The sequence below is a fragment of the Calothrix sp. CCY 0018 genome (assembly GCF_963920925.1).
GTDB lineage: Bacteria > Cyanobacteriota > Cyanobacteriia > Cyanobacteriales > Nostocaceae > Rivularia.
This window is the reverse complement of sequence record NZ_CAWUDI010000042.1, coordinates 1-57,671: the sequence shown is the minus strand read 5'-3', so window position 1 is coordinate 57,671 and position 57,671 is coordinate 1. Positions and strand designations below refer to the sequence as shown.

Genomic DNA, 57,671 nt, shown 5'->3' with positions numbered 1-57,671 from the left:
TTCTGGGAGTCTGTTACGGTATGCAGCTAATGGTGCAGCAACTCGGCGGAGAAGTAACAAAGTCCGAACGAGGCGAGTATGGTAAGGCAGCTTTACAGATAGATGACTTTACTGACTTACTTTGCAATGTCGAGAATGGTACCACCATGTGGATGAGTCATGGTGATTCGGTACTGAAAATGCCTTCTGGGTTTGAATTACTAGCTCACACGGCTAATACCCCTTGCGCGGCGATCGCCGATCATGAGAAAAAACTCTACGGCGTGCAGTTTCATCCAGAGGTAGTACATTCTATCGGTGGATTATCTTTAATTCGCAATTTTGTTTATCAAATCTGTAAAAGCGAACCGACTTGGACAACCGATGCTTTTGTAGAAGAAGCGATTCGGGAAATTCGCGCAAAAGTTGGCAGCAAGAAAGTCTTGTTAGCGCTTAGTGGTGGAGTTGATTCTTCGACGCTGGCATTTTTGCTACATAAAGCAATCGGAGATCAGCTAACTTGTGTTTTTATTGACCAAGGCTTCATGCGGAAGCTAGAGCCAGAACGTTTAGTAAAACTATTCTCAGAACAGTTTCACATTCCTGTCGAGTATGTAAACGCTCGCGATCGCTTTATCGGAGCCTTAAGTGGAGTCACTGACCCCGAAGAAAAGCGGCGTATTATCGGACACGAGTTTATCAAAGCATTTGAAGAGACTTCAAAGCAACTTGGCCCCTTTGATTATCTAGCCCAAGGAACTTTATATCCCGATGTAATTGAATCAGCAGATACTAACGTCGATCCGCAAACTGGGGAACGAGTAGCTGTAAAAATCAAAAGTCATCACAACGTTGGTGGTTTACCCAAAGATTTACGTTTCAAATTGGTAGAACCTTTGCGGAAGCTTTTTAAAGACGAAGTTCGCAAAGTCGGACGTTGCGTTGGTTTACCCCAAGAAATTGTCCAGCGTCAACCTTTCCCAGGCCCAGGCTTAGCAATTCGCATTATTGGAGAAGTTACAGCCGAACGGTTAAATATTTTACGAGATGCAGACTTAATTGTCCGTCAAGAAATCAACCGTAATAATCTGTACAGCGAATACTGGCAGGCTTTTGCCGTATTGCTACCAGTTCGCAGTGTAGGTGTAATGGGCGACCAGAGAACTTATGCTTATCCCGTAGTTTTGCGTATAGTTACCAGCGAAGACGGCATGACAGCAGACTGGGCGCGGGTACCATACGACATACTCGAAGTCATTTCAAATCGGATTGTAAATGAAGTCAAAGGCGTAAACAGAGTAGTCTTTGATATTACATCCAAGCCACCTGGAACTATTGAATGGGAATAATGGGATTTTAGATTGGGAAGGGTTAGGAGTTAGGATTTAGGAGTGTAGAGACGTAGCAGTGCTACGTCTCCAAAGGAGTAGCAAGTAACAAGTGAATTACCAACAACATTTTCTTTTTATCTTTGCTGCTCAATCTTCCATTCCGAACCAACTACCAACTACCATCTCCCCATCCCCCTCACATTGGCAATTTAATCGTAAAAACACTCCCCTTTCCTTCCCCACCACTAAAAACTTCAATACTTCCCTCGTGGAGTTCAACGATATGACGGCTAATTGCCAAACCCAATCCTAAGCCACCTTTTTTTCTAATTCCTTCTGCTTGACGATACCGTTCAAAAACATACGGTAAAAAATCTGGACTAATACCGATTCCCGTATCGCTAATCGTAATCCGAGCATATCTAGAAGAATTAAAAACAGCAGAAGTAGAAAAAATTAATCTTTCTTCTTCCCCTTGTCTCCCCATCTCCCCCTCTCCCCCTCTCCCCATATTCCCCACAGACAACTCCACCCGAACCCGCCCTTCTTTTGGTGTAAATTTAATGGCGTTGGATAGTAAATTTCCTAAAACCTGCTGCAAGCGGTTGCTGTCACCTTGTATTAATGGAAGCGAATCATCAATAATGGACTCTATGTAAATTGATTTGACATCTGCTACAGGATGTGCTGTTTCAATAGCCGCTTCAACTGCTTTAACGATATTAATTCGAGCTATATCAAGCTGAATAGTTCCTTGAAGGATTCGAGACGTATCTAATAAGTCTTCAAGGAGTTTTGCTTGGGATTTGGCGTTACGTTCGATAGTTTCCAAAGCGCGAGTGGTAGCGCTTTCATCAAAGTTACGAGTTCGTAGCAATTTTGCCCAACCAAGAATCGAATTTAAGGGCGATCGCAAATCGTGGGATACCATTGCGACAAATTCGTCTTTAGCTTTATTGGCTGTTTCTGCTTCTGTACGGGCAGTTTGTTCGCGCATTAAAAGCTCGTTAGTTATGGCTTCTAACTGTTTGCGCTCGTGAATATCGGTACTGGTGCCAAACCATTTTATAATTTCTCCTTGCTCGTTTTTGATCGGCAATGCTCGTACTAGAAACCAGCGATATATCCCGTCGCTGCGACGATAGCGCATTTCTGAAGAGTAAAGTTCCCCCCTTCTTAGCGATCGCTGCCATATATGTGTGACAGATTCAGCATCTTCTGGATGCAAAACAGTTAACCAGCCAAAATTTATTGCTTCCTCGATTGCTTTCCCGGTATATTCAACCCAGCGCTGACTTATATATTCGCATTCTCCTTGCGGGTTGCAACTCCAAACTATTTGCGGTATTGATTCGGATAAAAGCCGATAGCGTTGTTCGCTTTCACGTAATTCTAATTGAGCTTGTTTGCGCTGGCTGATATCTAAAACTAAGCAAACGCTGTAGCCTTCAGATCCTTTAGCTTCTACAGTGGCAATTGCTAATAAAATCGGAATGCGAGTTCCGTCTTTGTGGAAATATTCTTTTTCAAAGGGTTTACAAGCTCCACCAGCCTGTAATTCTCGCATTTTTTGTTCGTCTAGTTGGGAATATTCTGCTGGTGTCATCCGATTCCAATACAAACAACCATTTTCTAACTCCTCGCGAGAATAGCCAAAGGTTTGCAGAAAAGAATCGTTGGCTTCATGAATTCTGCCGGTAAAGTCACCAAAATAAATACCAACAATATTAGATTCTATAATCCGCTTATACTTCGCTTCACTTTCACCTAATGCGATTTCCGCTTGTTTGCGTTTACTAATATCCGTTATCGAGCCAACAACCCGCACCGCAAGAGATTCAGGATTACGCACAACCGAACCTCGATCGAGTACGTAGCGATATTCACCGTTTTTATGACGCACGCGATACTCAAAAGTATAGTATTCTCCATTGGCAAGAATAGCTTGTAAAGGTTGGAATAAATTATTTTTATCTTCAGGATGTACCAACCGCATCCACCATTCAATAGTTGGTTCTATCTCCTCTAAAGAGTAGCCCAAAATATAAGTTATACCTTCAGTTCTAATAATGCTATTAACGGTAATATCCCAATCGTAAATTACAGAGTCAACGGCACGAGATGCTAGTTGAAATCGCTCGTTGCTCAAGCGTAATTCTTCTTGAGTTTGTTTGAAATTTGTAATGTCAACTACCGTACCTATAATTTCACGCACGGAACCATCTGGAAACCGGTCTTCTACGGAAGTGCGGAAACTTTCGTCGCCACAACTCCAATGTTTTTTTACTTCCTCAGAATCTAATATAGCTGAATTTACACTCGAATTTAAAAGTTCTGATGTTAAGTGTTGCTTAACTAAATAATCTTGACAGCCGCTTTTTATTGCTCGTACAGCGATGTTTTCATTACCATACCCAGTTATTATAATTACGGGTGGTGTTTCTTGATGCTGTTTTTGTTTTTGTTTTAGCTTTGCCAAAAATTCTAATCCATCCATATCTGGCAAAACATACTCTAATAAAATTATGTCCGGTTGCAACGTTTGGTATAAATCTAATCCAGCATTCCCAGTTGATTCTGATAAAATTCTGTAGCGACACTCCGAGTTTTGCCGCAGGTAGCTTTCGTACCTCTGACAATCTTCAGAATGATTATCAACAATCAAAACAGTTAGTTGTTGCATCATTGCGAGCAAAGTATATTAAAAAAATTTACAGAATTGAGCAATTGTTAATTAGCTTGAAATCAACAGCACTACACTTCTACTAATAAAGCAATAAATGTAATAATAAACACCTTGATTTCATCTAATCTAATTATTCTTACAGCTAATAGGATACGAATAAAAGTATCAGCAAACCTTAAATTTTCCTTAAAATATTGATTTATTTTTTAATCAGCTTTGATCTAAATCTAGCAGCTTTTTACAGCTAAGTTTTAATAAATGTAAAGATATTTTATTGTTAACAGATTACTACAACTGGAATATTTTGTAAAATATGATTAGTTGAATTTGATAGATATCTAGAAGCTAATCTGATTCGATTTATAAGCTGAGCGGTTTCTAAATATGAAGGCATCAATAATTAAATGCATTTCGATAAAAACTTGACGACCAATAACACCACGAGAAGCGATATCATGGCAGTTGATTACACCGGGGACTTGTAACGCTATATCATAAATGGTTTCCGCTGCAACTGCCATTTCATCTACCAGCCAAGGCAAATTTTAGGAGTGCGTTTTATCCCATCATGAATAAATTAAGCAGTAGAGTAACGATTAAAACCTTTCTTGCTTCTGCGCGATTATCTGTAGCGATCGAGTTCTTTTTATATCTAGTACCGCTTCGCGGAAGTAAGAAGTAAGAAGTAAGAAGTAAGAAGTTTGATTTTCTAGGCTTTTCAGCTATTTTTAATGGTTGCCTTATTTACGCCGACTTGTACTAGTATCTTCTCTTATACAGTAAACTATTAGACAGCCATGAATTCTATCAAAGTACTACACATTAAAGAATAAATACCTCTCAACTCGCAGATTTTAACTAGCTTCAACACTTCGTATTTTTAAATAAAACAGCTACTGAAGAATTGATAAAGAAAATATTCCTGCACTACGATGACCCATATAGAGGGAAAATAATAGAGCAATATGTTTTGATAAATAACTAATGTCTGCAAACCATTTGACACTTAATTTAGTTGAAGGCTCCGTATCTTTTGGCTTTTCACCCGAATCAGCAAGGGAATTAAAAGCAGCTATAGATGAATTGATGCAGAAACTCAAAGCGGTTGCGGCTAAAACTGCTAGTGGTGGAGGAAAACCCAATCCTCAACCCCCGATGGAATATCGTTATACGGGAGAAGTATTTCTGGAATTTTTTTGCAACCCGAATATCTGGCCTAGCCCTTTCGCTGCAAAGGTTTTACTTACCGTGCGTGATGCTAGTATCCGCTTGACAACGGAAGCCGAATTGACTCGTGTTGTAGAAGATATTAACCAGTATTTAGAACAAGCAGGTTAATTGCCTTGCAAAAATTATTCATGGCTAATTACAGTATACGATTAGCCATGAACCGTCTGGTGGGATAATAATTAAATAGTAAAATTAAAATTGTATAACTATATCAATAGATATGTATCAAATCAAAGGAAAAATTAACAAAATATTTAAAATTGGACTAAAAGTTACAGTATAAGTATCTAAACTTATTATTTCAACTTTTATGTCGTAATTTTGATAATTGTTAGAATTAGTTACTCTATTCTAGTAATATTTTAATTACACATAATTTAATGCGGCTATATCTCTATAATTTTGACCCGATAATAGATTTTTGATTAACCTACTTAATATTTATGATTACCACCTTTTTTCTGTACTCAACAATTATGCATGGAGGTAACAATTATGGACAAATACGATAAACTATTTAATTCGCAAGAAATACTAAAACAGTCGCTTAGTTCCCAAGAAGCAGTGGCAGCAACCGCAATTATAACTGAATCTGCCGATTCTTCCTTGGAAGATGTAGATATTGAATTTTTAGTCGATATACTTTGGGGATTCGAGATTTTTGAAGAATATTCAGATGAAGATTTATTAGAAATGCTTGAGAAACTTCTAAATCTAGCCGAAAAAAATGGACGAGGGGCGCTGTTTAATGCTGCCAAAGAAGAACTTGGGGGTGATTTTTTAGAAGATGCTTTTGCCGCTGGGGTAAGTGTAATCATAGATGAAGAGGAAATGCAAATTCCGCGAACAAAAATGCCTTTGATTAAAAGTTTACAGCAAGCTTTAGGAATTGATAACGAAGATGCCGAAGAAATTATCGAAGACGTAATTTCCGCTTTCGAGGAAGCAGAATTAGAAGAATTACTTGAAGAGGAAGATGAAACTATAGTTAATATAGCCTTTAATATCGAGGAATATGATTCACCGTTAGGTAATTTTACCGTTCCGGTTCCGGTAGATCCCCATCAAGGTGGTAAAGTTCAAAGTCAAGAAGGTACAGTTAGCTTTTCTGATGATCAAGGCACTTTTTTAAGAATAGATTATTATTCTTTGCCTGCGAAACAAATGGAAGAAATGGAAGTTATTGGACAAGAGGAATATTTGAAATCGACTCTTGTAAATAAGTATGTTCCTGAAGAAATAGTCGCAAACTTACCGGAAGCGCAAGTTGAATACAGCGAATATATGGCAAAAATCTTTGAAGGTTCTTATTTTGTATTGCTGTATATGCCTGGAGGTTCAAGAATTTACAAAACCGGAAATAACGGTACTGCAAAAAAATTAGATGCCTATCGGGGATTAATCGCTTTTATTAATGGTGATTTTCTTTATATAGTTAGCAGTCAACGTACATTTATGGATGGAAAGACTACTAGTTTCATGAAGCAAGAAGCTGTTGCACTCAAGCAGATGATTTTGGATTTTGTTGAGACTATGGAGTTTAGTTGAATTTTAGTAAAAATAATTTTGTGTAGGGGGTGGTTTTGGAAATAAATCGCCTTCTTGTTCAATTGTTTTTTGTACGTAATTCTTACAATATTCCTCTTCCTAATATTTTACGCTTCAAAGCTAACACGCGAGGACGCGCTCCTTTTGCTGAAAAGTCTAAACCTTCGCGAAATATTTCTGGCATATAAAAACGTGCCGAATCTTCTTTTTCTTTATCTTCGTAAATCACTCCCATTTCTTCTAAAGTTCTTACAGTTTGTGGCTCCATATTAAATTGTTGTACGTCAAAAGGAATTCGCCGCTGAGCGGGAGGATGTAATTGTAATGTTTCTTCAACCCATCTTTTAAACAAAACATATTCTTCTTTAGCTTCATCCACTTTTGCTTTACTACATGGTTGAAGAGCGCGGCGGATAGCTTGAGGAGGTAAAAGGCGACTTGTAGACCATTTTGCAAATTGTACTTCTTGGAATCTATCTACAGTAATATTAGCTGCGTGATATAACAATCTCACAATATCTCTAGCCTGAAGTCTACCATTAAAATCTGTCAAAGCTGCATATACCCAAGAAGCAGTATAAGCTTCCTTGGATTTATCAGAACCAAGTCTTTTTCCCCATAATTTCTCTAACTTCTCTTTAATTTCTTCTCTACCCAAAGTTTGAATATTTTCTTCATTTGCATTAATAACTTCTGCTTGTGAGCAAATCCAAAATACTAATCTGAGAAAAGAATCTTGATCCCATGATAAATCGTAAGCACGGTAAAGGCTTTCAAACTGTTTCAGGTTTTGAGTGATAGTATAACGAAGAAAATCACGCCGTAAAAAAATTATTACCCCAATATTAGATTCTCTAATTTCTGAAAGTCTTGATGGTAAATCATCAATTAAAGATTTTAAAGCAATCTTCTCTTTATCATTAGATGCAATGTTAGGAAAAATATCTTCTAAACCATCGAAAATAAATATAATACGTAATTTCAATGATTTCAACCAAGTATTTATGTTGCTGATACTAGGATAAATCTTTTTTGGAGTATCGATTGATGCAGCTATTTGACTAACCCAAAATTCAGTCCATTGTGGTTCGCTCCAATTTTCTTCTGAAATGGCTCTTTTGATTCTATCAACATACTCAGAAGGTTTAAAATCCGGTATATATAAATCCTTTTTAAGATTATCTCTAGCTTGATTGATAATATTTCTAGCACTATCTTGAAGTTTACCGGACTGAAGTAGGGGAAATATATATGTTTCCTGATGTGATTCAGCTTTTGTATTGTTAATACGTGCTAAAAAATTCTCCCAATATTTAAAGCGCGATAGTTGAATATAATTAAAAGTTTTGCCCGCTCCTTTGGCTCCAATTGATACTACATGAGGCAATTGATCTTTAAAATTAGTTGCTAAATTTTGCAAAGGTTCCGTAACTAATAAATCTTCTCCTTGCCCTCCTTCAGCGTATTCGTAACGCTGACACACATCTTTAAGTTTGCGAACTTCCTCAAGTATAGTATCTGTTTCTTTCTCCTGTTTTGGTATTTTTTCCTCATTTGTATTCGTGAATAATTCCCTTTCTGCCCAATCTTTAGCAACGTTCATTACTGAAGTTGAGTTTAATTTTGAACGTGCTTCTTCCCAACTATTTACATAAAGTAATTCTTGAGCAAAATAACTTTCTTTAATATCCAATCTTGTAGAATACAGATTATCTTCTTGTGGCTGAACATAAGCCGACTGAAATTCTACTAAAGCCTCTTCAAAAGCTGGTAATGATTTTAGTTCTGGGGTTAGCATACTTATCAACAATGATGCATCGTAATATCTTTCATCATCAATTGGTTCTGGAGGTGCAACTCGACCAATTTGTTCGAGTACAAGACTTGTACCTTTTACAGATTGATCGTTAATTGTAGTTACTAAAAACCGCTGAATTCTTGGATCAAAAATTATAGGACTAGATATTTCACTCAAACCAGCCCGCAAATCTATTAATACATAATCTACACCAACAGCTTTTCCTAAGCGATGAATCGCGTTACCACATTCCCAAGTTCCATCTGGACTTTTAACTAAATGTTCCGGAAGAATTGGTGTATCAAGTAGCTGTTCATCATCAAGACAAGCAGGTAAAAAATACAGAGTTGATTTTCCTTCTTCTTTAGATGACTTTTTTATTTCTTTCGCCAATAATGAAAGAGTTTCTTCTTGGTTAATAGGTGAGTAATGATATGCTTCTAAAAAATCAATAAAACAAACTGTTGGTTGTTGCTTTTCCGAGCGATTCCAATAGGTTAAACCAGGGGCTTCTAAATCAGCATCAATAATTAATATTTTTATCGATTCATCTATTTCTTTAGCTCTCTCTAGTAACGCAAAAATATGAGCTGCCAAATTTAGCGTTCTACCAACACCACCTTTAAAAGAATAAAAGGCTATTAAATAAGGTTTTTCAGTAAATGGTTCTGGTAACTTAACTATTTGAGACGGAGTTTTATCTTCTGATTCAGCCTCTACATAAGAAATTTCTTCCCAAAAGGGACGTACAGAAATATCTATAGTTGATGGTTCTTCTCCTGGAATAAATTCAACTGGTAATGTAGCATCACCAAGAGTAAAATAAATTATAGATTTGTCTTCTTCATACCAATCTTTGAACCATTGCTTTAAAACATTTTTCGCATTTTGCTTATGTTCTTCGCGTCGAAGTCCTATTTCTACAGCATCTGAAAAACAGCGAATCCTTACTACTCCTTCTGGAAGCTTACTTCCATAAATAGTTTCGCGAGAAATAGTTCTTCTAACATCAAGCCATGTAAAAAGTTTCATAATTTCATAAATATATCAAAATATTACGGTCTGCTAAGTTCTTCGTCAATCCAGCTTGCAATCTCTAATAACTTCTTCTCTAGATTCTCATCTGTAATATCGTCTGCTGCACAACATCCACCGTAACGCCACATTTGGTTTAGATCGCCAGGAGTAAATTTCCTTTCATCATAGCCATTTCTGACTTTAATTTTCTTCATGCTAAGTTGTGATGGCAGCCTTAAATCTTTTCTTGCGCCTAAGTAATCTAATAATTTGTTTAAATCGTGCTGACATTCATGTATTTCTTGGCATAAATCAGTACGTCTTTTTCCTGCTCTTCTCATTAAAGTTGCTTTCAAACCACATTCAACAGCATAAAATAAAAGCAATCTATGAGGATTCTTTCGTTGTTTTTCATTGGAACTGTCGAAAACAGATTTATTTTCTCGCCAAGCTTTCTCCATTTCTCTATCTGTAAATGGAATTGACATTACAGTATTTACGCTACTTAGTCTTGATCAATCAACTTAGCTATATTACGTCAAAATCGTTCCACCCATTAACCGTTCGTAACGGTATATCAACTCTTCTTGCATCAATTTCCACCGCTCTAAACTCGCGTCTATTTCTATTACTTTTTCTGCTGCTTGACGGGCTAAAACTAATATTTCTTCGTCTTCTACTAAGCTTGCTAAAGTAAAGTCTGGAATACCCGATTGTCGAGTTCCTAAAACTTGTCCGGGACCTCTAAAACGCATATCCATTTCTGATATAAAAAACCCGTCTTGGGACTGTTCTAATACTTTTAATCTTTGTTGAGCGTCGGCACTGCGAGAGCTGCTGACTAACAAACAAAAGGATTGCGCTGCTCCTCTACCGACACGCCCCCGCAATTGATGCAGTTGTGACAATCCAAATCTTTCCGCGTTTTCAATTAGCATCACCGTTGCATTCGGAACATCCACGCCAACTTCTACCACGGTAGTTGAAACTAAAATTTGCGTTTCCCGATCGCGAAACTTGGTAATTGCTTCATCTTTGTCGGCGGAACTCATGCGTCCGTGCAGCAACCCTACCCGAAATTCTGGAAACACTGCTTCCTGTAACTTTTTATGCTCCTCCACGGCAGAGCGCACATCCAATTTTTCCGATTCTTCCACCAAAGGCAACACTACATAAACCTGCCTTCCCTGGGCAATTTCTCGCCGGATCAAATCGTAGGCTTGGGGGCGATCGCCTGCTTTTAAAGCTGTAGTTTTAATTTTCTGTCTTCCCGGCGGTAATTCATCAATTTGGCTTACATCCAAATCGCCGTGAATGGTTAGCGCTAAGGTTCTGGGAATCGGAGTTGCGGTCATTGTTAAGACGTGAGGCTGTTCGCCTTTTTGCTGCAATTTTGCTCGTTGCTGCACCCCGAAGCGATGCTGTTCGTCGATTACGACTAAACCCAATCTGTGAAAGTTAACGGGGTCTTGAATTAAAGCATGGGTACCGACTAAAAGCGGTAATTCTCCGGTTTCTAACTGCGCGTGAATTTGTCTTCTTTTTGCAATTTTGGTAGAACCTGTAAGTAAATCCACTGGTAAATGCAGCAAGCTAAACCAGCTAACTAGCTTACGATAATGCTGTTCTGCTAAAACTTCCGTGGGAGCCATCAAAGCTGCTTGATACCCCGATTGAATCGCGGCAATAATCGCTACTACTGCCACAACCGTTTTACCCGAACCTACATCTCCCTGCACCAAACGATTCATGGCTGCGGGTTTTTGTAAATCGTTGAGAATATCTTGAATAACTCGTTCCTGTGCCCCCGTCAATTTAAACGGTAATAATTGATGAAACTGCTGCAACAACTCACCTTTAGGCGCAAGAATCGCACTAGTTTGAACTTCACGCGCTTTTTGCTGGCGTTGCAGTAAACCGAGTTGCAGGTAGAAAAATTCATCAAACACCAAACGACGACGTGCTGCTCGCAAACTATCGCTATCGGCAGGAAAATGAATATTATTAATCGCGTCTTTCAATTCCATTAACTGATATTTCTTCCGCAAACCCGGTGGTAAAGGTTCCTTCAAATGCGCGGTTGCAGGTAAAGCAGAAATTACCGCTTGTCGCACCGTACTCGCCACAAGTCCCTCTGTCAAAGAATACACCGGCACAACTCTACCTACAGTCAGCGATTCAATTTCATCTTCTGGATTCGCTAAAACTTCTAACTCTGGATTATCAAGAGTTAACCCGTACTTACTTTCTTTTACCAAACCGCAAGCAGCCACAGTACTACCAGCAACGTAGCGACGCTTCATGCTTTCTTGCCAGCCGCGACTGCTATAACGATTACCCGCGTAAAAACGACCGATCTTTAAAATACCGGAGTTATCTTTTAACTGAATTTCTAAAATCGTTAATTTTTTATTTTTAGGGCTAGAAAAGCAATTACAACGCTTCACGGTTGCCACTAAAGTTACCGTTTCACCTGCTTGTAACTCCGCAATACATACTTGGTTCGCGTAGTCAATATGGTCGCGGGGAAAGTAATATAGTAAATCGCGCACCGTAGATAAACCAAGACGCTGTAAATTAGCTGCCTTTTTAAAGCCAATTTCCGGCAAATCGATCAGTTTTTGGTTTAATTCCGGTGCAAGTCGGCGACTTATCTCAGCAACTACTTTAGTTTTAGGAATTTGGATTTTAACTTTTGACTGTGAATTAGAATTAGTTTCACTATCTCCCCGCTCGATTTGCTGCAAACTATAAAGATAGCGGCGAGCTTCCGCCACCAAATGCTGTCTATCCTCAGTTTCCAGATTCGGATAATTTGCAAACTTAACCGAGAAATCCAGCCAGCGACGACGTTCTTCACTAGGTAAACCAACAGGAAATTTACCAAAAGTTAAAGTAAGAAACTCATTGAAGAGATATTGCCTACCCTTCAAATTAATAAAACCCCGTTCCGTTTCCACCGACAGAGCTTTTTGCAATCTTATCCAATCTGGTTTTTCGTCATTAGTCATTTGTGATTAGTTGTTAGTTGTTAGTTGTTAATTGTTAGTTGTTAGTGGTTAGTAGTTAGTAGTTAGTTATTAGGCACAAATAATTAATCAACTCTTAACTCATAACTCCCAACTCCCAACTCTTAACTCATAACTCCTAACTCTTTTAATCCAAAATCCGAAATCTAAAATCCCATCGCTCCTAACTGCTAACTGTTCACTGATAACTGTTTCAGTCTTCATACCAACTCGCACGCCAAGCCGCTTCAGCAGCAGCGATGGAATGTTCTCGTTGTTTCTTTTGGTACTCTCTTCCTAACTTGTTTAACTGATTCAAAATATTGCGAATCTGCTTGCGCTCGGAGGAAAGTTTAATATCAGCAAATTCTATTTCTACTAACCGTAGCTTTAAAGCCATAACTTGCGTTAAGTTTTCCGGTTCCTGTTGTTCTTCACCTTGAATTCCAACTACTAAACTTAGGAGATTAGGAGGCCCAGGCATCACATCTGAAGATGCTTCGGCGGAAGCAACAGCAGCTTCCAAAACTTGTGGTGGCAGTTTTTTTGTTGGTAATATACCAGCTTTTTGCAACAAACGATTGCCATCACGAGATAAACTTTTAATTATATAGCCAATAGCTCTTTCTAAGTTTTTTTGCCAAGCGGCTAATTCCATCGGATTAGAAGTATTGGGGTTAAACCAGTTTTTCCAATCTTTATCGAAATCGGGTTCTGACAAGAATATGGGAGCCTGACCTTTTTTGGCAGATAAAAAAGCTATTTTGGCATCTAGGGGAAGTGAACTAGGAGAAGCATTTTCAGAAAAAATATTTGGTTCTTCTTCGTCTTCCATTCCTAAGTTTTCGACAATTTCTTCTAAATCTTCATCTTCAATTTCTAATTCTTGAGCAATTTCTTCTAAATCGTCATCTTCAAAGTCTATTTTTTCCTCTTCTAAATCTTCTTCTATCTCCTCTTCTTCTAAATCTTCTTCCAATTCATTTTCAGTTTCTTCTGCTTCTTCTTCATCGTCCATTAGAGCTTGCATATCTTGGGTTGCGGATTTTGCCAATTTACGCATAGCTTTCTGCAATTTCTGTCGTTGATTTAAAGACAACTTGAGAAAACTATCTGGGTATCCTTGAGTACACAGATGGTAACTAGCTAAAATCAATTGCTGACCTAATGCTTGTCCCAAAACTTCTAAGTAACTGCTATAAGCATTTTGAAGTTGTTCGGCGATAAATCCGATAGCTTTTTCTAGCTCGACAATATCCTGCTCTATTCGCTCGATTGGTCTTGCCATATTTGATTATTTTCCATTTTATCTTAGTTGTGGTACAAAGGTACGCAATTTTGTCTTCTATTTTGATAATTATTTAAGCGTTTAATTATGTGAAATTAATTTAATCTAATGTATATAAGTAGATTGAATATTGAACAAAAATTGCCGAGTAGAAAGTAGGTAACAACTAACAACTAATAACTAATAAAAACAGGTCAATCTTCAAAAGTTTGACCTGTATAATAACAAAACTGTTCTTAATTGAACTACTTGTTACCCATTTGTGCGGCAACTTCTGAAGCAAAGTCTTCTTCTTTTTTCTCAATGCCTTCGCCGAGAATATAACGAGTAAAGCGGCTAATGGAAATTTCTTCACCGACTTTTGAACCCGTTTGTTTTACCAATTCTTCAATCGAGGTGCTTTGATCCCGAATGTAAGGCTGATCTAACAAAGTCATTTCTTTGAGACGCTTATCGATTCTTCCTAGAACAATTTTTTCTTTAATATTGTCAGGTTTTTTCGCTAAGTCATCGCGTCCCATTTCTATTTCTTTTTCTTTGGCTGAGATTTCAGCAGGAATTTCGCTTACATCTACATACTCAACGTTTGGACAAGCAGCAACCTGCATGGCAACGTTTCGCGCTAATGTTTGAACTTCCTCGTTACCAGCACCTTTAGATGACGCGCATTTTAGTTCAACTAACACGCCTACTCTACCGCCAGTGTGAATGTAGCTATCTACAACACCTTTATTTTCTGAGGCGGAATAGGTTTCAAAGCGACGTACTCTGATGTTTTCACCCAAATGGGCGATCGCCTCGGTAATAGATTGCTCAACTGTTTTGTCTTTGTTTTCGGTATAGGGTTGGCTTAATAAAGTTTCAACACTATCAACAGTTGCGGCTTGCTTGGCTAAGTTTTGCACTAAAGCTTTGAAAGCATCATTACGAGCAACAAAGTCAGTTTGGCAGTTGACTTCTATTAATACACCTACCTGATTACTTGGGTCAATGTAGGTATCAATTAAACCTTCGGCAGCAATGCGATCGCTCTTTTTGGTTGCACCAGCAATGCCTTTTTGGCGTAACCATTCGATGCCTTTTTCAATGTCACCTTCGGTTTCTTTGAGCGCTTTTTTGCAATCCATCATGCCAGCGCCGGTTTTTTTTCGTAACTCTGAAACTAATTTTGCAGATATTTCCGCCATGTTGCCTCAATCTATACTTAACTGATAGTTTTAATCGAAGATGGGATATTGAGTATTTCTATATTACGCGGGCTGTGAGATACTCAGAAATATTTTTATCGTTCGGCTTAAATTATTGGGAAGTTTGAGTAAAGAAGCAGGAGGCAGCCCTCATATTACGATATTTGAAGAGAATTACAAAAACTCAAATATATAGCCGTGCCTCCTGTCACATTATCCCTGAATTGATAAAATTAGTTAAACTTTATCCTTTATTCTTCACTGGATTCGTCTTCTTCCTCTTCGGAATCTTCAGAAGATTCGCCCGATTCGCTGTCTTCGTAATCGTATTCGTCGTCAGCGCCTTCGTAATCGTATTCGTCGTCATCGCTACTTACTTGGCCGTGATAACCTTCGTAAATAGCGTCAGCTAATTTACCGACTATCAACTTAATAGAGCGGATAGCGTCATCGTTTGCGGGAATGGGAATATCTACAACATCGGGGTCGCAATTGGTATCTAACATAGATACAATAGGCAATCCGAGCTTTTCACATTCTTGAACCGCGTTATATTCCCGGCGCTGATCTACAATAATTACCACATCGGGGATTTTACGCATGGTTTTAATCCCACCGAGGTACTTTTGCAGCTTGGATAGCTCGCGACGCAGCATTGAAGCTTCTTTCTTGGGAAGTAAATCTAGCGCACCGCTTTCTTCACGACGCTCCAAGTCTTTTAAACGATCTACCCGTGTCTTAATAGTCGTCCAGTTGGTGAGCATTCCACCCAACCAGCGCTGGTTAATATAGTGGGCACCGCTGCGGCTTGCTTCCTGAGCGATAATTCCCGCAGCTTGTCTTTTGGTACCTACAAACAGAAATTTCTTACCTTGTTCTGCTTGAGTTCGCATATAAGTATATGCATCATCCATCAACTGGGCTGTTTGCACCAAGTCAATGATATGTACTCCATTACGGGAAGTGTAAATGTAAGGAGACATTTTGGGGTTCCATCTCCGGGTTTGATGTCCGAAGTGAACTCCCGACTCCATCATTTGAGCCAACGAAACAACAGGCATATTTTTTCTCCTATTCGGGTTAAACCTCCATCTAGTTGCATTTCCCAATATAAGGAAACACCCGAATTCCTAGATGTGCGAGATTAGAAAACTTTTCTAATTTACCACATAAAAATGCCGTGTTTGAGGCGGAAAACCGAATTAATCGGTTTGTGCTGTTTTTAATTGAGAACAAACAAAACTAAGCTTAAACTTTAAATTGTCACTTTATTTATTAATAGGACTTACGCAAAGCCCCCCTTCAAAAGGGGGGTTGGGGGGATCTTAACGTTGGGAATACCTAATTTATCGTTGCGGTTGCGTAAGTCCTAATTAAATTAAATTGAATTTAGATATTATTCTATTGGGATTACACATCCATGAATCTACCACCTTTACCTGACAACGAAGAAGATAGACTCCAAGCACTGATCAAATATCAAGTCTTGGATACCGAAGCAGAACAGCAATTCGACGACTTAACCGCAATAGCTGCACACATTTGCGATACTCCGATTTCTTTAATTAGTTTGATAGATACAAGTCGGCAATGGTTTAAATCAAAACTTGGTTTGGAAGTTACAGAAACACCTAGAGAACTTGCTTTTTGCGCTCATACGATACTTGAGCCGGAAAAGATGTTAATAGTACCTAACGCTCTAGAAGACGAGCGATTTGCGGATAACCCGATGGTAAAATCCGATCCTAACATTAGATTTTACGCTGGCGCACCTTTAATAACCCCCGATGGATTTCCTCTCGGTACATTATGTACTATCGATAACAAACCGCGAGAACTCAGCCCCGAACAAATACAGGCTTTACAAGCTCTAAGTCGTCAAGTAATTAGTCAATTAGAGTTAAGAATTAATCTAATTAAATTAAAGCAAAATATAACTCAACGCGAGCAAGTAGAGCAAAATTTACGCAATACAAATAAGCAGTTAAATCAAACTTTAGATAAATTAAAACAAACTCAAGTTCAACTTATTCACAGTGAAAAAATGTCGAGTTTGGGTGAAATGGTTGCTGGAATCGCTCACGAAATAAATAATCCGGTAACATTTATTTCTGCAAATCTCAGTTATGTAAATACTTATGTTCGTGACTTACTTGATTTGCTATCTCTTTACCAACAGCACTATCCCAATCCTCATTCCGACATCAAAGATAAAGCTGAAGACGTAGATACTGATTTTTTAGCTGAAGATTTGTCTAATATCTTATCTTCAATGAATACAGGAACAGAACGCATTCAAAATATTGTTTTATCTTTACGTAATTTTTCTCGATTAGATGAGTCTCAGAAAAAACCTGTTGATATTCACGAAGGTATAGATAGTACGTTATTAATTTTGCAACATCGACTCAAAGCAACATTAGAACGTCCCAAAATAAAAATTATTAAAGAGTATGGCAAGCTACCACAAGTAGAATGCTATGCAGCACAACTAAACCAAGTTTTTCTATATCTATTATCGAATGCAGTTGATGCTATTGAAGAAAAGTTTTATCAGAAAACAGAGACTATACATTTAGAAAGTAATATTCTTAAATTACCGACAATTCGTATTCGTACTGATATTTCCCCCGAAAATCATCTTTTAATAATGATTGCTGATAATGGGATAGGAATTCCAGAAAATATTCATTCCAAAATATTCGACCCTTTCTTTACAACTAAACCAGTAGGAAAAGGAAAAGGTTTAGGACTATCAATAAGCTATCAAATTATAGTTAAAAAGCATAATGGCAATCTCAAATATCGAACTAAAGATGGACAAGGTACCGAATTTTTAATTGAAATTCCGATAAAAAATAACTAAAGGTTCGTAGTAAGGGCTTAAGCCCTTCCATCCCAGGACGCGCATTCCTTACTACAAACCTAACTAAACTTCTGTTCTTTTTTCGCTTCCATATAAGCAGCGTAAACACCTTGAACGTTATACCAATTCAAGAAAATTCTCGCGACTTCTAAAGCTAACTGCGGTTTCCCAGATTTAATTAATCGTCGTAACAAAGGAGCCATTGTCCGCTCGTTTAACGTACCATTCAGCGAAAGAACACCCCAAAGCAAACGGTGTAACCAAGTCATTTGAATCATCATTCGCACATTCCAAGTCGGATGCTTTTGATAAAACAAAACTCCCATTCGTCCCCGCTGAATTTCTTTATCAATTAAATTAGGGATTTGCTCTAAATTAAAAGCTGGATGCCAATGATAACCCACAGCTTCAGGACATTTAATTAACTCTAAACCCAAATTTTTGAGCCTTACACCTAATTCTAAATCTTCCCAACCATAAAGTTGAAAACCAGTATCAAAAAGTCCGGCTTTCTCCAACCAGTGTTTGGGTATAGCAACATTTCCTGTCGCAAAAAAAGCAGCGGAATAATCGGTTAATTTATACGGTTCCGAAGTTGGATTTTCAAAGTTCGCGGTGTTAATTACCGCACCATAGGTAAAAAATCTATCATTCCCTAACTTCTTCTGCCCCTGAGTCAGCGCATCTGCATGAGCTTGAAGAAAAACTTCTGTAACAACTAAATCGCTGTCAATAAAAATAATAATATCGCCTTTCGCTTTTTCTACCCCCGAATTCCGTGCGGCAGCAGGCCCCATATGTGCTTGCTCGAAGGTTCGCACGTGAGGAAAATCTGAGTTGTGTGTTGACAACCATTCTAAAGTTCCATCGGTAGAGCCATCATCTACCAGAACAATTTCGTAATCTGTCACCACAGTATTTTGACTCAAACTTTGTGCCTCTAAAGCTTTGAGACACTTTTCCAAAATCGGCTTGCGGTTGTAAGTCGGAATCACAACACTAAAAAACACAGTTTCACCCCCAACACTATTCCCTTAAAATAGGACAGCTACAACTATACTGCTGTTCCTTACCTTACTCTGGTTACGGAAATTGCGATCTGAGAAATGATACATATGAAAAATAGGGAACAGGGAATAGGGAATGGGTAATACAAGTGTTGGGTTTCACTTCGTTCAACCCAACCTACGTTATAGGTAATCTTTCACCAGGAAGGAAGTAATTATTTCTTTTAGATTTCTTCTTCTGTTCCCCGTTCCCTTTTTTTACTTACCGCTTCAAACCTGCTTTACGACGATTTCGACGCACCATAAAACCAGCACCCAACACTCCCGCAGATAATCCAAAGGCACTTGTTGGCTCTGGAACTGCTTTTGGTGTTTGCACGTTAAACTTCAATGTTGCAATACCTGGTGCGGGAGCATTTCGATCTTCGGGAAGGCGATCGCTCTGCTCGAAAGTTATCTCACCGCTAGCGTTTTCAAATACACCCGTTCCTCCAGTAATGGTTATCACACCTCCACCGCTTACCGTACCTGGAAAGTTTGGATTACCTGGAGGGAAGAAGTTAATTTCAGCCCTGTCATCGGCTTGTCCAAATAACTTATTAGCAGTGTCACCAAAATATATATCGGAATTTACTTCTGGGTTAGCTACTCCTAGTTCAGTACGCCGATTGATAACAGATTGCGGTGGATTTTGTAAACCTATAACGTTGGGATTTGCGTTGAATTGAAATTTTTGATTTACTGGTACTACGTTTCCATTCTCGTCAGTAATAGTTTCTTGAGATACTAATTTTCCGAAAGCATTACTTTCAAATTGAGTCAAACCGAAAGCGGCATTACTTCCTTGAGAAATACCTGAAATTTGAGCGGTAAAAAATCCCGGTTGCTCTTCAATTGGTCTTAATGTAAATAACGTATCGTATGTAATCTCGAATTGGTTATTTACGCTTGTTTGTGCTTTCGCACTTTGTATATTTGAACCAAAAGCCGCACAGGTCAAAGCTACGGTCATTAAACATTTCATTTTTGAATGCATAATTAATAAGTAATATTAGATTAACAGCAGAACGAATTTCGCTTATCTATAAGTTTCAATAAAACTATTATAATTAATATAAACTCATAATATATTAATTTTGAGTTAAGATTATAAAAATACTAAACTTTGATAAAATTTATCGATAAATACTTCAAATAATCGTTAAATAAACTAATTTATAGTTCATCTAATCATCAATAGTTTTAACTTTTTATTTATAAATAAATTACTTGCTAAAACCATTTTAAAAGTACTTAAAGTTACATTTTTTATTTATATTTCTATTTATATTTAAGTTAATTACACCCTACATTTATCCTAAATATTTTAGTTAAAACCATATTTAAAACAGTAAGTTTGCTTTTATATCTTGCACCTAACCGTATTAACAAAGAGAATCTAAAAACTAACAATTAGGAAGTTAGATATAGAATCTTGGTTTGATACCGAGTGATGAAATTACATCAACCTTTATCGGTGCAAGATGTAAAAAGTTTTAAATATTATCGCTTCAAAGTATTTTTGCTTTTCTTACGACGCAGAAACAAACCAGCCCCTACAACTCCCGCAGCAAGCCCAACAGTGTGTGATGGTTCTGGTATTTGATGGGGAACTTGGAAAGAACCCCTTATAACAGCTTCACCTAGAATCGGAGCAGTTGGATTTGGATCGAAATCGCCGTTTTCTGTAAAGTTTAACGTCCCCCTAGCACCAGCAAATCTACCCGCGCCTCCAGTAATATTTATAGTACCTTCACCCGATACCGTAAAGGTTTGAAAATCAAATAAAGCTGTAACTTGACTAAATCCAGACAGTTTATCATCACCACTACCAAAGTATTCTTCTGTAAGGAAAGGAAAAAATGTCGGATCTAAATCTAAATCTTCCGGATTTGCGCTGAAGGTACCTACACCAGTCTCAGGGTTAATCCGACTATAGTTTTCGCTAATAAAGTTAGTTAAACCGTAAGGAGCATTACTGTTTGTACCTGTTACAACGGCTTTAACAACATCTGAATTAGGAATCGGTGTAATATTTACTTCTGTGTCATAAACAACATTAAATGGAAATGTGGTATTTGCGGCAGCCCTTTGTGTATTCGATCCGATGCTCAAGCAAGTTAAAGCTACTGGAATCAACCATTTAATTTGCATACCCATGATTAAATAAGCCTTCTTTACGCTGACAAAAAATATTAGATTAAGAAAACACCAAGTTTCGCTTATTTATCATTATTTATGAAAATACTGAAAATAATATAAATTTTATGTATATTTTTATTGCTTCACTGACAAGAAAATTACTTAACTTTTATGACAAGTAAGTTAAAATACTTAATTTATAAATTTACAGGAGCAGCAACTATTTTTGTTAGCAGCAGAAACTTAGTATTTTCAGTTTTTATACTTTTATCTCAATTCATCAAGACTGCATTTATGCTGAATATTTTAGTCACAACAATACTGAAATAAGTATATATACAGTCTGTAGAAAATACTGAATTAGTATAAATACTGAGGAGAATATACCTAAATTAATAAGATAATAAACAATCGTCGTTCTACAGCATTGAGAAATAATTCATGGGTCGCGCCAAAAAGGTTGTCTTAGCATATTCTGGTGGAGTAGATACATCAGTGTGTATCCCCTACCTCAAACAGGAGTGGGGAGTGGAAGAAGTAATTACTCTCGCAGCAGATTTAGGTCAAGGTGAAGAATTAGAACCAGTTCGTGAGAAGGCTCTCAAGTCTGGTGCAAGTGAATCCCTAGTGGTGAATGTTCAAGAAAGCTTTATTAAAGATTATGCTTTCCCCGCTATTCAAGCTAACGCTATCTACGAAAATCGTTATCCTTTGGCAACTGCTCTTGCACGTCCGTTAATTGCCAAAGCATTGGTAGAAGCAGCCGCAGAATACGGAGCCGATGCGATCGCGCACGGTTGTACTGGTAAAGGTAACGACCAAGTTCGTTTCGACGTAGCTGTTGCGGCTATGAATCCCAATCTGAAAATACTGGCTCCTGCAAGGGAATGGGGCATGAGTCGGGAAGAAACTATTGCTTACGGGGAAAGTTTTGGTATTCCCTCACCAGTAAAAAAATCTTCCCCTTACAGTATTGACAAAAACCTACTTGGTAGGAGTATTGAAGCTGGCCCTCTAGAAGATCCATCATACGAACCCCCAGAAGAAATCTATGAGATGACAAAGGCGATCGCCGATACTCCCGATCAACCAGAGTACGTCGAAATCGGTTTTGTTAGAGGTATTCCGGCGACTCTCAATGGTGAATCCAAAAACCCAATTGAACTGATTGCCCAACTCAACCAACTGGTAGGAAATCACGGTGTAGGGCGCATCGACATGATAGAAAACCGTTTGGTAGGGATCAAGTCGCGAGAAATCTACGAGTCTCCGGCAATGGTGGCATTAATTCAAGCACACCGCGATTTAGAAAGTTTGACTTTGACGGCGGATGTAACTCATTACAAGCGGGGCATTGAAGACACTTACAGCCAATTAATTTACAACGGCTTGTGGTTTAGTCCGCTCAAAGCCGCACTTGATGCCTTTATTCAAAAGACACAAGAGCGAGTTTCTGGAACCGTGCGAATGAAACTTTTTAAAGGTAGTGCGATCGTTGTTGGCCGTCATTCAGATAGTTCCCTCTATAATCCTGAGATGGCAACTTATGGCGCAGAAGACAAATTCGATCACAAAGCTGCTGAAGGGTTTATTTACATTTGGGGAATGCCTACTCGCATTTGGTCTCAGCAGAAATAATTCGTAATTATTATGGGAGTAGGGAGCAAGGAGTAGTTAGGAGTTAGGAGTTAGGAGTTAGGAGTTATGGTTATAAACAATCCACATCACCCCATCCCCTTGTCTCCCCATCCCCTTGTCTCCCCATCTCCTATTCCTCAGTCGTTATTTCTTCAACCTGCCGCGACTCTAACCATAAAGGTATAGCGATTACAGCAACAAGAATCAGTAATGCTAAAATCGCAAACTGACCTACCCATTGCACCATTTGTTCTAAAGAGACTACTTTGCCAGCAAAGAAAGCCAATGAAACCATTGCGCCAGCCCAAGCACCTGCACCTAAAAAGTTGTATAACATGAATTTAGCAAAAGGCATTTCGGCTATACCAGCTAATGGAGCCGCGAAAATTCGTAATAAAGCAAAAAATCTGCCAAAGAATACGGCTTTAGCAGCGTTTTCGCTAAATTTATCTTTTATGCCCAAAACTTTGACTTCAGAAATTCTCAATAATTTTGCTAGACGCATTAGCAATGCCCAACCACCGATTCGACCAATCCAATAGCCGCAAGTTCCGCCAATCGCAGCACCTGCTGCTGCATCCCCTACAACCAACCAGTAATTGAGTTCGTTGTTGCCAGCTAAAAAGCCGCCTACCAAAGTTACAGTTTCACCTGGAAGCGGAACGCCTAAGTTTTCTAATAAAATTCCTACAAAAATTGCCCAATAGCCGTATTGATGAGCAACTTCCTGAATATTCTCCAATGATATGAAATCGAGAGACATCCAGCCTAAACCTATTTATATAATTTTACATTTCTACATATTGACTCTTTTCTACTTAAGGTGTCAATTAAGTAAATGGTTATCTACATAACAGCAATATCTATCTCAATCCGGAATTTTTATCAAAATCGGTTACAATACATACATAGTAATTATCTATACTTTTTTCCTTAGTCATAATTACATTAAATGTTCCTAGTCCATTTTTGCTTTAGTACTCCTGGTAATATACTTTTACTAAAAAAAGCGCAGGACTAGTTTATTTTTTAGCTGTATAAAATAAAACTAAATATTTGACTAGACGTTTACCACAACCTTACAATTACTATCATCTATAATAAAAAATTTATTAAAAATTCATAAAACTCTGAGATAATTATAAAAATTTTGTAAAAGAAGCGGTTGTTACGGAAAAACCAAATCGCTTATGCCTATACTGAAAATTGTTTGGACAAATGATACGGCATAAATACCGACTAAGTTTGTCTCAATTGTACTACCCAAATACCCATTTTAATATCTAGGTAAAAGTGGTAAGTTTCCAGTTGAGAGAGAAGTCGTATTTGTGTCTGTTTTTGTTTTTTCTTGAGTATTTCAACTATCCAGTTAAATTTATGACTTTCACACTAGAACGTCAAGTTACTTTGTTTAAACCCGAAGGCCGTATGGACTTGCAGGGTGGAAATGCTTTGAGTCAACAGATAAATCGGGTTGTACCCGCCCCGCAACAACTGTGGGTTATAGACTTAGGATTGGTCGATTTCATGGACAGTTCTGGTTTAGTCAGCTTGGTTAAAGGACTTAAAACAGCACGTCAACATAATTGTCGTTTAGTTCTTTGCAATGTGACGGCTCCAGTTCGGTTGGTTATCGAGCTTACTCACCTAGATTCTGTTTTTGAAATTTTCAATACTTATGAAGACGCTCTGAGTGTTTTAGAAAACAAAGATTTGCCTGTAGCCGGCTAAATTTTTATTTTCATTAACTCGATCTTCTTAGCTGTGGAAGTCCATTCTTGATTGCAGCAAGTTATTTAATAACGAAGCCGAACTCAACTTTTGGGCTAGCAGGCTCTGCGAATCTCTATCAACCGCCATGCAATCTTGCGCGATATCTTTAAACTAACTATGCTCAACAGTTGCCTCGCAAGCGTTGTTGAGTTACTGAAGCTATTCTTAAATATGTAAGTAATGGAAGAATTTACCTGGAGAAATAAAACTGAAAATTTTTAGTTCCGATCGTTTTTCCTAAGTAATTCTTCACTTTCTTACACTTTTCTTACTGTTATTTTATTTTTTATTTTTAAAGGATTTAATACGCGGGCCTTTTTTTGGCTACAGCCGTACTTAGTACACTAACAAGCACAGTAAAAAAAAGGAACGGGGAACGCTGGATCTGCAATGGAAGCAGTATTAATTCTTAATATTCAATCAAAAATGTAATTCTCTTTATTTAGCAAAGGTTATGAGCTTTTAACCGATATCCTTAGCATACTAGGTACGGTTATCAGCTTTTTTGCTAAAAAACAATTATCGATCAATAATTCTGGCTAAACTGCTTTGATAAACGGCGAGATTTTAGATTTCGGGTTATAAGAAAAGATGATGCAGGAATTATCCTCGTCATTAATAGCACGAATTGCGTACAATCCATAACTTAATTGGTCAAATCGCACGCCGTATGCATTTTAACTAAGCGTTTGGCACAGTAGAAATGTTGCCTGGTGGATTAGGGCGAGGAAATGAAGGCAAGTCAATACCACTATGGGAAGCGGTACGAGATTTCAAGGCTAAGCGGTAACTTACGCTTTGTAATTCCGCTTGCAATTGACGGTTTTCTTGTTGCAGTAGTGCTACCTTTTCTCTTACCGGCTCCATCCGCTCCTCGAACTTTTGACGGTAAATTTGAGGTAGTTCTTGCACTACTTGCTCTAACATTCTGCTACGATCGGTTAATTCCTGAACCGACTGACGGAGTTGATAAATTTCGCTATCGCGAGTGCTAATCTGCTCTTGGTAAAAACCTACCTGTTCTTCTACTGCTTGTAATTGTTCTCGTAAAGCATTTAACTCAACAGAATGACGTTCGGAAACTTCTGGCTGGGGCATAAAATCGGTATTACCCTTTACCAGTCTGAACAGTTCTTGAGATAACTGCTGCACTAGTTGATCCCGAAGCTGCAATTCTTGACGCAACTTCGAGACTTCAGTAGAGAGAGCTTGAATGGTGGAGTTATCTGTTTGGCTCACAGTGTCTTACAATTTACTGAACGGAATCTTTTCCACGCTTAGAGGTAAGTATCTGTTAATGTAACATTCCTAGCCGTAATGGCAAGGGGCAAAGACGTATATTTTTTTTACTTTTTTTAAAGATTAAATTTTATTAACGCCTTTATTGTTCACAAGCCCAAAGAAACCGGGTTTTTTGACGTTAAATATGATTTCTAATCAATAAATCTATTTAATTGCAAAAAATCCGGTTGACTATGGCTCATGAAAAGATAACTTACCTGTCATCTAAGATAAAACAACCCTCACCGAAAGAAGAAAACTATCTTTCTTGAGCTATTGCAGCAGCCGATGTTTCCTCATCTGCTGTCTCTTGTTCTGCTAAATCCTGCTTAATAGTCAAATAACGAATTACTTCTTCGCTCAAGCGCATAGCACGTTCCATTGGAGCAATAGTGCTACCAACAGCAGAATAGTTCATCTGGACATAAACTCCATCCCGATGTTTGTTAATCTCATAAGCTAGACGACGCTTGCCGCGATTTTGAATTTCTACGTTTTCAGCACCGTTTTCCTTAATTATATTCTCGTACTTAGAAATATTTTGCTCGACTTGCTCGTCTATCAAGTCAGGGCGCAAAATGTACATTGTCTCGTAATTTGTAGCCATCGGTTTTAATCTCCTTTTGGACGTTTGGCTGCTAATGTCACAAACCTATCGATCTAGCAACGGATTGCGATACTCAAGGGGCGTAAGCAAACATTTTGAGCAGCAAGGAATTATAATCTTACCAGTTTTTGATTTTGATTGAAGAAACTTTAAAAATCTGCTTTATCACCGTAGTTGCTTTTCGCAGAAGCCCTGTTTTATGCCTGCCGAAGATCCAAACACAACCTGTAGAAGAGAACTTTGTACCCTTGGTCTGGTAATGTAATTTCTTTATCTCAAAATATCTGTAATGGACAATTGACTTGTGCGATCTATCTATGAATTAAAGAATTAAATTTTACACAAACAGGCGGCTTTATTGGCTAAACTATCTAAGCTTTGCTCGCGGCATAAAAGAAAGATGACATTTGTGTAAACAATCAACGAGCCTAAAAAATATCTAAAAGGAAGTAATCTACTATTATGGCGCAGCGGTATGTGCGAGTTCAAAATACTGAAGGGATTATCTACTACGGTTTGCTGCATCTGGATCTTAACGTCCAAGTCCTTGATGCTCCTCCTTGGTTGCAAGGGCAGCCGACGGATTTAATATTGCAACCAGATAGCTACTTAATTCTAGCTCCTTGTTTTCCTTCTAAAATTATTGCGGTGGGTAAAAATTATGCCGATCATGCTGCTGAAATGGGTACAAAGGTGCCAGAAGAACCTCTAATTTTTCTCAAACCACCTACTTGTGTTATCGCTTCAGAAGCCGAAATTCAATATCCGGAAGTCACCCAGCGGGTAGATTATGAAGGAGAATTAGCGCTGATTATTGGCGAATCGGCAACTAAATGTACTCCAAAAGCTGCTGAGACTAAAATCTGGGGCTATACCATTGCTAATGATGTGACAGCAAGAGATTTGCAAAAACGCGATGGACAATGGACTCGTGCTAAAGGTTTCGATACTTTTTGTCCTTTAGGGCCGTGGATTGTTAGAGAAGTAAGTCCCGGCGCTAGATTACAAACTTTTTTGAATGATGATGAAACTCCCGTTCAATCTGCCTGTATCGACCAAATGGTGTTTTCTCCGGAGACTGTAGTGTCTTACATCAGTCAAGTAATGACACTACTGCCGGGAGATATAATCCTAACAGGTACACCTTTAGGAGTCGGACCATTAAATTGTGGCGATCGCGTTCGTATTGAAATAGAAGGTATCGGCCGTTTAGAAAATACTGTCGTAGCTAGTAAACCACAGTAAGCAAAAATAGACAGCGAACGCGATACCGAGAGCGCATATTGACACTTACTGTCTTAGCGTACCTGCATATGAACCGCATCAGAAATTGCGGGAATTTCTGCATAACGACCCATGATAGTTTGAGCTACAGAATATACAACGGCTACTACTAAGCCAATAAATATGGTATTAGCTAAAGTTTCTGTAGCAAAATCCGCACCCGGAACTGGATTTAAAATATCTACTAGAATACGGCATAAAAATAGAACAATGTCTAAAAGGATAGCCTGCATTGTATTAAAGCGAATAAAATGAGGGATTTTCTCATTCCGTACTACCAACATAAATAAAGCGAAGAAAATGACTAACCCAGCAAAAGGTATGCCATTATAAATTGCTAAGAGAGGTAAAATCGGAATGAAAATTATTCTCAAAGGTGGAAACTGGGATAATAAAAAGCTACCAAAAGCTATCCCTTCAACCAAGGGAAGTAAATAAGGTAAACAAGCAAAAATTCTATCTTTAACAGTTGTAGAACCGCGCCAAGCCATTCTGCGTTCTCCTATGTTTCAATTACACTGACCGCATGAACCTAGGATAACGCAGAAACGAGGGTTTTCGTCTCAATTGCACTATTCTATATTGGCAATGCGGAAGCCCATTATACACTCATGCCAATCTGGTTGTTTTTCAGTAATTTTGCTTACAGCCTGTCCGCAGCCCAATTTACCATCATACCAGCGTGGTTGACCGCTTTTGTCGGCAAGAACGCAAGACTTGCAAACGCCTTGAGGGGCAATAAGTTGCTCTTTTATTAAAATTACTAACATTATAATACCCGTTTAAATGAGTCTGGATTTTAACTATAATTTGTCCGACGACTAAAATTTATATTGATTTTATTTTGGTTTTTTGAAAAAGATTTGACAAATAATAGTTATATTTTATACTTTCCGCTTGGAGAAGATAAATATCGATGGCGATTGTTTGATTTTTTTTGTTCGGAAAGTAGATATATTTTTATTTTATGGTTTAAAGATAAAAGCGTTACTAAGTTTTAGTAAAAAGTAATACATAAAGTTATCCATCGAGTTTGGGGATACAAGTACTTATGCCCACCAGAGAATTTAATATTTCGTTTAGATAGGTTGGGGGGAACAGGGAATAGTAAACAGGAAACGGTTATATCACTGAGCAGTAAATATTATCCCGTGGATGACAGATATTTTTTTTATAATTTGTATCGGGCTTGGAGCGCAGTCAATTACCTGTTGATACCTCCTTGAATTATTAGCGGGAAAAGACATAGAATTTTCTTGCGGTGCGATCGCCTTCGTTTTTCGAGGGAGTTGAACGCGCAACTCACGACATCAAGATAACTTAACAGTGACTAAAACTAATTCAGATTTCCTTGCAACTTCTGACCCTACAGTGGCAGAGTTAATTAATGACGAACTAAAGCGTCAACAAGATCATTTAGAGTTGATTGCTTCAGAAAACTTTACTTCTGCGGCTGTACTAGCTGCTCAAGGTTCGGTACTGACGAATAAATACGCTGAAGGATTACCAGGCAAGCGTTACTACGGCGGTTGCGGAATAATCGATAAAATTGAGCAGATAGCCATCGACCGTGCTAAACAGCTATTTGGCGCAGCTCACGCCAACGTCCAGCCCCATTCTGGAGCGCAAGCCAATTTTGCGGTATTCCTAACTTTATTGGAACCGGGCGACAAAATCATGGGAATGGATTTGTCTCATGGGGGACACCTTACCCACGGTTCGCCAGTAAATGTTTCTGGTAAGTGGTTTGAAGTTTGTCATTACGGCGTTAGTCAAGAAACAGAACAGCTAGACTACGAACAAATCCGCGAGCAGGCGCTAAGGGAGCGTCCAAAGCTCTTGATTTGTGGATATTCGGCTTATCCTCGCGTAATTGATTTTGAAAAATTCCGCAGTATCGCCGATGAAGTTGGTGCTTACTTGTTAGCGGATATTGCTCACATCGCTGGTTTGGTAGCAGCCGGACTTCATCCAAATCCCGTTCCTTATTGCGATGTAGTGACTACAACTACCCATAAAACTTTACGCGGCCCCAGAGGTGGTTTAATCTTGACTCGCGATGCTGACATGGGCAAAAAGTTTGATAAATCAGTTTTCCCCGGTACCCAAGGTGGCCCATTAGAACACGTTATTGCTGGTAAAGCAGTAGCATTTGGGGAAGCTCTCAAACCAGAATTTAAAGATTATTCTGCTGCTGTAATTGAAAATGCCCGTGCTTTAGCCAATCAATTGCAAAGCAGGGATTTAAAAATTGTCTCCAACGGTACAGAAAATCATCTTATGCTCGTGGATTTACGGTGCATTGGCATGACTGGTAAAAAAGCAGACCAGTTAGTGGGCGATGTAAATATCACTGCGAATAAAAATACAGTTCCTTTCGATCCAGAATCTCCTTTTGTCACCAGTGGTTTAAGACTCGGTTCTCCTGCTATGACAACGCGAGGCATGGGAGTAGCAGAATTTACTGAAATCGGTAATATAATTGCCGACCGTTTGTTAAATCCCGATTCAGACAAAATTGCTGAAGATTGTCGCCAACGGGTAGCTGCTTTATGTAAGAGTTTTCCTCTATATGAGCATATTGGAGTTCCCGTAGCAGCTTTGGCATAAATGACCTAACCCCCAACCCCTTCCCTATGAGGGAAGGGGAGAAAGATAACAAATTCCTCCTTTTCCACCAGGAGGTTTTTTAATGCCCAATTTCCTATTCCCTATTCAGCATAATTACTGACATATAAATGTGGTAATTACTCATCTCGACTCACCAATTCTTTATCTAAAATTCTAAATGTATTTAAAAATGTATCGTTCTTATGCTGACAACTATATAAATCTTGGTAGTAATAGAACAATGCGATTTTCTACTCAATATATTTTATCTATTTGTCTTATACAGTAAACGAGCGGTTTTTTTATGCAGATGCTACCTGCCCAGATTTATCATGTGATAGCTTTCTTATTAGCTGCTGTAGTGGTTCTCTGGACTACTCCTGATGTCAAAAATATTGGTATAAAAAGCGGACGTTTGGATAAACCTTCGGAGCGAAAAGTTCATCAAAGTCCTATGGTGCGTCTTGGAGGAGTATCAATCTTCGCAGGTACTGTTATTTCTTTATTAATGGTTTGGTGGTTGGGTGGATTTGGATTTTTACCACCCGATAAGGAATGGCAAATCTGGGGTGTAACTCTTGGTGGTTTGGCTTTTTTCCTGATTGGTTTAGCTGATGATTTATTCAATTTGTCTCCTTTGGTACGCTTGCTAATCCAAACTTTAGTAGCTAGTTGTGCGTGGAAAGCAGGAGTGAGCATTGATTTTATCAGCATTCCTACGGGAGGATTGATTCATTTGGGTTGGTTGAGTTTACCCATCACTGTTATTTGGCTGGTGGGTATGGTAAATGCAATTAACTGGATTGATGGTTTAGATGGTTTGGCTGCTGGCGTATCTGGAATTGCGGCGATGGTAATGTTGATTGCCGCTTTATTTATGCAGCAGCCAGCGGCAGCTTTAATCGCCGCAGCCCTTTCTGGAGCTACGTTTGGATTTCTCCGTTATAATTTCAATCCCGCGCAAATTTTTATGGGAGACGGAGGTTCTTATTTTATTGGATTCACTTTAGCTTCGGTGGGAGTAATTGGTTTGGTGAAAATACCTGCCGTGACTGCGGTTTTGTTGCCATACGTCATTTTGGCAGTACCGATTGTGGATATGTCAACTGTAATTTTAGGGCGAATTTCACAAGGTAAATCGCCTTTTCTTGCTGACAAAACTCACCTGCATCATAGATTGCTAGAAGCTGGTTTATCTCATAGATTGACAGTTTTATTTATTTATTCTTTAACATTGTGGGTTGGAAGTCTGGCTTTAGCTATTGCTGGTATACCAAGCGGTACTGTTTATGCTTGTGGTAGCACTTCTTTACTGAGTTATACTTCTTGGCATGCTTGGAGAAAAGTACGTTAATTATCTTAATAATAATGGGAGGGAACTGAAGACGAAATTTGCGCCCCTCATTAACTTCGTTCCCTGTTCCTTATTTATATATTTCTTCACTACTATTTAAAATTCAGTATATTAACGCAGGCAAGTTAAGATTTATTATCTTTTTAAAAGTAATATTTGATACTGTATATTTAGGTTTATTATTCTTAATTATTGATCCAGGACTTACGCAACCGCAACGATAAATTAACTATTTCAGCCGTTTAGATCCCCCCAACCCCCCGCTAATTTGGGGGGCTTTGCGTAAGTCCTATGATCGATATAAAGACTTTACGGGCTTCTAAGAGGATGTAAGAATGCGTCAATAACTATACTCGGAACTTCTCTCCAAACCTCTCTCCTAGAAGGAGAGAGGCTTTGAAACCCCATTCCCTCATAGGGAAGGGGGGCAGGGGGGTTAGGTTTCCGAGGTACCCGAAGTAAAACATAATACTTTTCAGGCATCCTCTAAGATAAGTCTTCATCACCTTTTCACAAAAATAACAATAGATGCGAAGAAATAATAAAGCTAGTATCTTTTTGTCGCATTATTTACCCTTAGAGAATAAGATTACCATAGATACCTGTCTAATTTTATCCTTGTAGCTCAGAACATCTACTGACTTCAATAAAAAAACATTTTACAAAAATGCTGTAGAACAGTCATACAAAAAATATTATGGTTGATAAATTTATCATCTCGACAATGCGATCGCAAATGTACGACCATTGTTATGAGAACTATAAAGGTTTGACTAAAAATCCTAAATGGCTTTTAATGCGTAAGATTAGCAGATTTCAGGCTGGAAGAATTATGATGAAATATTTATCTCGCAGTTCTGGTTTGTCACATCAATCTTACGATCAAAATAATTCTTTTTTCAATCAAATCGATCTAGATGAAGCTGTTACACAACTTAATGAAGTTGGTTTTTATTTAGGCTTGCAGCTACCTAAAAGACTGGTTGAAGAAATTGTCGAATTTGCTAAGAATACTGTTTGTTACGGTAATCGAAAATCACAGCTAGGATTTTATTACGACCAAAAAAGAAAAGCACAAACTCAATCGGAAAAAGAGATAAAAGTTGCTTGCTACTTCAATACGGCACAACTTTGTCCTGCTATTGCTAAATTACAAAATGATTCGCAGTTATTAGCGATAGCAGCTAGATATTTAGAGAAAGAACCTATCCATCAAGGAAATCAGCTTTGGTGGAGTTTTGCCGGAGAATCATCTGACTGGGAACGCAGACAGAATGCACAAATGTTTCATTATGATTTAGATGATTATAAATTCTTAAAATTTTTCTTTTATTTAACCGATGTAGACAATACAAGCGGTCCTCATATTTGCGTCCGTGCTAGTCATAAACACAAAAAACTTTCTCATGTATTGCTACGCAAAAGAGAAGAAGATAAAGATATTATCGATTATTATGGTAAAGACAATATTGTAACTATTTGCGGTAAGGCTGGTTTTGGATTTGTAGAAGACCCGTTATGCTTTCATAAAGGACTAACTCCCACTCATAAAGACCGTCTTTTATTACAAATAGAATTCGCTACAACCGATTACGGAATGCAAAATGATAATAGAGACAATTCTACTCTTCAAGTTTTGAATTAAAGGTAATGGGGAACAAGATAATATCTTCTAAGAAACCCGGTTTTTTGAAAAAGCGGGTTTATCCATTACTCCGGGATTTATTTTTATTAAAGCTTGGAAATAATCGCGAGTTTTTTTTTATAGCTGTTGATTTTTCGTGGCGAAATTGAGGTTCTTTACGGTTATAGCAGATTGATTTTTGCTCAAAATCGCGCTCGTAATGCCATTTACCACTCTTAAGCACTAAATAGAGATATATTGCATTATTCTCCCCAAGGTATCGTCGCCTCTAACAGCAATTGTGGCAACTGCTTCCAAGTCTCAATTTATGAAACAAGGAGACGTAAATAAGGAATAAACACGATTGAACGGCAAAAATTTGGAAAAACGATGCGAAGTCAAATGCAAAATGTAACGGAATGCAAAGTATAATGAAAATTATCAAAATGCACAAAAGTATTAAATAACCGTATTGTAAATGCGAGTAGCTATCGCCGGAGCAGGCTTGGCAGGACTTTCCTGTGCGAAATATCTTATCGATCAGGGTCATACTCCCGTACTCTTGGAAAGCCGAGACGTACTGGGTGGTTTAGTCGCAGCGTGGAAAGATTCCGATGGCGACTGGTATGAAACTGGACTGCACGTATTTTTTGGGGCGTATCCCAATATGTTGCAGTTACTCAAAGAACTCGGTATTGAAGACCGTTTGCAGTGGAAAAAACACACGATGATCTTCAATCAACCGGAAAAACCAGGTACTTATAGTCGGTTTGATTTTCCGAATTTGCCAGCACCGTTAAATGGTATTGTGGCAATTCTCAGAAATAACGATATGTTGACCTGGGGCGAAAAAATTGAATTAGCAAAAGGATTAGTCCCGGCTATGCTGCGGGGTCAGAAATATGTTGATTCTACGGATGAATATACTTTCTCTGAATGGCTCAAGCTTCAAGGAGTAGGTGAGGAAGTACAGCAAGATATTTTTATTGCTGCTTCTAAATCGTTAAATTTTATTAATCCCGACGAAATATCAGCTGTAGTACTGCTGACGGCTCTTAACAAGTTTCTTCAGCAAAAAGACGGCTCAAAGATGGCATTTCTGGATGGTTCTCCTACCGAGCGTCTTTGTCAACCCTTGGTAGATTACATCGAAGCTGGTGGTGGGGAAGTCAAGGTAAATGCGCCTTTGAAAGAAATTTTGCTTAACTCAGACGGTAGTGTCAAAGGATTTTTGATGCGCGGTTTAAATGGAGCAGAAGACTATATCGAAACCGCCGATGCTTATGTTTCGGCAATGCCTGTTGATGTGATGAAAGTCATGCTACCAGGCGCTTGGAAGGATATAGAATGCTTCCAAAAGCTGGATGGATTGGAAGGCGTGCCGGTAATTAATATCCAGTTATGGTTTGACCGTAAACTTACAGATATTGACCAATTATTATTTTCGCGATCGCCAATTTTGAACGTTTATGCCGACATGAGCAACACTTGTCGCGAATATAGTGACCCAAACCGTTCTATGCTGGAATTAGTTCTTGCACCAGCCGAAGATTGGATTAACAAATCTGATGCGGAAATATTGCAAGTAACTCTTGCCGAATTGTCAAAACTATTTCCTCAACACTTCGGCTCGGAGAATCCAGCTTCTTTACTGAAACATCATGTGGTGAAAACACCCCGTTCGGTTTACAGAGCAACTCCCGGCCGTCAGGAGTACCGTCCTTCACAAGTGACTCCCATTTCAAACTTTTTCTTGAGTGGAAGTTACACCATGCAACCGTTTTTAGGAAGTATGGAAGGAGCAGTACTTTCTGGTAAACTAACAGCGCTCGGTGTGAATAAATCATTCTCAGCTCATATTTCTTCCAGCGTGCAAATGCCTTCCATCCAGCCGTTCTCGAATGCTGCAACTGCCTGATTCCCCCCCATGCATGAAAACGTCGGTCTCTGTGGATGAGTCCTACAAAATTTGTCAGCAAATCACTGCAAAGCATTCCAAAACTTTTTATTTGGGTACTTTGTTGATGAGTTTGGACAAGCGACGCGCGATTTGGGCAATTTATGCCTGGTGTCGTCGTACTGACGAATTAGTGGACGGTCCTGGTGCTGCTATGACTACTCCCGAAACTCTAGATTTATGGGAAAAGCAGCTCGAATTGATTTTTGCTCAACATCCCCAGGAAAATGTTGACGTAGCCCTTGCGGATGCTGTCTCGCGTTATCCAATGGACATTCAACCCTTTCGGGATATGATTTCCGGTCAGCGCATGGATTTGTACCGCGATCGCTACTCAACTTTTGATGACTTATATCTTTACTGTTACCGCGTAGCCGGTACTGTAGGTTTAATGTCAACAATGGTAATGGGAATAGACTCCGAGCAAAACACCGCTCCTTGGAACCGTTATAAACAACCGTATATTCCGATAAATGAAGCGGTCACTTTGGGAATAGCTTGTCAACTTACCAACATTCTTCGCGATGTTGGTGAAGATGCCCAAAGAGGGCGAATTTATATTCCTATTGAAGATTTGGCGCGGTTCAACTACACCGAGAAAGATTTACTTAAAGGAGTTGTTGATGACCGCTGGCGTTCTTTAATGAAATGTCAAATTCAACGAGCGCGTCAATTTTACGCCCAAGCAGAGAAAGGTATTAGCTACCTCCATCCTGATGCCCGCTTGCCAGTATGGGCGGCTCTGATGCATTACAGCCGAATTTTGAGCGTAATCGAGCGCAATGACTATGACGTGTTCAATCAACGCGCTTACGTACCGCAATGGAAAAAAATCGGAACTGTACCTTTTGCTTGGTTGCGATCGCAAATCTCTTAAGGTATAAACAACTTAGCCGCACTGGTTTATGAAGCTGTAACAAGAGTGTGTAAATAATCCTGTTAATCTCACTATTGACTAGTACTAGATTATCTGCTAACATTCATATTTGTTACTGCTTAAGGAGAGGTGGCTGAGCGGTTGAAAGCGGCTCCCTGCTAAGGAGTTATGGGGTTAATACCTCATCGAGGGTTCGAATCCCTCCCTCTCCATTCCCAATGATTAAAAATATTCCGTTGTAATCTGGTTAAACTGGCACTCTGTTCCATTCATTTTGCTAAGTTCATCCCCTATGAATCCCACCTGTCAACTCTCACATTTAATGTAGTGGAGTACTAGGGTTAATCAAAAATACGATTAATTTGCTTAACTATTGTTTTTATAGTTAAGCAAATTTTTTAAAACGGAGGCAAGGAAAGGTTTAATTTTCCCCTACTTGCCGTATTCGCGATCGGTTCTTAGAAACCTCCGAAATTATAACCGACTCCTACAGAAAGACCGAGGTCAGTTTGGTCGAAGAATGCTGCATTTACAGCTGCTGTAGCCGTTAACTTATCGCTTAGCGGTACGTCTACACCACCAGTAATTAAGAAACTTAATTCTGAACCATCGCCAGTTGCTAAAGCCAAACCAGCTCCAACATAAGGAGAAAAAGGTAAAGCTTCGCTAAATGGATCTGTTACCTGCTTAAAAGAAAAGTCATAGGTAACGGGAGCCAAAATTACTGTATCATCCCCAAGCACTACTGAGGGACGTATCGATAAAATATCTGTTATTCCAACTTTACTGATAACCATGAAGTTACCATCACCTAAAGCCGAATCGCCACCCAAACCCAGATTCCCGGCAATTCCGATATAACTAGAACCACCACGGGTTGTACCACCGAAATCAATATCCGCTTGAGCCACATCTGAAGAAATAGATGGTTTTAGATTTGAAGAAGGATATTGAGTATTGGGATATTCAACATTGGATTCGGCATTGCGATCGCCAAGAAGCGCAGATGAGGTTGCTGATGTTCCGGGTACGGGCGCTGAGTTTTCAGATGCTTGGGATACTCCCTGAGATGTTAGTAATTCTGGATTAACCGATAGATTTGATTCTTCAGAATCATTAGAGAAACTAGCGCTAAATTGCTCTACACCTGTATTTTTTTGCTCGGAAGATTGGCTAGATTGTACAAAGGCGTTATTGCTCGTTTCTTCTGCTGTCTGAGCAGAAACAGATAATCCACCACTTAATAATGCAACAGTTGCCAAAGTAAGCGAAAAAACGCTTTTACGAAGAAAAATGGTATTCACGTTCACTCCTAATAGATATAGCCACTTCAATATTGACTAGCTTATTTTTAGTCTATATGACGGCAGTATTTAATATTTAACACCAAAAAAATTATAGCTACATCTTTAATTAGACATAATATATATAATTTTAATACATTTTTATATTTAAAGTATAGTGATTAAACGGTTGACAAAAATATTGTATACAGATTTTTGGTATATGTAGTAACTATAATTTTTGAAATAATAGCTGAAATAATACCCACGGATGCAAACAAGTTGTCTCAGTGTTCGGGGAAATTATATTTCATAGTTTTGTCCGATAGGGAATTCCAAAAAACTGCATTTAAGTAACAGTAGCATTTTACACGCAGTAAGTGCCAAAACATTAGTTTTATGAAAACTTTCTTGCTTTCAATTATCAATATGAGATTTGTTTTATATAATTTTAAGCTTTTTGCAGGAGAAAATCAGCCAGTTTAAAGCTTCAACAATTAAAAAATAATTCAATTTCATAAAATCAATACATAAGATAACTATCTAATAAGAAATTATACGAATCCGTAAATTGTTTAAGATACTCGTATTTCTAATAACGTAATAATATTGGCAAATATTATGTTCATAAATTAATTTGATCATCTGTAAATTTTAGGACAATTCTCTTGCATACTACTATATGTTATGAGAATAAAAATGTAGTTGATATACACAAGTAATAACCCGGATATTAAGTGCATAGGTTTTAATTCAAGCTACAAAAAATATTAATTAACTCTTTATTAAAAAAACATATGAAACATATACTTAAGTATAGAGTTAAAGCTATAATTTTTATACAAAGTAAATTTTTTCAGCAACCGTAATTGTTCTTTTTTCTGTTTGTTAATTATGAAATATAAGTAAAGTTGCAATTGTAATTTAGCTTTCCATGATATCTTCATTTATTATCAGAATAGTAAGGATTAAGGAAAAGATAATATTACCGAGTATTATTACCGTCAACACAGACTGAGCAGTCGATATTACCACAAAAAATAACTTAACCTTTCTTATTAAATAAGTTATTTTGCATTAATAAATACAGGTCAAATTGCTGTTTTAACTAATATAAAGATTTTCTAGGTCGAAAGTCTTTATAAAATTAGTTATCAGATAAATTCAACTTTTACTTTATGAAAAAACTTTTTGACTTTATGTTACAGGCGTACTATCTTTATAGGCGTTTTAAATTAGATTAATAAAGATGATATTTACTTTATTACTTCACAAGTTTGGAGTTGAAAAACCATTAGTTCAACAAACACGTTCCATGCAAAAATACACAAATAGTTATCATATTTACTAAAAACTATCATGAACAAGATTAATATTTTAAACTTAGAAATAGATAATTGGTCTAAACAAGAATTGTTAGATAACTTAAAATCGGGAGTAGTATTTACACCAAATGTAGATCATCTTATCAAGCTTCAAAGAGACTCCGAGTTTGTTCAATCTTATAGTATCGGTAATTATAAAGTTTGCGATAGTCAAATAATCATGTATGCATCGAAATTTTTAGGAACACCAATCAAAGAGAAAATATCTGGTTCCGACTTATTACCTGCTTTTTGTAACTACCATAGAAACAATAAGGATATTAAAATTTTCTTACTGGGTGCGGCTCAAGGTGTAGCTAGCAAAGCGCAAAAAAAGATTAATCATAAAGTAGGAAGAAATATTGTTGTTGACTCTTATTCTCCACCTTTCGGTTTTGAAAAAGATCAAGCAGAATGTCGGCATATAGTAGATATGATCAATAATTCAGACGCTACAGTCTTAGTGATCGGATTGGGTGCCCCAAAACAAGAAAAATGGCTCTACAAGTATAAGGATGATTTTAAATTTATTAAAATATTCATGGCATTAGGAGCAACTATTGATTTTGAAGCAGGAAATGTTAAAAGAGCGCCTAAATGGATGAGTGAAATAGGTTTAGAGTGGTTATTTAGGCTTTTATGCGAACCGAAAAGGTTATGGAAAAGATATTTACTCGATGATATTCCTTTTTTCTTATTAATTATGAGGCAAAAACTCAACTTGTATCTGAATAAGAATTCTAAGCAAACCGAGCAAACTATTTTAATAGATAAATATTAGTTCAAATTCAATACAGTGATTTTGCTTGAAGTTGGCGAGCAGAAGTTGATGGGATAGGTTTTTGTCCTGTTAAACTGATGTTAGCGAAGCGGGCAGACACCACAAAGGAGAGAGATATTTTTCCGTCAAACTAAACATTGACGGATTTTTGTTCTGGAATTGTTATAAGTCTCCTCTGGAGAGGCTCATCTGCAATCTAAGAGGATGTTTGAGAAGTATCGTTCTTAACCATTAACCTTCATCAGTTTAGCCGTACATCTCTATCGGTTGACCGAATTTATATAACTAGAAACTCTTCTATAATTCAATAGAAGAGTTTTAAAAGTGAAGTATAAATCTTTTTTCTCAAATTTTTCTATTCCCTACCTCCACAAATCAAACCAAATTTTTATCCTATCGAAACCATTTTAGCTAAATTCTTTAAATAGCTTTTTCTAATTAACATTTCAGGAGTATTATCTAATCCGACTTTATTTAAAATTTCTTCCCAACGATATACCCAATCATGCCTCAGTAATGAGTTGATCGTATTGTCTTTACGTATTTTCACTAACCTTTCTGGTTGTGTATTCAATTCCGCGATTATATCTGCTATATCAGTAGTATTATTTACTTCAATTACAGCATCAGCCCAGTCAAAATGTTTAGTATAAGTTTCGCACACTGGCGGTATTCCAATCATTACTGCTCCTCCTGCGGCTCCTTCAAAAAAACGCGAACCTAACTCTTGTTGAGTTCCGGTTTGATTGCCACTATCAAACTTCGCTTTATTAGCAATAAAATAACGACTCCTTTTGATTAAATTACTGTATAAAGTTCGATGTTCTCGATAATTCCTCATTTCCAAACCTTTGAGGGTATCGTATAGATACAGGAAGTTATCGCGTTCCGTTAATTTTAGTAAAGAATTATGCATCATTGGCGATCGCCTACCAACGCTGTAAACATCGATATGTCTTTGAGGAACTTGTGGATAAGGACAAAACTTTACAGCATCGACGGCATAAGGCAAACTATAGCAAGGACGTTGCACTAATTGACTTATTGCATTTACACTTTCACTCTGAGTGGTATATATATAGTCGAAATCTTTGGCTAATTTGAAACAAAGCTCGGTTTTGCGATCTTCGAGTTCTTTTGCCCAAATTTCATCTATCCATAGCACTGCTTTTTTACATTTATCGCGCCATCCTTTAATATTATTAATACAGGTTAAATCCCAAAAGTGTTGGCAAATAAAAAATATTAAATCGTATTCTTTATCTATGACTAATTCTTCACAGCCAGAGCGCAAAAGGTTGCTTTTATTTAAAGCTAAACCCGTACAGTTAGCGACCTTTTTTTTTATTTGGGATTTTAAACTAGGTACATAGTTTGGTGAAAGTAAATCGGCGTAATCAAAACTGTTAATAACATCTTCAAATTCATATTCTGCCGAACGAAAAGCTTCGGACTGAAAACCCCGCATTGACACTATTAAAATACGGGGTTGTTTATGAGACTTAATATAAGCCTTTTGAATGTTAGAATTAACTTTCGGTTGAAAATTCCATTTGTGAGCGGCAGTTTTTAACATGGTTGTAATCAGGTTTTATCTATAATTGTTTGAAAATTTGATTCCAGAAATTATTTCTAGGGTGAGGCAACTAGAAACGGGAAAAAAGTTTCTTTCTTTGTTTCCCTTATTAAGGCAATATCTTGTTCAAAAGTGCTTGTTTTGAATCATTTACCGTTTGCCAGTCATCTTGTAATACACCTCCAGTACCTTTACTATTTGGATTCCAACACCAATAAGCAAAGCTAAGTTTGTTAGAGGCAATATAATCTACAAACTTTCGTTGCCAAATACCTTCTTTGGATTTACTGTCAACGTGATACCCCCCGAATTCACCAACGAGAATGGGAGCGATACGCTTTGTATTAATGTAGTTAAATCCTATTTCCCAACGCTTGTAAAGATTATTGGGAAAAGCTGAATCTTGAAACCAAGAGACTTTCTCCCCACCGTATTCGTGGGGAGAATACACTAGCTTACGCTGGTTTTTAAGATGTACGGGATATTCACGAACACCTTCTAGATTCGCACCCCAAAAGTAACCATGCTGTTTTTGGTTGGGTACGTTTTTCTCTATTCCCTCTACTACAATCAACCAGTCAGGATTGACTTCAAGAATTTTGTCACCAGCTTTTTGAACGGCTAAACGCCAGTCGGTAGATGTATCATTGGTTCCCCAGCTTGCACGCCCGTGGGGTTCGTTTTTCAAATCTGCACCAATAACGTTAGGTTGATCTTTATAACGTTTTGCCAAAAGAGTCCAGGTATCGATCCAATCCTTTTCTGTAAAACCATCTCCATACCATACTTCGGAAATAATCCCATCTTTTAGACAATGACTATCTAATAAGATTAGTAATCCCTGTTTGCGTGCTTCTTGGATGATTAAATCCATTACTTCTAAAGGAGTTTTTCCCTGAAGTTCTTTGTTTACACCGATAGAATAATCAATACCATAAATGTGTGAAGATTTCATCGCTTCCACTGAATAAGGTAAGCGAATTAAGTTATAGCCCAAGCTTTTGATATGAGCCAGCATTTGCTTATAGTCTCTTACCCATAAACCATGAGGTGCATGGGTGCTAACTTCCATACCAAACCAATTGATACCCTGTAGTAAAACTACTTTACCCCTACTATCAATAATCTGGGATTTTTGTGCGGATAAAGGAGGCACAATGGTAGTAGCTGCTACAGAAGTATTACCTTGAAAGCTCGTTATAAATTGGGAAGAGAAAAAACTTAAATTTATACAAATTAAACCAAATATTAAGCCGTTGAAAATCTTTTCTTTCGATTTTACCGAGTTTATAACGATTTGAGGAATATTGTATAACAGCCTCCAAATACTCCGTATTAAAGGCTTGAATATACTACGTTTTAATCGATATAAAAGTTGCATAATGTGAGAGTTAAGCAGCATAGTTGTTTGATTTTTATCTGCTTTTGTTGACAGGTAGATTGACGTTGTATGCTAAATCATTTGATTCAATCGAGTCGATCGCACGAACTATACTGCGATAGAAATTTTCTCTTCTAAGTACAGACCATGTAAGCCTGCTGTCAAGAAGCTTTGTGCGTTCAACCTCGGATACACCGTAGCGATCGTCTAAAGCTAATAGCTGCATTAGACTGCGAGCAAAATATTCAGGTTCGTCGGCTATTTCAATCGCAGACGGATAGTCTAATATTCCGCGCATTGCAACAGTTGTAGCGACTATTGGACTTCCTGAAGTAATCGCATCTAGAGTCTTTATCTGAATTCCACCACCACTAATTGAAGGAATCGCGATAACTTTAGCTGATGCCATAAATGCTTGTGCATCTGGGACAAAACCGCAATATTTTACATTTGGATATTGTTGAGCTAACCACTCGGCACCAGATCCAGCAACGTGAATCGATATGTTTTTAGGTAAATAGGGATAAACTACTTGGAAAAACCATTCCAAACCATACTTATTAGCTTTCCAAGTCCAGCTACCAATGATTCCAATATCGCAGTGCTTAATTGCAGATTTTTTTGGTGGTACAGTCCGAATCGAAGGCAGATGAAACACTTTACTGCAAAGGTTTTGATTATAAAAGTAGTTGGAATCGTGAGATGTTAGCGTCCATACTTGTTTTGATGAAGCAGCTAAATTATCCTCCATCTCTTTTATCAAACGAGTTTCTCTTTTGTATATGTATTTTGATACATATTTTTGGGCATTTTTTAACTGTGCTTCATACAGTTGATGTTCCAAGTTATGAGCAATAAATATTACTTTAGTCTTTTGAGATAGCAAAGGCAATAACCAACCTAATTGAGCATGGTCAATTATCACAGTATTGTAGTCATCTCTATATAAAATACTTTTGACTTTTGCTAAGTATTTTTTAGAATAATATTTGGCTGCTGAATAAGGAAGTTTTTTCAATAAACTCAGAACCATCCATAAAAATGGATAGAATTTTGATTTCTGTGTTTCTATGTATCGTTTTTCAACTACAACTTCATGATCATTTTTAGGTTTGGTATCGTCAGGACGCTGATATCCCACAACCAATACTTCATGTCCGCATTGTTTTAAAGCGTTAATAAAGCATTGAGATGCAATTTCACCACCAGTTCTTCTTCCACTTGGAAGAACAGTTGTTAAGTATAAAATTTTCATCAAAAAATTAGAATTAAATTAGATTAATGACCTGATATCCGACACAACTTCTTGTACCACTTGAGTTCCGAATAATGATTCGAGTAGTTTTGGTTCGATGTGAATTTCGTGAGAGTTGCAAAGTAAATTAACAATTGCTGATGCAAAAGATTGTTTGTCTGAAGCAATTTTGAAATACTGTCTAACTGAAAGAGGTAAGCCTGCTATTCCTTGAGGTGTGGAAACAATAGGTTTACCAGCCATCAGCATTTCCAATGATTTGATACTAACTCCGCTACCCGTTAAAACAGGATTGATTAAAACGCGCCCGGAATTATAAATTTCAGTTGAGGAAGGCGGATTGATGCTTAAATCTACACCGTCAATTTCTTCACATAGCTGTTTAATTTTATTTATCGGTTTTGCCCCAGCAATTAATACTTTAATGTTGGGTAAATGAGTGCGAACTTCAGGCAGAACTTGAGTTAAAAACCAAATAATACCAGCTACATTATTATTAGAATATAGGTTGCCTAAAAAAACAACATCATACTGACGATTTACATCAATCTTTTGCTGAAATTCATCTTGCTTGTGAGATTGATAAAATTCCATTAAAGGAGGTAAATAGCGTCCATTTTTAAAGCCATGCGATTTCCAGAATTTTAAATCTTCTGCCGAAATATCATAAAACACAAGACTATCTTTTAATAATGATTTCTCATATGTTTCTAAATGAGAAACTGATAAATATCTTTTGACTTTACTTGTACCTATTGCTGAAGTAAATAATCGTTGATAATACAGATGCTCAATGTTATGGCAGCGAGTCACTATGGGTATATCGAAGTGATGGCTTAGTTTAGACGCAACATCTCCACCGTGAATGCCATCTAGCCAAACAAGATGAGGTTTAAACGCACGAACTTGAGAAACTAAACGTTCTAATTGTTCTCCGACTACAAGTCTAGAAGTAACTTCTAGAGGGTAGCGAAGCAAGTTTAAAAGTCTGTAACCCTTGGAACATAGATCGTGTTTAAACGGAATAAAATATGTAGAGTCAACATACTTTTTAATTTCAGCAACTTCTTCACGCTGCGGAATTTTATCAAACCAGCATATAAGTTGTAATTCAACACCAATTTGAGAAAAAGCTTTTATTCTTCGCCACATATCTATCCTTCCACCATGAATAGCAGGATACGGAATGTCATGGCATACTAAAGTAATTTTCATATTTACTTTGTCTTAATTAATATTATTATTGCTGTTTGGTAAATGATTTTATATTCATCCATTCTTCGTCTATCAAAGAAGAATTATTATATTGATAACTTTTAGCTTGTTGATACTCTATGGCTAGAGAAAAAACGGTAGAAACGTATACTATCCAAAAAATACTGTTAGTTTCGACTAAAGTGCTTTCACTGATGTTGTACATAACTAAAAAAGTTAAATACATTAAAGGCCAAGCACCTTCTATACATCGAGTAATTCGCAACCACATTACTCCTTTAAAAAAGGTATTGATAAAACTCAATAAAAATACTGAGAAGCCTGCAAAACCCAATTCTGCTAATAAATCCATAAAGCCGTTATGTCCGTAAGGACATTCCCATGCCAGAGTGCGCCAAAGGTAAGCAGTTATTTCACTGTCCCAATCCCTCCAGACAGCATTAAATCCATAGCCTAACCAAGGACGTTCCCAGATTAGATCGAACATTGCACTCCATATATCGGTTCGTCCAGTTAGAGTTAAATCCCTTCCTAATGCATCTGCGACAACAGGCAAGTTATCTAATAACAGAGTAGATATACTTCCAACTACAAGTATCAATGCAATCATCAAAGGTATTAGCTGGTTGTAATTGCGTCGCCAACTTCTGTAGAGAGGCAGAATAATTGTTAAAGATAGACAAATTACTAAAGCCGATTTAGAAGTACAGAGTACGATTAAAGCGATAGAAAGAACATAGCCTGCCCAGGGAAGCCACCGATATCTACGGTTTTGAATGGGATTGCTCATGGCAACAAACAAAAACACCATGCTGCTGAAAACCATCAATCGACCCAAAATATTTTTGTGAGTCATTATTCCCCGCCAAGCACCCGCGTGAATCCCTCCTTCTTGAACGGTCATCAATCCATATTTTGGTAGTCCTATTGCAAACATACAACTCAGTACAATTACTATGCCTAATGCACAAGCTAATAACTGTAGTTGCTCTCTCAAGGTGAAACGCATTGCCATATAGACGGCGAACACGCTTGTCCCTAAAAGCAGTATGCTACGTCGTGGAGTAACGTCAGGTGCAAAAGTCCATAAGATTGACGCTATAACTATTCCTAAGAATAACCAGATCCAAATATCTTTCTGTGCAGCACGTACAAAATGTTTCTGATGCTTCACTATCAACAAGAAAGTAATAGTATAGATAAGCATAAAAAATTTAGGACTGTACGAGTCGCTACCTATACTTCCACTACCTCCTTCTATAAGTACGGGTATTAAGGCACTTGTAGAAAGAAAAAGAGTGAATACAACAAATATTTGTTCGGCTAGCTTTGGCAATTTCGGCATACCAAATATATTCTCCGAAAATATTAATTTTTCATGAAATAAAATACCATTAGTTTAAAGGTATTGTTAAACTGCATCATTCTTTTAAGCGAAATAACTGATGAAGTTTTTTTATTAATGAACCAAGTATTTGATTTTGTCAATAGAGGAATTTTGCTTTATGCAATCGTTATTTGATTGTTTAATTACTTCATGTTTTATGTACATCTTAATAGATAAAAAGCTTGTAAAACATATATTGAACCTATTTGAAGTTTCAGTGCATCTAGAACATTTCAGATTTACTGAATAAATTATAAAAATAATTATGCGTGTTTTTACTATTTTCGCCATCGTAATTCGCTGAGGTTTTACTTAATCTTCATCGGCTAGTTTTATTTCAGTAAAGTTTTTATTAATCGGATTCCATTGCCAATCAAACGAGATATGTTGAGGATGTTGTCAAGTTTATTAATTTTCAAAAAAGATATGTCGCAGCAGATGAGAGAAAATATTGAGATGTAGTAATATGCAAATACTGTAAACTTTGCATTCATGGAGAAATATAAATACTAGTACTAATTATTAGTAGTTTTTGATACTTCCAATGAAATGTATTCTAACAATATCACTTCTTAATTGGCAAAAAGTTATTTACAACTTATTTTTTGACCGACACTGTATATTAAATTGTTTTAAATGGATTTTGAATGGAAACACAAGTGCCAGCAAGAAAACAAGATTTGCAGCCTTTGAACGAAACCAAATCTTTATCTAAAGAACCATACTGGTTATTAAGAAGACCTCAAAATGTTGAAGAAGAAACTATTGGTTTTGGTCAAATTTTCTCGATGTTGCGTCGTCGAGCAGCTTTGATTATTAGCGTAGCTTTGATAGCAACCACAGCCGCTGCTGTGTGGGGTTCTACTCGTACTCCTAAGTATGAAGGAAAGTTTCAATTACTAGTTGAGCCTTTAACCAATTCAGAAAGCGAACTGCTGGTTTTACTATCTCAAACTCTTCAACAAGATGTAAATAAAATTACCAGACAAAACAATACGGCTCTAGATTATCAGGCTTTGGTAGAAGTTTTAAAAAGTCCGAAAATCATAGAACCTGTAGTTGATGAAATTCAAGACAAATATCCAGGAGTTACCTACGGCAAGTTAGTTGGAGGTGGTAAAGCTGGTAAAGTACCTAGCAGCGTCAAAGAAGGTGAACTCCACATTAGCCGTCTTTCTCAGGGTGAAATTGAATCTAGAGTTATAGAAATTCGCTACAAAGATTCTAATCCTCAGAAAGTTATGTTTGTATTGGATAAAGTATCTCAAGCTTATCGCAAGTACAGTCTCGAACAACAGCAAACGAATTTACGTCAGGGAATCAAATTTGTAGAACAACAAATTCCTAAATTGCGATTGCGAGTAGATACCCTGCAAGGAGATTTGCAGAGGTTTCAGCAGAGCTATAGCCTATTTAATCCCGAACTTCAGGGAAAACAACTGCTTGAAAGAGTTGATCAGCTTCAAGCTGCAAAAGTAGAAGCCAGTAAAAATCTTGCAGAAGCTAAGTCACTTTACTCTTCACTAGAAAGTCAGTTGGGAATGTCCCCTTCGGCTGCGATCGCAGCTTCAGCGTTGAGCGAATCACCGAACTATCAAGATATACTTAAGCGGGTTCGAGAAGTAGAAGCGACTATTGCTACAGAGTCGGTACGTTTGAGTGATGCTAACCCGGTAATGATTTCTCTAAGACGGCAACGTCAGAATTTATTACCTCTATTACAACGGGAAGCACAATTAGCTTTAGGTAATAACGTTCCTGACAATTTACTTAACAGCCAAGTTGGAACTTATCAAAACTCGGTGCGCCGCGATTTAATTCAAAAGATGGCTGACACTGCGAATCAGATTCAGCTATTAGAAGCGAGCGTGAAAGCTACCGATGCTGCTTTGGTTGAATTAAACGAACAAATCCAAAAATATCCAGTAATTGCTGGTAGATATGCGAATTTGGAACGGGAATTACAGGTTGCTAGCGATACTCTTAAGCAGCTTTTAGGCAAACAAGAAGCGTTGCGAGTCGATGCCGCACAGCAGGAAGTTCCTTGGGAATTGATTATGCCTCCAAGGCTGCCGCAAGATAAGAGCGGACAATTTATAGCAGATGCTTCTAAAGGTAAGATGAATATTATTTTAGGAGGAGCGGGAGGTTTACTCTTAGGTGTCTTAGCTGCTTTTCTTCTAGAAAATGCCCAGAATGTTTTTCACGATTCACGAGAAGTTAAACGAACCGCGAAACTACCGTTATTAGCAACAATTCCCTACTTAAAAGAATTGTTGCTACTACCTCCTGCCGATCGGGAATTGGTTTATGCGCCAGAAATTGACGAACGCTTACTTTCCAAAGCTAAGAATATTAGAAGTAAAGACTACGGAGCTTCTCCCTATACGCAAGCTTTTTACTCTTTGTATACCAGAATTCAAGCTTTGAAAGAAGAAACTGCTATTTCTTCGTTAGTAATTACATCGGCTAATCCGGGAGAAGGTAAAACTACCGTCGCCACAACTTTTGCCAAAACTGCCGCAGAAGCTGGTTTACGGGTGCTGTTGGTAGATGCTGATTTACAAAACCCTCAAGTGCATCACAGTTTAGGCTTGATAAATACTCAGGGGCTAAGTGAAATACTTTCTCACGGTTTAGATTTGAACGATGTACTTGGACAGTCTCATGAAGAAGAAAACTTATTTGTAATTACCGCAGGAGAGATACCGCGCAATCCTGCAAAGCTTTTCTCCTCACCAAGGATGCAAAATTTTGTCAGGCGATCGCAAGCTGATTTTGATTTAGTGGTGTACGATACTCCTCATATTTTGGGACGTTTAGACACCAGTATTTTAGCTACCCATGCCGATGGAATTTTGATGGTTGTCGGACTCGGTAAAACGGTTCGTCCTTCACTTTCAACAGCATTGGACGAATTGGAAGCCGGACGCAATCGCGTATTAGGTTTAGTTTCCAACACTATGGAGTCTTAAATAATCGCTTCAAGCCGATTATCGAAACATCAAAATTTAATAAATTCCCTTTAACACAAATTGTGACTTCCTTAAACCCAATTACCAGGTACATCAAGAAAAAAGTATCTAGCCAGTTCATTCGTAATCTTGGCTGGCTAGGTATAGCTGAGGTTTTGTATAGAGTTCTACGCTTAGGATTAGTAGCAATCACGGCGAGATATTTAACTCCCTATGATTACGGTTTGGGAGCGATTATTCTTGCCGTGCGCGAGTTTGCAATTACTTTTGCGGATGTAGGTATCGGCGCAAAGATTATTCAAGCTGACGAGAAAGAACTACCGACACTATGTAGTTCTGCTTTTTGGTTGAACTGGCTAATTTTTGCCAGTTTATTTATGATTCAGGCTCTTGCTGCATTCCCTATCGCTGCATCTTATAACAGCAAAGAGATTATTTTCCCAATTATTGTAAGTGGAATAGCTTATGTAATTTGGCCTGTTCACGGTATTCAAAAAACTTTAATTCAAAGAGAAAATCGTTTTAAAGTAATAGCATTTACCGACGTGGTTCAATATTCTCTCACTGGTATATTGACAGCAGTATTTGCCTTCATGGGTATGGGGGTATGGTCATTTGCTCTGCCAATAGTTTTGGTTGCGCCCTTAGAAATCATCATATATTACAAATATCATTCTTGGCGACCTAAAGAAGGATTTACAACTTTATATTGGGACGAGATATTAAGTTTTGGAAAAAATATTCTTGGTGTTGGATTGCTAAAAACATTAAGAAATAACTTAGATTATTTAATAGTTGGCCGTTTTGTAGGTATTGAAGAGTTAGGAATCTACTTTTTTGGTTTCAACGCTGGTTTAGGAATTAGTTTAAGTATCATCAATGCAATTAGTTCGGTGATGCTGCCTCATTTATGCGAAGCTCGTACACAGTGGATTGAATTTAAACATCGCTATTTTCACAGTATTAGAACTATTGGTCTAATAATTGTTCCTTTTGTCTTATTACAATCTAGTTTAGCTCCTTTCTACGTTCCTATTGTTTTTGGCGAACAATGGATACCCGCTATCCCAATTTTAATCATAATTTGTTTATCAGCAATTCCCAGACCTTTTGCAGATGCTGCATCTCAATTATTAGTAGCTATTGGAAAACCTCATTTAGATTTACGTTGGAACGTAATATTTACCAGCTTATTTGCCCTATTCTTATTTCTCGGAGTTAACAGTCAAGTTATTGTTGGTACTTTGTTCGGTGCCGATACTGTAAATAGCTTGACAGTAATATTACGAGAAAATTGGAAAGTTACTGGAATAGCTTTATCAGTTTTATTAGTTCATCTGATTTTCTTACCGTTTTTTACAATTTGGGCTACACGTTATGTGTTTCCGAAGAAAGTTTAAAAATTGGGAATGGGCATGGGGCTTCAAACTGTTCGTCTTTCTTTTTTGGCGTTGTTTAAATAAGGAATGATTGTATCTTTGTGAGGCCAGTTTCTCCAAAGAAAGCGTAATAATAAAGGCAAGGAAATTGCCATTAGTATAATACCAATCCACCAAGAAGATTGTACGGTTTGCAGTGTCAGTGCTGGTGTGGAAGTCGATGTACGGGGTAAAAGTTGCGGCAACACAGCTATAATGTTATTTAATGCATGAAAAGTGATTGGCACAATTAGAGAATGGGTTTTGATATAAAGCGCCCCTAAAATGATTCCGAGTAACGTCAATCCAATGGGATTTTGGGGATGTAAAAAACCGAAAAGCAAAGATGATGACAATAACCCCGCACGGATTCCCCATTTGGTAGCCCAACGTTGTAATATAACTCCTCTAAAGATAAATTCCTCTGTTATTGGCGCTACTATACAAAATGCTAAACTCACCAGCAAATTAGATGCAAAAGAGTTAGAACTTTCAACAGATGGACTGTTAGCAACATTGCGTAGAAGTTGTTCAACAAAGGAAGGTGCTGCTAATGAGACTAAGTAGAACAACACAAAGAAGGCACTGATAGAAAAGATTATAGCCAGTGGAACCAACCACGCTAACCGCAACCAATTATAGTTTGTCGGAAAATCGCCTACTACATACTTAAGTTTAGCTCTCAAGCGCCCGAAGTCTTTTAGTGTCCACAAGCAAACTAAAACAAACAGGCTGATATAGATTGTTATTAATGAGTCTTGCGGATTTAACTTTAAACCGCCATTTGCTGCCAAAAAATTTAACAGAAAGCCAATAATTAGGGACAAAAGTAAAAAGCGCAGCACCAAATAACGAAACTTGAGCGATTTAAAAGGATTGTCAATATTTTGGAGTGTCATTAGGGTTTATAAAGCTTAAAAAAACTAGAAAAGCAACTTCAATGAGGCTGTTTCTATAGTAATTCTAGATGATATTGATATAAGAGCTTGTATTTTACCTGAATAATTACCGATCGCAGCAGCATTCACTTGGTAAACCGTTGAATCAAAAAATCAACAAAAGTTTGAACTTGAAGTTTAAATATGGGGCATGGGAAATTGGGCGTGGGGCATTGGGCATTGAGGAGGTTTACAAGACGTAAAATGGTCAGAAAAAACTTAACCCGTCTGGGACTGCAAGTCCCAGTCTAATAGCAGAAGTCCATTAAAATGGACTGAATATAAGCTTGGTTAAAGCGAATATTTTGCACTGCATCTGGATATCAAATATATAAATAAAATCTAAGGTCGTTAGTAGTAAAATGAATGCGTCTTCACTCCTCGTCGTGAACTTCTTGAAGAGCTGCACGAATATGTGCTTCACCGTAAAGATATTGTCCTAAAGCATTGGCTTGACGAGAGGGTGCAGCTAAGTGGGCATTGATTTTAGCTTCTTTCAATAGACGTTGAACATCTTCCCAAAAGTATTCTCCATCTCCACCTGTAATAATTATATCTGTTACCTGCTCTGGCAACCAAGCGAGGACACGGGAGCATATTTCACGGGAAAACATTTCTATAAGGTTAGGAAGGAAATCATCTAAATTGGTAGGCTTAATAGCACCTTCAGGCATATAGAAGCGTTCGCCTTTAGGTTTGTGAACAGCTGCAATGAAGTCTAAAGATTGACTATCAGCACCTTCTATTTCAGAAGCCAACAGTAGATAAAACTTGCTTGTACCAAACTGTTCGCTTTTAGAAGCATTTCTAACAAACCGGAAATTATGCATCATTAGCATACTGGTGTTTTCATAACCAATATCAACAATAGCTACAGAAGTTTTTGTAAATTCGGGAACACCCGGTCTTTTCGGTTGGCATTCACACCAGAGCAAACTACCATAACCTTCTGGCATTACCCATACTTTAGAAATATTCAAATATACGGGTTCGCCACGGAAATTCATTAAATGGGGACCAGTAATCATGCTAATTAATTGTGCTTTCTCTATGTCAAATTGTTGTGAGGAGAAGAAAGGTAAACTTATTACTACAGATATTTCATCTTTGAGTTTAAAGTAGCCAGCCGCAGCTAATACTTTTACTAATGAATCCTCTACTTTAGATTGTCCAACATCCAAATCTACTGCCCCTAAGTCAGCCGCTAATTGACCAACAGCATAACCTCTACCTTGATGTTCCATCCACAAACCCATAAATGGATCTGTGCTTGTAAGTTTAAAAACATTCTCACGAATTTGTGCAAATGGGATTTGCTTCACATAGGCAGATATAAAAACCACGCCGTTCGGTTCATGACTAACACAAGTTTTTGTAGTAGTTCTACCTAAATCGACACTGAGAATGCTTTTACTAAAAACATTGTCGGATTTTACAGTGTTGACTGGTTTAGTAGCCGCGATTTTTGTTGAAAGATTTTCATAGTAATCATCAGGAACAACAATTAACTCTTCTTGTAGTTGCTCGATAACTTGGTTTGTTAGCTCTACTGCTGCTTGAAATCTTCTTAAAGTATCTGTTGTAGGTTCTTTATCAATCTCCCATATTAAAATTAGGAGATTTTGCTGCAATTGCACAGCCAAACGTAAATTGTCTTTTTCTACTTGATTTAATTCACTTTGATGATTTAATTCATTGAAATTATTAATTAGCTTTTTGTTCTCATCGGCTAAATCATCATATTTATTTTCTAAATTTGCGTATTTATCCGTTAATTCATTGGCAAGTTGTCTGTGATGATTAGTTGCTTTTCTGTCCTTTTCTCTAGCAGCACGAGCAGTGAAAGAACCTACAACAGCACCAACCCCTATCCCTACAGCAGCGAATACAAAAGCAATTATAAAAATCATGAACTTTTGACTAATATTCTGAAATTAAAGTATAGCCAATTACTTTTTTATAGAATCAATCAAAGTAATAACACGTATGCTTGGATATCATCGCGATCGATTTAAGATGTCCAATCCGCTTTTAACCAAATTTTTGCTGCTTGGGGAAGGTTCTGAGCGATTATTAAGGAAACCAGAAGACTTTTTTTTTCTCCCAGCTAAGGTATAGAATTATTAGAGTGCTATTGATCATTACTTTAGTCAAATGTATGAATACTCGGTTAGTTGAATCCTTGTTGCTAATTATTCAATCCTTAACGCCAGAAGAACAAAATTTTATAGAGGAAAAGTTAAAACAGCAGAAATTTGATTCATCCGAAAAGCACAAACGAGAACAGTTAAGGAATAACATTTATCAACGGCGAGAAGGAGAAGCATTTAATCCTCCAATAGAAGAATATATTTACATCAGCAGAGATGAACGCAGCATTCAACAAGATGAAATGCTTCGTGATTGTTTTGGAAAAAAACCTGACTCATGACAACAGCAACCGTATGTGTTGATGCTAGTTTAATTGTACGTTTTTTAACTGATGGTAGTCCAGATTCTGTTTACCAACAAAAATGGGATGAATGGGAAACACAAGAATATACAATTGTCGCTCCAACTTTACTGGTTTATGAGATTTGTAATGCATTTCATCGAGCAGTAATAGCTCAACAAATTACATCAAATGAAGGCGAAGAACTTTTAAAGCGAGCAGTCAATCTCGGAGTAAGATTTTATGGAGATGCCCAATTACATCAGCAGGCTTTTAAGATTGCACAACGTTATTCATTACCCGCAACTTACGATGCTCACTACTTGGCTTTAGCAGAACGGTTATCAATTGAATTATGGACAACAGATAAACGCTTATTTAATGGTGTCAAGTCATCGTTAAGTTGGGTAAAACTTCTTAGAAATTAGTTGATAGCATCACACACCCGCCGATCGCTTTTACTGACATCGGGGTTATGTTGTAAATAATTGCCTATTAAATTACAACCTTCACTTAGCAAACTTTCTAACTTCTAACTCATAACTAAGTAGTTACACAAAAATATTTATATAATTACTTAGTCGTTATATAAATCGGAACCTACTCCCTCCCTAAACGAAATGTTTAATTATTTTTGCACAAGTACTTATGTTGTCCCCATCCCCCCATCCTCCTAATCCATACCGCTCACAACTTCCATAAACTGCCCAGAAACAAAGGGTAAAATCTCTCGACTTTGAGCGTTTGCTTTTCCTTCTGTAAATACCACTAATAAATAAGGACGCTTATCCGGTATCTCTATATAAGCTGCGTCGTGAAGTACCGAAGAAGTCCAACCTGCTTTTGACCAGATTTTCGCTGCTTGAGGAAGACTACCGCCCAAGAAACCTGTTACTTGATCTTCTTCTGCATCTTTCGGTAACTCTTCAGGATTTAAACTGCGCTTCATTACGTCCATCATTTCTTGGGAACGTGTGGCGCTGACTGCAACTCCACCGACAATAGCGTGCAATAATCGGGCGATCGCATTGGTAGTTAACATATTACGATTTTCTAATAACTCTCCGTAAAATGCCCGCTCTCTTCCGTAAGGGCCATCACCCCAAGTTTTCTGACAAACGTTTACTGCGTCTAATTCTTCCCATCCCAAAGATTGCAAATAACGGTTGACAATATTACGCTGCTGTTTCCAAGTTTCAAATGGCCCTCGTGGTAATTCTGGGCCAGAAGTAGTTCCAGTTAATACATCTACAATTAAGCTAGTGGCATCGTTGCTCGAATCTATAATCATATCGCGCATGGCTCGCTCTAACTCTGCCGAAGTCCCAACCATGTCTTTTTGCTGCCATTCATGCACCGCAAGCAAATAAAATAACTTGATTACAGAAGCCGGATAAATTCTTTCTCCACCGCGATAATTAAAACCACGTACTTGATGATTCCAAAAAGCATTGGGAGTTAAAGCACCACCAGTATTTACAGGTACCGGGGGATCGTAAATAATCCAGGTTAAGGCGATTTGGTTACGAGCTAAAGTAGAAAATTGAGCCAGAGTTGCCTCTAAAATACCATTACCAAGTTGTTCGAGTTGTTCGTCGTGTTTAAAAAACATAGTCGTCGTCCAATTTTGAATTAAAATTCGTTGTTATTACTGACAATTTTTTATGTCTCCAGAGGAATTGCAAGCAAACGTTGAATACGTAACTGAAGCCGATTTGAATATCTACGATTCTCCCGAATGTAAAGACTTGTCCACTCAAGCCGAGAAAGGCAGATATTTACGGGCAATGCCAGATTTAAATCAAACTCCAAATCAAACTGCGGTACAGGTATGCTTATCTGAAGATGATTATCCCGGTTGGCTCTCGATCGCCGATCTGAAATCATTATCACCAGCAGTTGAACCATTGCAAATTAAATCATTTTCGGAAGCGGAAATAAAGCAACTGATACCCGAAGTTATCGCTTTTACTCGCAAAGCCATGCAACAACCAAATTACTATCTTTGGGGTGGTACTGTCGGGCCAAATTTTGATTGTTCGGGTTTGATGCAAAAGGCGTTTGCTTCTGTAGGAATTCGTTTACCCAGAGATGCTTATCAGCAAGAAGCTTTTTTGCAAGAAGTTTGTACTGTAGATAATAGTACAGCAAACTCTTTAGAGGAAGGCGATTTAATATTTTTTGGAACTCCTCAAAAAGCTACTCATGTCGGGCTTTATTTGGGAGATAATTGCTATATCCATAGTTCTGGCAAAGATAAAGGACGAAATGGTATTGGAATTGACTGTCTTTCGGAACAGGGAGACGAGGTTAGTCGGTCATATTATAAACAGCTACGTGGTGTAGGAAGGGTAGTAAGCAGTTACATCCCGCAAAAAGGCTAAAAGGCTAAGGATAAACTAATAATGATGAGAAATGGGTTTGTTTCTGAAAGATTGGCGGAAGAAGGTGCAATGTCTTCTGTTCTGGATGTTTCGGTAGTGGTACCAGTGCATAACGAAGTGGAAAGTTTGCCCCATTTACTCGAAGCAATTTCATCCACTTTAATTGAAAGTAATTTGAGTTACGAAATTATCTGCGTTGATGACGGTTCTAATGATGGTTCCGTAAAATTGCTTAAAGACCAAGCACAAACGCGCACTGACCTGAAAAGCATAATTTTGCGACGCAATTACGGTCAAACTGCGGCAATGGCGGCAGGTTTTTATCATGCACGAGGACGGGCTATTGTAACTTTAGATGCCGACTTGCAAAACGACCCTGTTGATATTCCGATGCTATTGGCGAAGTTAGACGAAGGCTACGACTTAGTTAGTGGATGGCGTAAAAATCGCCAAGATGCCGCTGTAACTCGCTTATTACCTTCCAAAATTGCTAACTGGTTAATTCGCCGCGTCACCAGCGTCAACATTCGCGATTACGGTTGTTCTCTGAAAGCCTATCGTAGCGAATTGGTAGCCGATATGAATTTATACGGAGAACTGCACCGCTTTCTACCAGCCTTAGCCTATATCGAAGGTGCGAGAATTACCGAAGTACCAGTCCGCCACCACGCACGTAGATTTGGTAGCAGTAAATACGGTTTGGGTCGTACTTTCCGAGTCGTGATGGACTTATTCACCATTGCTTTCATGAAAAAATTCCTCAACCGTCCGATGCACGTTTTCGGACTTTGGGGTTTAATTTTTATGGTTTTGGGTGGAGCAATGAGTACTTATTTAACTTGGGCTAAATTAGTTTTAGGTCAAGAAATTGGCGATCGCCCTTTATTAATTTTAGCGGTGTTGCTTTTGGTAACTGGGGTACAGCTATTTTGCTTCGGATTGCTGGCTGAGTTATTAATGCGTACTTACCACGAGTCACAAGGTAGACCAATTTACAGAGTTAGGGAAGTTGTGGGGAATAGGAATGGGGAATAGGGAATTATTGTAAATTAAATATGTAAATAATTAGACGTAGTAGATTTTAAATGCTCCGTCTTTTCATAAGAAAATCTCGGTACGTGGGAAACCCAGTCTTTTTAAAGCTGGGAGGGA

43 protein-coding genes, 1 tRNA gene and 1 pseudogene (1 of these 45 running past the window's edge) are annotated in these 57,671 nt (G+C 37.8%); 20 read left to right on the top strand and 25 right to left on the bottom strand.

The features are described 5' to 3' along the window. A protein-coding gene (guaA, locus tag ACM03V_RS25920) for a glutamine-hydrolyzing GMP synthase (protein ID WP_414623682.1) crosses the window boundary here: on the top strand, positions 1-1,328 show its 3' portion. Its footprint begins 301 nt before the window's first position; only the last 1,328 of its 1,629 coding nucleotides appear in the window; the start codon falls outside the window, past its left edge; its stop codon occupies positions 1,326-1,328. A 178-nt stretch (positions 1,329-1,506) separates the two neighbouring features. Here the strand turns inward: guaA and ACM03V_RS25915 are convergent, their stop codons facing one another. Both ACM03V_RS25915 and ACM03V_RS25910 read right to left on the bottom strand, forming a co-directional pair. Beyond that, on the bottom strand, positions 1,507-3,996 hold the full coding sequence (locus ACM03V_RS25915) for a PAS domain S-box protein (protein ID WP_414623681.1): 2,490 nt from the start codon (positions 3,994-3,996) through the stop codon (positions 1,507-1,509). Between the two features lie 338 nt (positions 3,997-4,334). Next, positions 4,335-4,541 (bottom strand): annotated as a pseudogene (locus ACM03V_RS25910) (cation transporter dimerization domain-containing protein); the annotation flags it as partial. A gap of 439 nt (positions 4,542-4,980) precedes the next feature. Between ACM03V_RS25910 and ACM03V_RS25905 the strand changes: the two are divergent. Continuing rightward, positions 4,981-5,334: a hypothetical protein gene (locus tag ACM03V_RS25905; RefSeq protein ID WP_414623680.1), complete on the top strand. Its 354-nt coding sequence runs from the start codon at positions 4,981-4,983 to the stop codon at positions 5,332-5,334. Between the two features lie 387 nt (positions 5,335-5,721). Then, positions 5,722-6,774, top strand: a complete 1,053-nt coding sequence (locus tag ACM03V_RS25900) for a tellurite resistance TerB family protein (protein WP_414623679.1) — start codon at positions 5,722-5,724, stop codon at positions 6,772-6,774. Between the two features lie 82 nt (positions 6,775-6,856). Here ACM03V_RS25900 and ACM03V_RS25895 read toward each other — a convergent pair whose 3' ends face one another. The 6 genes from ACM03V_RS25895 to rpsB all read right to left on the bottom strand — a co-directional run bounded on the left by ACM03V_RS25895 (position 6,857) and on the right by rpsB (position 16,133). Beyond that, the gene (locus tag ACM03V_RS25895; RefSeq protein WP_414623678.1) at positions 6,857-9,604 is read right to left on the bottom strand and encodes a KGGVGR-motif variant AAA ATPase; all 2,748 of its coding nucleotides are present in this window, start codon (positions 9,602-9,604) and stop codon (positions 6,857-6,859) included. 23 nt (positions 9,605-9,627) lie between these two features. After that, complete coding sequence (locus ACM03V_RS25890) at positions 9,628-10,077, bottom strand: hypothetical protein (RefSeq protein ID WP_414623677.1); 450 nt, start codon at positions 10,075-10,077, stop codon at positions 9,628-9,630. A 45-nt stretch (positions 10,078-10,122) separates the two neighbouring features. Then, positions 10,123-12,600 (bottom strand): ATP-dependent DNA helicase RecG, encoded by a 2,478-nt coding sequence (gene recG / locus ACM03V_RS25885; RefSeq protein WP_414623676.1) that lies wholly within the window; start codon positions 12,598-12,600, stop codon positions 10,123-10,125. Between the two features lie 211 nt (positions 12,601-12,811). Continuing rightward, complete coding sequence (locus ACM03V_RS25880) at positions 12,812-13,885, bottom strand: hypothetical protein (protein ID WP_414623675.1); 1,074 nt, start codon at positions 13,883-13,885, stop codon at positions 12,812-12,814. Between the two features lie 245 nt (positions 13,886-14,130). Further along, positions 14,131-15,072, bottom strand: coding sequence for a translation elongation factor Ts (gene tsf, locus ACM03V_RS25875; protein WP_414623674.1), 942 nt, complete (start codon positions 15,070-15,072; stop codon positions 14,131-14,133). Between the two features lie 251 nt (positions 15,073-15,323). Then, a complete protein-coding gene (gene rpsB / locus ACM03V_RS25870) occupies positions 15,324-16,133 on the bottom strand; it encodes a 30S ribosomal protein S2 (protein WP_414623673.1) in 810 nt (269 codons plus the stop codon). Positions 16,134-16,492: 359 nt separating this feature from the next. Here rpsB and ACM03V_RS25865 point away from each other — a divergent pair, with 359 nt between their 5' ends. Further along, positions 16,493-17,938, top strand: coding sequence for an ATP-binding protein (locus tag ACM03V_RS25865; protein WP_414623672.1), 1,446 nt, complete (start codon positions 16,493-16,495; stop codon positions 17,936-17,938). 59 nt (positions 17,939-17,997) lie between these two features. On the opposite strand, the gene ACM03V_RS25860 is transcribed toward ACM03V_RS25865, so the two are convergent. The 3 genes from ACM03V_RS25860 to ACM03V_RS25850 all read right to left on the bottom strand — a co-directional run bounded on the left by ACM03V_RS25860 (position 17,998) and on the right by ACM03V_RS25850 (position 21,144). Then, positions 17,998-18,948 carry a glycosyltransferase family 2 protein gene (locus tag ACM03V_RS25860; protein ID WP_414623671.1) on the bottom strand — a complete coding sequence of 317 codons (951 nt, stop codon included), beginning with the start codon at positions 18,946-18,948 and terminating at the stop codon, positions 17,998-18,000. Positions 18,949-19,207: 259 nt separating this feature from the next. Further along, positions 19,208-19,957 (bottom strand): PEP-CTERM sorting domain-containing protein, encoded by a 750-nt coding sequence (locus tag ACM03V_RS25855; protein ID WP_414623670.1) that lies wholly within the window; start codon positions 19,955-19,957, stop codon positions 19,208-19,210. 530 nt (positions 19,958-20,487) lie between these two features. Next, a complete protein-coding gene (locus tag ACM03V_RS25850) occupies positions 20,488-21,144 on the bottom strand; it encodes a PEP-CTERM sorting domain-containing protein (RefSeq protein ID WP_414623669.1) in 657 nt (218 codons plus the stop codon). Positions 21,145-21,567: 423 nt separating this feature from the next. Here ACM03V_RS25850 and ACM03V_RS25845 point away from each other — a divergent pair, with 423 nt between their 5' ends. Beyond that, positions 21,568-22,764 (top strand): argininosuccinate synthase, encoded by a 1,197-nt coding sequence (locus tag ACM03V_RS25845; RefSeq protein WP_414623668.1) that lies wholly within the window; start codon positions 21,568-21,570, stop codon positions 22,762-22,764. A 130-nt stretch (positions 22,765-22,894) separates the two neighbouring features. Here the strand turns inward: ACM03V_RS25845 and ACM03V_RS25840 are convergent, their stop codons facing one another. Beyond that, positions 22,895-23,527, bottom strand: a complete 633-nt coding sequence (locus ACM03V_RS25840) for a DedA family protein (RefSeq protein WP_414623667.1) — start codon at positions 23,525-23,527, stop codon at positions 22,895-22,897. A 614-nt stretch (positions 23,528-24,141) separates the two neighbouring features. On the opposite strand from ACM03V_RS25840, the gene ACM03V_RS25835 reads away from it, so the two are divergent. After that, entirely contained in the window at positions 24,142-24,495 is a 354-nt protein-coding gene (locus tag ACM03V_RS25835) for an STAS domain-containing protein (RefSeq protein WP_414623666.1), read from the top strand. A 723-nt stretch (positions 24,496-25,218) separates the two neighbouring features. Here the strand turns inward: ACM03V_RS25835 and ACM03V_RS25830 are convergent. Beyond that, positions 25,219-25,776 carry an Npun_F5560 family protein gene (locus tag ACM03V_RS25830; protein ID WP_414623665.1) on the bottom strand — a complete coding sequence of 186 codons (558 nt, stop codon included), beginning with the start codon at positions 25,774-25,776 and terminating at the stop codon, positions 25,219-25,221. 301 nt (positions 25,777-26,077) lie between these two features. Next, on the bottom strand, positions 26,078-26,425 hold the full coding sequence (gene rpsF / locus ACM03V_RS25825; RefSeq protein ID WP_414623664.1) for a 30S ribosomal protein S6: 348 nt from the start codon (positions 26,423-26,425) through the stop codon (positions 26,078-26,080). 462 nt (positions 26,426-26,887) lie between these two features. On the opposite strand from rpsF, the gene ACM03V_RS25820 reads away from it, so the two are divergent. Next, positions 26,888-27,670, top strand: coding sequence for a fumarylacetoacetate hydrolase family protein (locus ACM03V_RS25820; RefSeq protein ID WP_414623663.1), 783 nt, complete (start codon positions 26,888-26,890; stop codon positions 27,668-27,670). Between the two features lie 53 nt (positions 27,671-27,723). On the opposite strand, the gene ACM03V_RS25815 is transcribed toward ACM03V_RS25820, so the two are convergent. Continuing rightward, positions 27,724-28,200, bottom strand: a complete 477-nt coding sequence (locus ACM03V_RS25815) for a Tic20 family protein (RefSeq protein ID WP_414623662.1) — start codon at positions 28,198-28,200, stop codon at positions 27,724-27,726. An 81-nt stretch (positions 28,201-28,281) separates the two neighbouring features. Beyond that, positions 28,282-28,479 carry a hypothetical protein gene (locus ACM03V_RS25810; protein ID WP_414623661.1) on the bottom strand — a complete coding sequence of 66 codons (198 nt, stop codon included), beginning with the start codon at positions 28,477-28,479 and terminating at the stop codon, positions 28,282-28,284. 556 nt (positions 28,480-29,035) lie between these two features. Between ACM03V_RS25810 and glyA the strand changes: the two genes are divergently transcribed. The 6 genes from glyA (at position 29,036) to ACM03V_RS25780 (ending at position 36,343) form a co-directional block, all read left to right on the top strand. Next, complete coding sequence (gene glyA / locus ACM03V_RS25805; RefSeq protein ID WP_414623660.1) at positions 29,036-30,319, top strand: serine hydroxymethyltransferase; 1,284 nt, start codon at positions 29,036-29,038, stop codon at positions 30,317-30,319. 304 nt (positions 30,320-30,623) lie between these two features. Further along, positions 30,624-31,673 carry a glycosyltransferase family 4 protein gene (locus tag ACM03V_RS25800; protein ID WP_414623659.1) on the top strand — a complete coding sequence of 350 codons (1,050 nt, stop codon included), beginning with the start codon at positions 30,624-30,626 and terminating at the stop codon, positions 31,671-31,673. Between the two features lie 697 nt (positions 31,674-32,370). Continuing rightward, the gene (locus tag ACM03V_RS25795) at positions 32,371-33,318 is read left to right on the top strand and encodes a hypothetical protein (RefSeq protein WP_414623658.1); all 948 of its coding nucleotides are present in this window, start codon (positions 32,371-32,373) and stop codon (positions 33,316-33,318) included. A gap of 457 nt (positions 33,319-33,775) precedes the next feature. Beyond that, positions 33,776-35,215 carry a 15-cis-phytoene desaturase gene (gene pds / locus ACM03V_RS25790; RefSeq protein WP_414623657.1) on the top strand — a complete coding sequence of 480 codons (1,440 nt, stop codon included), beginning with the start codon at positions 33,776-33,778 and terminating at the stop codon, positions 35,213-35,215. Continuing rightward, on the top strand, positions 35,199-36,131 hold the full coding sequence (gene crtB / locus ACM03V_RS25785; protein ID WP_414623656.1) for a 15-cis-phytoene synthase CrtB: 933 nt from the start codon (positions 35,199-35,201) through the stop codon (positions 36,129-36,131). The genes pds and crtB overlap by 17 nt, the downstream gene beginning before the upstream one ends. Positions 36,132-36,254: 123 nt before the next feature. Continuing rightward, positions 36,255-36,343: transfer RNA gene (locus tag ACM03V_RS25780), tRNA-Ser, on the top strand. A 246-nt stretch (positions 36,344-36,589) separates the two neighbouring features. Here the strand turns inward: ACM03V_RS25780 and ACM03V_RS25775 are convergent. Next, a complete protein-coding gene (locus tag ACM03V_RS25775; protein ID WP_414623655.1) occupies positions 36,590-37,435 on the bottom strand; it encodes a hypothetical protein in 846 nt (281 codons plus the stop codon). 1,338 nt (positions 37,436-38,773) lie between these two features. Here ACM03V_RS25775 and ACM03V_RS25770 point away from each other — a divergent pair. Next, positions 38,774-39,559 carry a WecB/TagA/CpsF family glycosyltransferase gene (locus ACM03V_RS25770; protein ID WP_414623654.1) on the top strand — a complete coding sequence of 262 codons (786 nt, stop codon included), beginning with the start codon at positions 38,774-38,776 and terminating at the stop codon, positions 39,557-39,559. Positions 39,560-39,947: 388 nt separating this feature from the next. On the opposite strand, the gene ACM03V_RS25765 is transcribed toward ACM03V_RS25770, so the two are convergent. The 5 genes from ACM03V_RS25765 to ACM03V_RS25745 all read right to left on the bottom strand — a co-directional run bounded on the left by ACM03V_RS25765 (position 39,948) and on the right by ACM03V_RS25745 (position 46,331). Continuing rightward, on the bottom strand, positions 39,948-41,135 hold the full coding sequence (locus ACM03V_RS25765; RefSeq protein WP_414623653.1) for a glycosyltransferase family protein: 1,188 nt from the start codon (positions 41,133-41,135) through the stop codon (positions 39,948-39,950). Positions 41,136-41,244: 109 nt separating this feature from the next. Beyond that, positions 41,245-42,516 (bottom strand): glycoside hydrolase family 5 protein, encoded by a 1,272-nt coding sequence (locus tag ACM03V_RS25760; protein ID WP_414623652.1) that lies wholly within the window; start codon positions 42,514-42,516, stop codon positions 41,245-41,247. Positions 42,517-42,550: 34 nt separating this feature from the next. Then, a complete protein-coding gene (locus tag ACM03V_RS25755; protein WP_414623651.1) occupies positions 42,551-43,771 on the bottom strand; it encodes a glycosyltransferase family 4 protein in 1,221 nt (406 codons plus the stop codon). An 18-nt stretch (positions 43,772-43,789) separates the two neighbouring features. Continuing rightward, complete coding sequence (locus tag ACM03V_RS25750; protein WP_414623650.1) at positions 43,790-44,986, bottom strand: glycosyltransferase; 1,197 nt, start codon at positions 44,984-44,986, stop codon at positions 43,790-43,792. Positions 44,987-45,011: 25 nt separating this feature from the next. Further along, positions 45,012-46,331, bottom strand: a complete 1,320-nt coding sequence (locus tag ACM03V_RS25745) for an O-antigen ligase family protein (RefSeq protein WP_414623649.1) — start codon at positions 46,329-46,331, stop codon at positions 45,012-45,014. A gap of 689 nt (positions 46,332-47,020) precedes the next feature. Here ACM03V_RS25745 and ACM03V_RS25740 point away from each other — a divergent pair. Both ACM03V_RS25740 and ACM03V_RS25735 read left to right on the top strand, forming a co-directional pair. Further along, positions 47,021-49,348: a GumC family protein gene (locus ACM03V_RS25740; RefSeq protein ID WP_414623648.1), complete on the top strand. Its 2,328-nt coding sequence runs from the start codon at positions 47,021-47,023 to the stop codon at positions 49,346-49,348. Between the two features lie 62 nt (positions 49,349-49,410). Then, complete coding sequence (locus ACM03V_RS25735) at positions 49,411-50,748, top strand: lipopolysaccharide biosynthesis protein (RefSeq protein ID WP_414623647.1); 1,338 nt, start codon at positions 49,411-49,413, stop codon at positions 50,746-50,748. 23 nt (positions 50,749-50,771) lie between these two features. Here ACM03V_RS25735 and ACM03V_RS25730 read toward each other — a convergent pair whose 3' ends face one another. Together ACM03V_RS25730 and ACM03V_RS25725 are read right to left on the bottom strand one after the other, a co-directional pair. Then, positions 50,772-51,665 (bottom strand): lysostaphin resistance A-like protein, encoded by an 894-nt coding sequence (locus ACM03V_RS25730; protein WP_414623646.1) that lies wholly within the window; start codon positions 51,663-51,665, stop codon positions 50,772-50,774. A 413-nt stretch (positions 51,666-52,078) separates the two neighbouring features. Then, a complete protein-coding gene (locus ACM03V_RS25725; protein ID WP_414623698.1) occupies positions 52,079-53,167 on the bottom strand; it encodes a ParM/StbA family protein in 1,089 nt (362 codons plus the stop codon). Positions 53,168-53,862: 695 nt separating this feature from the next. Between ACM03V_RS25725 and ACM03V_RS25720 the strand changes: the two genes are divergently transcribed. Both ACM03V_RS25720 and ACM03V_RS25715 read left to right on the top strand, forming a co-directional pair. Continuing rightward, positions 53,863-54,135: a hypothetical protein gene (locus ACM03V_RS25720; protein ID WP_414623645.1), complete on the top strand. Its 273-nt coding sequence runs from the start codon at positions 53,863-53,865 to the stop codon at positions 54,133-54,135. Further along, positions 54,132-54,563: a type II toxin-antitoxin system VapC family toxin gene (locus ACM03V_RS25715; protein WP_414623644.1), complete on the top strand. Its 432-nt coding sequence runs from the start codon at positions 54,132-54,134 to the stop codon at positions 54,561-54,563. Before ACM03V_RS25720 ends, ACM03V_RS25715 begins: the two co-directional genes overlap by 4 nt. A 245-nt stretch (positions 54,564-54,808) precedes the next feature. Here ACM03V_RS25715 and ACM03V_RS25710 read toward each other — a convergent pair whose 3' ends face one another. Then, the gene (locus tag ACM03V_RS25710; protein ID WP_414623643.1) at positions 54,809-55,747 is read right to left on the bottom strand and encodes a serine hydrolase; all 939 of its coding nucleotides are present in this window, start codon (positions 55,745-55,747) and stop codon (positions 54,809-54,811) included. A 52-nt stretch (positions 55,748-55,799) separates the two neighbouring features. On the opposite strand from ACM03V_RS25710, the gene ACM03V_RS25705 reads away from it, so the two are divergent. After that, positions 55,800-56,519, top strand: a complete 720-nt coding sequence (locus tag ACM03V_RS25705) for a C40 family peptidase (RefSeq protein ID WP_414623642.1) — start codon at positions 55,800-55,802, stop codon at positions 56,517-56,519. 24 nt (positions 56,520-56,543) lie between these two features. After that, the gene (locus ACM03V_RS25700; RefSeq protein ID WP_414623697.1) at positions 56,544-57,554 is read left to right on the top strand and encodes a glycosyltransferase family 2 protein; all 1,011 of its coding nucleotides are present in this window, start codon (positions 56,544-56,546) and stop codon (positions 57,552-57,554) included. The last annotated feature ends 117 nt before the right edge of the window (positions 57,555-57,671 follow it).

Coding starts and splice junctions, on each gene's coding strand:
- ACM03V_RS25880 (WP_414623675.1), bottom strand. CDS start 13,885: ATGGCAAGACCAATCGAGCGAATAGAGCAGGATATTGTCGAGCTAGAA.
- ACM03V_RS25730 (WP_414623646.1), bottom strand. CDS start 51,665: ATGACACTCCAAAATATTGACAATCCTTTTAAATCGCTCAAGTTTCGT.
- ACM03V_RS25915 (WP_414623681.1), bottom strand. CDS start 3,996: ATGATGCAACAACTAACTGTTTTGATTGTTGATAATCATTCTGAAGAT.
- ACM03V_RS25840 (WP_414623667.1), bottom strand. CDS start 23,527: ATGTCTCTCGATTTCATATCATTGGAGAATATTCAGGAAGTTGCTCAT.
- ACM03V_RS25855 (WP_414623670.1), bottom strand. CDS start 19,957: ATGACCGTAGCTTTGACCTGTGCGGCTTTTGGTTCAAATATACAAAGT.
- tsf (WP_414623674.1), bottom strand. CDS start 15,072: ATGGCGGAAATATCTGCAAAATTAGTTTCAGAGTTACGAAAAAAAACC.
- ACM03V_RS25740 (WP_414623648.1), top strand. CDS start 47,021: ATGGAAACACAAGTGCCAGCAAGAAAACAAGATTTGCAGCCTTTGAAC.
- ACM03V_RS25850 (WP_414623669.1), bottom strand. CDS start 21,144: ATGGGTATGCAAATTAAATGGTTGATTCCAGTAGCTTTAACTTGCTTG.
- ACM03V_RS25765 (WP_414623653.1), bottom strand. CDS start 41,135: ATGTTAAAAACTGCCGCTCACAAATGGAATTTTCAACCGAAAGTTAAT.
- rpsB (WP_414623673.1), bottom strand. CDS start 16,133: ATGCCTGTTGTTTCGTTGGCTCAAATGATGGAGTCGGGAGTTCACTTC.
- ACM03V_RS25835 (WP_414623666.1), top strand. CDS start 24,142: ATGACTTTCACACTAGAACGTCAAGTTACTTTGTTTAAACCCGAAGGC.
- ACM03V_RS25720 (WP_414623645.1), top strand. CDS start 53,863: ATGAATACTCGGTTAGTTGAATCCTTGTTGCTAATTATTCAATCCTTA.
- ACM03V_RS25905 (WP_414623680.1), top strand. CDS start 4,981: ATGTCTGCAAACCATTTGACACTTAATTTAGTTGAAGGCTCCGTATCT.
- ACM03V_RS25810 (WP_414623661.1), bottom strand. CDS start 28,479: ATGTTAGTAATTTTAATAAAAGAGCAACTTATTGCCCCTCAAGGCGTT.
- pds (WP_414623657.1), top strand. CDS start 33,776: ATGCGAGTAGCTATCGCCGGAGCAGGCTTGGCAGGACTTTCCTGTGCG.
- ACM03V_RS25700 (WP_414623697.1), top strand. CDS start 56,544: ATGAGAAATGGGTTTGTTTCTGAAAGATTGGCGGAAGAAGGTGCAATG.
- recG (WP_414623676.1), bottom strand. CDS start 12,600: ATGACTAATGACGAAAAACCAGATTGGATAAGATTGCAAAAAGCTCTG.
- ACM03V_RS25845 (WP_414623668.1), top strand. CDS start 21,568: ATGGGTCGCGCCAAAAAGGTTGTCTTAGCATATTCTGGTGGAGTAGAT.
- ACM03V_RS25760 (WP_414623652.1), bottom strand. CDS start 42,516: ATGCAACTTTTATATCGATTAAAACGTAGTATATTCAAGCCTTTAATA.
- ACM03V_RS25710 (WP_414623643.1), bottom strand. CDS start 55,747: ATGTTTTTTAAACACGACGAACAACTCGAACAACTTGGTAATGGTATT.
- ACM03V_RS25900 (WP_414623679.1), top strand. CDS start 5,722: ATGGACAAATACGATAAACTATTTAATTCGCAAGAAATACTAAAACAG.
- ACM03V_RS25715 (WP_414623644.1), top strand. CDS start 54,132: ATGACAACAGCAACCGTATGTGTTGATGCTAGTTTAATTGTACGTTTT.
- ACM03V_RS25800 (WP_414623659.1), top strand. CDS start 30,624: ATGCAGATGCTACCTGCCCAGATTTATCATGTGATAGCTTTCTTATTA.
- ACM03V_RS25705 (WP_414623642.1), top strand. CDS start 55,800: ATGTCTCCAGAGGAATTGCAAGCAAACGTTGAATACGTAACTGAAGCC.
- ACM03V_RS25795 (WP_414623658.1), top strand. CDS start 32,371: ATGGTTGATAAATTTATCATCTCGACAATGCGATCGCAAATGTACGAC.
- ACM03V_RS25890 (WP_414623677.1), bottom strand. CDS start 10,077: ATGTCAATTCCATTTACAGATAGAGAAATGGAGAAAGCTTGGCGAGAA.
- rpsF (WP_414623664.1), bottom strand. CDS start 26,425: ATGGCTACAAATTACGAGACAATGTACATTTTGCGCCCTGACTTGATA.
- ACM03V_RS25865 (WP_414623672.1), top strand. CDS start 16,493: ATGAATCTACCACCTTTACCTGACAACGAAGAAGATAGACTCCAAGCA.
- ACM03V_RS25815 (WP_414623662.1), bottom strand. CDS start 28,200: ATGGCTTGGCGCGGTTCTACAACTGTTAAAGATAGAATTTTTGCTTGT.
- ACM03V_RS25820 (WP_414623663.1), top strand. CDS start 26,888: ATGGCGCAGCGGTATGTGCGAGTTCAAAATACTGAAGGGATTATCTAC.
- ACM03V_RS25770 (WP_414623654.1), top strand. CDS start 38,774: ATGAACAAGATTAATATTTTAAACTTAGAAATAGATAATTGGTCTAAA.
- ACM03V_RS25895 (WP_414623678.1), bottom strand. CDS start 9,604: ATGAAACTTTTTACATGGCTTGATGTTAGAAGAACTATTTCTCGCGAA.
- ACM03V_RS25745 (WP_414623649.1), bottom strand. CDS start 46,331: ATGCCGAAATTGCCAAAGCTAGCCGAACAAATATTTGTTGTATTCACT.
- ACM03V_RS25750 (WP_414623650.1), bottom strand. CDS start 44,986: ATGAAAATTACTTTAGTATGCCATGACATTCCGTATCCTGCTATTCAT.
- ACM03V_RS25755 (WP_414623651.1), bottom strand. CDS start 43,771: ATGAAAATTTTATACTTAACAACTGTTCTTCCAAGTGGAAGAAGAACT.
- crtB (WP_414623656.1), top strand. CDS start 35,199: ATGCTGCAACTGCCTGATTCCCCCCCATGCATGAAAACGTCGGTCTCT.